A 56250-nucleotide genomic window follows, 5' to 3' on the forward strand; every position below is an offset into this window, starting at 1 on the left:
GGGCCCGGCCGCGCCCGACCCTCTCTTCTCCCTCTCCGCGGGCGCCGCAGTCGCGCCCCCTCCCGAGAGGACCCCCCAAACCGAACCGGCGTGCCCGCCCCCGGGCGCGCCACCGCCGAGTCCGCGCCGCCCCCCGAGGGCCGGCGCCGGAGCCGGGGACCCACCCATGTCCCGTCGGGGTGAATCGGCCTGCCCGCAGGCCGTAGGGCGGCTTCCACGCCCGAACCCGTCAGCTAACCCGGTAGGCGGAATGGAAGCCAAGGAGATCCCCCCGTGGCAGGCAAGCACCGCAAGGCAAGCCCCATCGCCCCCAGCCCCACCGCCCCCGCCATCGCCCTTCCCGCCGTCCCCGCGGGCCCGGCGCCGGGTCCGGAGTCGGGTCCGGCGTCCGGCCGGCACCGCAGGCCCGGACGCGCCGCCGTCGCCTGGCGCACCACCGGCGGCGTGATCGTCGGCGCCGCCGTCCTCGGCACCGTCGCGGCGACCGCGCAGGCGTCCGTCCTGCCGTTCGGCGGCCCGGCGCCCGCCAAGCAGGCCGCGGCGGCCGACGTGGCGGCCGCGCGGGCGCCGCAGAAGCAGGCCGCCAAGGACGAGAAGGCGGCCGGCGAGAAGACGGCCAAGGCCGCGCCCCGCCGCGAGGCGGAGAGCACACCCAAGGCCGCCGCCTCGAAGGAACGTTCCAAGAGGTCCCGTCCCACCGCCGAGGCCGCCATCAAGCTCGCCCGCACCCAGATCGGGGAGAGCCCCGACGGCGACGGCGACACCAAGTTCGGCGACTGGTACGAGAGCACCGAGCGCGCCAAGGAGACGGTCGCGCGCGACGGCGGCTCCGTGCAGGAGTACAGCGACGCCGAATGGTGCGACATGTTCATCTCCTGGGTCGGCGACAAGCTCGGCTTCACCGACCAGATCGGCAGCGACGCCTGGACCGTCGCGCACGCCCAGTGGTTCCAGGACAACGGCCGGTGGGGCGACGCCCCGAAGCCCGGCGCGATCGTCTTCTTCTCCTGGAGCGGCGGCGAGTCCAACGACGACATCCAGCACGTCGGGATGGTCATCAAGGACGAGGGCGACGGGACGATCCAGACCGTCGAGGGCAACACCGGGAACTCCGTGCAGGTCAAGGAGCGTTCGACCGACGACGTGGTCGGCTATGGATACCCCGACTACGCCAAGTGACGGACCGGCGGGAATGATCGCGGCGACACGGCTCCGATGACCCGGCCGCCCCGCAATGCTCAATAGGATCGCGCGCATGGAGGACGGCCCAGGACAGGACGGCTCCGCCGCGGACGCCGGGCGAGACGCCCCGGACGCCCGGCGGGGCGGTCCGCCGTCCGGGCCCGGCCCGGTGACGCGGCGCCGGGCGCTCGCGCTCGGCGCGGGCGGCGCCGCGCTGCTGGCCGCCGGCGGCGCCGGCGTCCTCGGCACACGGTCCGGCGGCGCCTCCCGGGCCGCCGCCGCCCGCACCCCCGGGCCCACCGTGCCGTTCGATCCGGACACGGCCCGGACCGTCCTCGCCAACCGGTCGCGCGCCGTCGCGGACGGCGACCGGACCGCGTTCCTCGCCACGGTCGCCTCGGCGCCCGCCGCGTTCCAGGACGCGCAGGCCCGGCTCTACGACAACCTCCGCAAGCTGCCGCTGGAAGGCTGGACCGAGCGCTTCTCCGGCACCGAGTCGGCCAACGCGGAAGGCGGCGCGGCGGTCGTCCGCGTCGAGACCCGCTACCGGCTGCGCGGCTTCGACCGCGGCGACGTCGCCCGCACCCGCCACCTCACCTTCGCGCCCCGCTCCGGCGCCTGGACGATCGTGGGCGACGGCTCGTCCCTCGGCCACCCCGACGACGCCGAGATCTGGGACGCCGGGCCGCTGAGCGTCGTGCGGGGCCGCGCCAGCCTCGTCGTCGGCGACGGCGGCGGGCTGGAGGGCATCGCGAAGCGCCTCGACGCGGCCGTCCCGGTCGTCACCGGGGTGGTCGGGAAGGGCTGGGCGCAGCGGGTCGTCGCGCTCGCCCCCGCCGACGAGCGGCTCGCCGCCGCGCTCGCCGGGCCGGACGAGAGCCTCGGCCAGATCGCCGCGCTCGCCACCGTCGCGCCGTCGGCGGGCGGCGGCCGCGGCGAGGACCGCGTCATCGTCTCCCCCGGCACCTTCGCCCGGCTGAACGAGCTCGGCCGCGACGTCGTCCTCACCCACGAGCTGACCCACGTCGCGACCGGCGGCGCCACCGACCGCACCACCCCGCTGTGGCTCATCGAGGGGTTCGCGGACTACGTCGGCTACAAGCACGCGAAGGTGAGCGTCCGGTCGGCCGCCAGCGAGCTGCGGCGCGAGGTGCGGGCGGGCCGGCCGCCGGCCGCGCTGCCGTCCGCCGCCGACTTCTCCGGCGCCTCCGACCACCTGTCCCAGGCCTACCAGGAGGCCTGGCTCGCCTGCCGGATGGTCGCCGCCCGGTACGGTGAGGCGACGCTCGTCCGGCTGTACCGGGCCGCCGGGCGCGCCTCCGAGGCCGCCGCGCTGCGCTCCGTGCTCGGCCTCACCGGGGATCGCTTCGCCGCGCTGTGGCGCGACTACCTGAAGAAGGAGCTGCGATGAGCGAGGGAGACGGCGGCGAGCCGTCGGTCGCGGAGCCCCCCGGTGAGACCGGCGCCGGCCCGGCCGCCGCGAGCGCCGCCGCGAGCGACGGCACGCGGGACGGCGCTGCCCCCGCCTCCGACGGCGGCGCGCGGATGCGGGGCCCGCGGCGGGCCGCCGCCGTCGCGGCCGCCGTGCTGTTCGCCGGCGTCGCGGCCGTGCTGGGCCTCACCACGCCGTGGAACCCGCTGCCGGGCCACGTCCCCGGCGGGCGCGTCCAGGCCGACCCGTCCCTGGACTTCTCCCCGCACGAGATCGCCCGCGCGAACGCCTTCGACGGCGCCGTCAACCCGCCCGCCTACTCGGGGCTGATCGTCGGCCTGGTGGTGGTCCTGGTCCTGGGCTTCACGCCGCTCGGCTCCCGCTTCATCGGCTGGACGACGGCGCGCGTCCGCCGCCGCCCCCTGCGCGTCGCCGTCGCGGCCGTCGCGCTGACCACGCTGCTGCGGGTGCTCGGCCTGCCGTTCGACATCTGGGGCGAATCGGTCCTGCGCGACTACGGGCTGTCCACCCAGAGCTGGCCCGCGTGGGCCGTCGACCAGCTGAAGTCGCTGGGCGTCACCTGGGTCATCTACACGCTCGCGCTGCTCCTGCTGTACGCGGTCGTCCGCCGCTTCCCGCGCTACTGGTGGACGGGCGCCGCCGCGGGCGGGTTCGTGCTCGTCGTCGCGGTGTCGTTCATCTACCCGGTCGTGGTCGAGCCGGTCTTCAACGACTTCCACTCGCTGCCCGCCGGGCAGCTGCGCACCGACCTGCTCACCATGGCGAAACGCGACGGCGTGCCGGTCAAGGACGTCCTGGTCGCCGACGCGTCGCGGCGGACCACCTCGCTGAACGCCTACGTGTCCGGGTTCGGCTCGACGCGGCGCATCGTCCTGTACGACACCCTGCTGAAGTCGCCGCGCCCGCAGGTCGAGTCGATCGTCGGGCACGAGCTCGGCCACGCCAAGCGCAACGACGTGCTGTGGGGCACCCTCGTCGGCGGGCTCGGCGTCGCCGGCGGCCTGTGCCTGCTCTACCTGCTGACGACGTCGCCGCGGCTGCTGCGCCGCGCCGGCGTCGCCCCGGACGTCCCCGCCGCCCGCGACGCCCGCGACGCCCGGAGCACGGGGCCCGCCGACCCCCGCACGATCGCGCTGGTCCTCGCCCTCGTCGCCGCCGGGACGCAGGTCGCCGCCCCCGTCCAGAACCTCGTCAGCCGCCGCATCGAGGCCCGCGCCGACGCGCACGCCCTCGACCTCACCCGCGACCCCGCCACGTTCACGGCGATGCAGCACGAACTGTCCGTCCGCAACATCAACGACCTGCACCCGAACCCGGTGGAGTACCTGCTCTGGATGACCCACCCCTCGGGCCCCGACCGCATCGCCATGGCCCGCGACTGGTCCAGGATGCACCACGCACCCGTCCCGCCCCCTCTCCAGCACTGAGAGAGGGCGGGCGGCCCGCTCAGTTGTGGGAGCCGGCGCGGGGCTTCCCGGCGGTGCGGTCGCCGGACTGGGCGGACAGGGTCGCGGCGTCCATGTGCGGCGCCGTCGAGACCGAGCGCTTCAGGGCGCTGCCCTTCACCCAGTCGCCCCAGCCCATCTGCCAGAAGCCCCAGCCGTTGTCCGGGGCCAGCGGCCGGCTGGTGCCGGTCACCGTCACGACGTCGCCGCGCTGCGCCAGGTTGTAGAACCACTTGGCGTTGGACGGGCTGACGTTGATGCAGCCGTGGCTCACGTTGTCGTGGCCCTGGTCCCCCACCGACCACGGCGCGCTGTGCACGTACTCGCCGCTGTCGGAGATCTTCACGGCCTTGGCGACGGTCAGGCTGTAGTAGCCGGCGCAGCCGGGGCCGCACCCTTCCCACTCGGAGGTCATGGTGACCGGGTCGTCCTTCTGCATGGTGAGATGGACGCCGTTCGTGGTGGTGTACTTCTCCTCCCCGCCGCGGCCCATGCTGGTCGGGATCGTCCTGGCCTTCCGGCCGTTGACCTTCACGACCATCTTGTGCGTGTCCTCGCCCGCGGTCGCGACGTGCGAGTCGCCGACGGTGAAGTCCACGGCGTAGTCCTTGCCGCCGTACACGCCCTTGCCGTTGTCCACGCCGCTGAGGTGCGCGACGAACGACGCCCTGGTGTGCGCCGGCCAGTACGCCTTCGTCCGGAACACGACCTCCTGGTCGCCGAACCAGTGCCAGGCGCCCTCGACGGGCTTGTCGGAGCGCACCTCCAAGGCCCGCTCGACCGCCGCCCTGTCCTTCACCGGCCGGTCGAAGCGCATGACGATCGGGATGCCGACGCCGACCGTCTCCTTGTTGAAGGGCGCGTCGACGTTCACCCCGAACCTCTTCTTCACGGTGGCCACGGTGAAGCCGCTGCGGACCGTGCGGGTCCTGCCGTCCTTGCCCACCGCGGTCGCGTCGACCGTGTAGGACTGGCCGGGGACGAGCGTCCACCGCGACTTCCACTGCGTCCGGTCGGCGTTCATGTCGCCGTCCACGGGCGAGCCCTTCGCCGTGGACACCGTCACGTTCGCGATCCTGCCGGTCGAGGCCCGCACGTCGATCGGGCTGTCGGGCGGCAGCGCCGCGCCGCCGTTCCCCGGCGAGACGGCGAGATGCACCGCGTCCCGCCCGACCACCGCCTGCTGCCCGGAGCATCCCGCGGCGCCCGCCACCATGCCCGCGCCCGCGAGCACGGCGGCGGTCCGCCTTCCCCGGTACCTCGGTCCTGAGTCACCCACCCGCATAGTGGACCCCCCGGTCGTTCAACTGGACGAGCGATTCGTCCGGCCAGCCCCATTTGCTGGGACGACGTCCAGTATGTGAAAGGGGCGGTACCCGCGAAATTGCGGATACCGCCCCTCTTGGGGTTCTTTTACTGATCAGTGGGCGAAATGACCCCGGTAGTACTCGAACACCAGTCCGATGGCGGACAGCAGCGTCGCGCAGGCGCCGAGGATCACCAGCCACCAGCCGAACACGACGCCGAGGGCGATCGCCGCGGCCGACAGGCCGAGGAACAGCGGCCACCAGCTGTGCGGGCTGAAGAAGCCCAGCTCGCCGGCCGCGTCGGCGATGTTGCCCTGCGGGTCGTCCTCGTACAGCGGGCCCGCGTTGGCCCGCTCGAGGCGCCGGACGGTGAAGTGGATGTAGAACCCGATCAGCCCCGCGAGGCCGATCGCGAGCGCGAGCGCCGTGGTGCCGGTCCAGTCACCCGACCAGAGCCAGTACACGATGTCGGTGGCGAGGAAGAAGACCGCGCAACCGTAGAACATGAACGCCTGGACGCGCATCGGTTACTCCTTCGCCCCGGCGAGTTCGCCCTTCGCGCCCACGTGCGGGTGGTGCAGGTCGAACGCCGGCCGCTCGGAACGGATCTTCGGGATCGAGTTGAAGTTGTGCCGCGGCGGCGGGCACGAGGTGGCCCACTCCAGCGACGAGCCGTAGCCCCACGGGTCGTCGACCTCGACGCGCTTGCCCTTCTTCCACGTGATGTAGACGTTGTAGAAGAACGGCAGCATCGACGCGCCCAGGATGAACGCGAAGATCGACGAGACCTGGTTCAGCCCCTCGAACTCCTTCGGGTAGTCGGCGTACCGGCGCGGCATGCCCTCGGCGCCCAGCCAGTGCTGGATGAGGAACGTGCCGTGGAAGCCGATGAACAGCAGCCAGAAGTGCACCTTGCCGAGCCGGTCGTTCAGCATCTTGCCGGTCCACTTCGGCCACCAGAAGTAGAAGCCCGCGAACATCGCGAACACCACGGTGCCGAACACGACGTAGTGGAAGTGCGCGACGACGAAGTAGGAGTCCGACAGCTGGAAGTCCATCGGCGGGGACGCGAGGATGACGCCGGTCAGGCCGCCGAACAGGAACGTCACCAGGAACCCCAGCGACCACAGCATCGGCGACTCGAACGTCAACTGTCCTCGCCAGATCGTCCCGACCCAGTTGAAGAACTTCACCCCCGTGGGCACGGCGATGAGGAACGTCATGAAGGAGAAGAACGGCAGCAGCACCTGGCCGGTGACGAACATGTGGTGCGCCCACACGGTGACCGACAGGCCCGCGATGCTGATGGTCGCGAAGACCAGGCCGATGTAGCCGAAGACGGGCTTGCGGGCGAACACCGGCAGGATCTCCGTCACGATGCCGAAGAAGGGCAACGCGATGATGTAGACCTCCGGATGCCCGAAGAACCAGAACAGGTGCTGCCATAGCAGCGCGCCGCCGTGCGAGGCGTCGAACACGTGCGCGCCGAGCTTGCGGTCGGCCTCCAGGGCCAGCAGCGCCGCGGCGAGGACCGGGAACGCCAGCAGGACCAGGATGGAGGTCAGCAGGACGTTCCAGGTGAAGATCGGCATCCGGAACATCGTCATGCCCGGGGCGCGCATGCACAGGATCGTGGTGATGAAGTTGACCGCGCCCATGATGGTGCCGAAGCCCGACATGGCCAGGCCCATCACCCACATGTCGCCGCCGACGCCCGGCGAGCGCACCGCGTCCGACAGCGGGGCGTAGGCGAACCAGCCGAAGCTGGCCGCGCCGCCCGGGGTCAGGAAGCCCGCGATGACGATGATGCTGCCGAACAGGAACAGCCAGTACGCCAGCATGTTCATCCGCGGGAACGCCACGTCCGGCGCCCCGATCTGCAGCGGCATGATGACGTTGGTGAAGCCCGCGAACAGCGGCGTCGCGAACATCAGCAGCATGATCGTGCCGTGCATGGTGAACATCTGGTTGTACTGCTCGTTGCTCACCACCTGCAGGCCCGGCTTGAACAGCTCCGCGCGGATGACCAGCGCGAGGATGCCGCCGAACAGGAACATCACGAACGAGGTGATGAGGTACAGGTAGCCGATCACCTTGTGGTCGGTGGACGACAGCCAGTTGGCGACGATGCGCCCCTTGCTCGTCCGCGCCGCGGTGAGCGGAGTGCTCGGTGCGTAGCTGGTCGTGGTCACTTGGCACCCCCTGAGGCCAGGGCGGCCTTGGAATCGGCGATGAACTTCTGGTACTGGGCCGGCGTGACGACCTTCAGCTGGAACAGCATCCGGCTGTGGTCGACGCCGCAGAGCTCGGCGCACCGGCCCTCGTAGGTGCCCAGTTTGGTCGCCGTGAACTCGAACTCGTTGTCGTAGCCCGGCATGACGTCCTTCTTGTACAGGAGCGCCGGGACCCAGAACGAGTGGATGACGTCGTTGGAGTGCAGCCGCACCCGCACGTGCTCACCGGCCGGGATCGTCATGACGGGCTTGGCACCCGAGGAGGCGTTCGGAGCGACCGGCTGGCCGACCACCGAGGCGACGGTCTGCTCCTTGCCGGTGGCGTCCTTCTGCTTGTAGTCGAACTGCCAGCTCCACTGGAACGCGGTGACGTCGACGACCACCGGCGGGTTCTTGGTGGTCTTCTCGACGTAGTTCTCGTCGCGCGCGGTGAAGTAGAACAGGACCGCGATGATGACGAACGGGACCGCCGTGTAGAGGATCTCGATCGGCATGTTGTAGCGGACCTGCGGCGGCAGGTCGTCGGAGCGCTTGCGGTGGAACAGCACCGCCCAGATGATCAGGCCCCAGACGACGGCCCCGACGGCGAACGCCGCGATCCAGGAACCCTGCCAGAGCTTGAGCATGCGCTCGGCCTGCGGGCCGATCGGCTCGGGCATCCCCAGACGGGATGCCTGGCCGCTGCACGCGGTTGCGGACAGCGCCAGCAGACCTAGCGCGCCGGCGCTTTTCAATGCACGGCGACTGCGCACAGGCGTACGCCGCTCCCTAGAGCGGGTCGGACTCACGGAATGCCTTCCCCACGGATGAAAGCCCGGTCGGCCGGGCGGTGAGATCAGTTGTTACACGTGTGGTGGACACACTAGCGCTAGGGTCGCGCGAACCCCCGATCGGGTGCCCGGTTAGTGTTCTGGCGTGGCTGACTCCAGCGCGCCGGACGGGTACTTCGACGCCGCCTCGACCGAGCCGCTCCATCCCGCGGCCCGGCGTGTCCTGCTGGAGTCGCTGGACGCGGGCTGGGCCGATCCCGCCCGGTTGTACGGGCGGGCCAGGAGCACCCGCATGCTGCTGGACCGGGCCCGCGCGCGCGTCGGCGGCGTCCTGGGCGCACGTCCGGACGAGGTCTCGTTCACCTCCTCGGGCACCCAGGCGGTGCACCTGGCGGTCCTCGGGGGGCTCCAGGCGCGCCGGCGGGCCGGGCGCCATCTGGTGGTGAGCGCGGTGGAGCACTCCAGCGTGCTGCACGCCGCCGAACTGCACGAGGCCGGCGGCGGCGAGGTCACCGTCGTCGGCGTCGACCGGGCCGGGCGCGTCGACCCCGCCGAGTTCGCGGCGGCGCTGCGCCCGGACACCGCGCTGGCGTGCCTGCAGTCGGCCAACCACGAGGTGGGGACGGTGCAGCCCGTCGCGGAGGCGGGCGAGGCGTGCCGCGCCGCGGGCGTGCCGCTGCTGGTCGACGCCGCGCAGTCGCTCGGCCGTGCGGACGTGCCGGACGGCTGGTCGTTCCTGGCGGGCAGCGCGCACAAGTGGGGCGGCCCCGCCGGCGTCGGCGTCCTCGCGGTCCGCAAGGGCACCCGGTGGCGTTCGCCGCTGCCCGCCGACGAGCGGGAGGCGCGCCGCGTCCCCGGTTTCGAGAACGTCCCGGCCGCCACGGCGGCCGCCGCCGCGCTGGAGGCCTGCCGCGCCGAGATGGCGGACGAGGGCCCGCGGCTCGCCGCGCTCGTCGACCTGATCCGCGCGCGGGTGCCGGAGACGGTGCCGGACGTCGAGGTGGTCGGCGACCCCGTCCGCCGCCTGCCGCACCTCGTCACGTTCTCCTGCCTGTACGTGGAGGGCGAGGCGCTGCTGACCGAACTCGACCGGGCGGGTTTCGCCGTTTCGTCCGGCAGCTCCTGCACGGCGGATACGCTGCGTCCAAGCCATGTGCTCGAGGCGATGGGAGTGATTACCCATGGGAACGTGCGGGTATCGCTGCCGCGTGGCGTCGCTTCCGCCGATGTCGACCGGTTCCTCGCCGTCCTGCCCGGTATCGTCGCCCGGTTGCGCCGGGCGACGATGAACGCCCTGGACCATTGACAGACTTCGACGGCCGGACGCCATCCGAGGCCGGATCACGCAGAGGGAGGCGGTCGCGCCCATGAGGTTCCGAGGCCGGGCCAGGAGCGGGGTCTCCCACGGGCCGCCGGCTCCGCCCCCCGCCGAACCCGCCGGTCCCCTCCCGGCGCTCGTCATCGACGCCCTCGGCCGCAAGTGCCCGATCCCGATCATCATGCTGGCGGACCGGATCCGCGAGGTCCCGGTCGGCGAGGTCATCGCGGTGCTGGCCGACGACGCCGCCGCGCGCACCGACGTCCCCGCCTGGTGCCGGATGAAGTCGCAGGACTTCGTCCGCGAGGAGACCCTTCCGCAGGGCGGCTGGGGCTTCCACATCCGCCGGACGTACTGAGGCACCGCGTACTGAGGCACGGCGTAACGAGGGCCGCACCCCGGCGGGGTGCGGCCCTCGTTACGCGGTGGCGCCTGCGGTTCCGGGCGGAGCCTACGGGTTGGGGCAGGCGAGGTGCGGCTCGACGTCCGCGGCGGCGTCGGCGCCGTACGCGGCGGCGAGCCGGTCGAGGAACGCCCGCCGCGACAGCGTGTACTCCTGCGGGCCGGCGGCCTCCAGGGCGTGCGCGGCGACGGTGCTGCCGACCTGCGCGGCGCGCTCCAGCGGCAGGCCCCACGCCGTCGCCGACAGGAAGCCCGAGCGGAACGCGTCGCCGACGCCGGTCGGGTCGACGACGTTCTCGACGGGGACGCAGGGCACGTGCAGGCCCTCCTCCCCCTGCCGGTCGATGACGACGCCCTTGGCGCCGAGGGTGGTGACGCGGATCCCGACCCGGGACAGCACCTCCTCGCCGGACCAGCCGGTCTTGTCCTCGAAGAGGGCCTTCTCGTACTCGTTGCTGAACAGGTACGCGGCGCCGTCGAGGAGGCGGCGCACGTCCGCGCCGTCCATCCGGGCGAGCTGCTGGGAGGGGTCGGCGGCGAACGCGATGCCGCGCGAGCGGCACTCGTCGGTGTGCCGGAGCATGGCCTCCGGGTCGTTCGCGCTGATCAGGACGAGGTCGAGCCCGCCGACGCGCTCGGCGACGGGGCCGAGCTCGATCGAGCGGGCCTCGCTCATCGCGCCGGTGTAGAAGGACGCGATCTGGTTCTGGTCCTGGTCGGTCGTGCACAGGAACCGGGCGGTGTGGTGCAGCTCGGACACGTGCACCGACGCGGTGTCGACGCCGTGCCGCTCCAGCCAGGAGCGGTAGTCGGCGAAGTCGTCGCCGACCGAGCCGACGAGGACGGACTCCTTGCCGAGGCTGCCCATCCCGAAGCAGATATTCGCGGCGACCCCGCCGCGGCGGATCTCCAGCTCGTCCACCAGGAAGGACAGCGAGACCCTTTCGAGCTGGTCGGGCAGGAGCTGGTCGGAGAACCGCCCGGGGAAGGTCATCAGATGGTCGGTCGCAATGGAGCCAGTCACGGCGATGCGCACGCGTCGCTCTCCTCGTCGTGGTCGTCCGGCTTGTCACCGGCTGTTTCAACCCGGAAAGACTACTTCCCATCGGAGCACACGGCGCGGCGGGTGCGCATCCCCGCCGAGGCAAAAGGGCACACGAAAGGGGGCGAACCGGAACTTCGTCCGATACGCCCCCTCGCACCGGCCGCGCGGGCCGGGACGTCCCGGCGCCCCGCGGCGGCGCGGACCCCTAGTTGAAGGAGTCGCCGCAGGCGCAGGAGCCCGACGCGTTCGGGTTGTCGATCGTGAAGCCCTGCTTCTCGATGGTGTCGACGAAGTCGATGGTGGCGCCCGTGAGGTACGGGGCGCTCATCCGGTCGACGCGGACGTTGAGCCCGCCGAAGTCCTGGATCTGGTCGCCGTCCATCTCCCGCTCGTCGAAGAAGAGCTGGTAGATCAGGCCGGAGCAGCCGCCCGGCTGCACGGCGACACGCAGCGCAAGGTCGTCGCGGCCCTCCTGCTCGAGCAGGCCCCTGGCCTTCTCGGCGGCGGCGTCGGTGAGGATGACGCCCTGCTGCGTGGTCTCCTGCGTGGTCTCGCCTGAAACCGTCATGTGTTCAGCTCCCGGGTCTCGCTGCGCCGCGGTGCGGCGGACTGTCGCTTGTCCTCGAGGTGGACTTACGCCTCTTCCCGTAGGACAACGTACCTCGCGACAAGGCCATTCCGCGTATCGCCGGTGTTTAACGCCCCCGAGGGGTGCGGTCTACGTCACACGTCGGCCGCGGCGATGATGTGCCATCATTAGTCGTCAGAGCGACGATAAGTCCCGTCGCAGGAGGGAGACTCCCGTGACCACCCCAGTGCGCGACCTTCCGCTGCTGCTCCTCGGCGAGGGCTCCGACCCGGCCAGCGAGCGCGGCGTGGACTGCCCGGGCGAGCTGCCGCCCGCGTCCGACCCCGCGCTGGTCGAGCGGGCCCGCGCCGCCAAGGCGGCCCTCGGCGACACCGTGTTCGTGCTCGGCCACCACTACCAGCGTGACGAGGTCATCCAGTTCGCCGACGTCACCGGCGACTCCTTCAAGCTCGCGCAGCAGGCCGCCGCGCGCCCCGAGGCGCCCTACATCGTGTTCTGCGGCGTCCACTTCATGGCCGAGTCCGCCGACATCCTCACCGCGCCGCACCAGAAGGTGATCCTCCCCGACCTCGGCGCCGGCTGCTCCATGGCCGACATGGCCACCTTCGACCAGGTCGAGGAATGCTGGGACGTCCTGGAGGACGCCGGCATCGCCGACGACGTCGTCCCCGTCACCTACATGAACTCCTCGGCCGACATCAAGGGATTCGTCGGACGGCACGGCGGCGTGGTGTGCACCTCGTCCAACGCCAAGCGCGCCCTGGACTGGGCGTACTCAAGGGGCAAGAAGGTCCTGTTCCTGCCCGACCAGCACCTCGGCCGCAACACCGCCGTCCTGGAGATGGGCTTCTCGCTGGACGACTGCGTCGTCTACAGCCCGCACCGCCGCGAGGGCGGCGTCACCCACGGGCAGCTCCAGGACGCCAAGATGATCCTGTGGCGCGGGCACTGCTCGGTGCACGGCCGGTTCAGCAAGGAGGCAGTGGACGACGTGCGCGCGCGCGTGCCCGGCGTCAATGTCCTCGTCCACCCCGAATGCCGGCACGAGGTCGTCACGGCCGCCGACCAGATCGGCTCCACCGAGTACATCATCAAGACGATCGAGGCGGCCGAGCCCGGCACGTCATGGGCGGTCGGCACCGAGCTGAACCTCGTCCGGCGGCTGGCGAACGCCCACCCCGACAAGAACGTCATGTTCCTCGACAAGACCGTCTGCTACTGCTCCACGATGAACCGCATCGACCTGCCGCACCTGGTCTGGACGCTGGAGTCGCTCGTCCGGGGCGAGGTCGAGAACGTCATCGCGGTCGACGAGGACACCGCCCGCAACGCCCGAGCCGCCCTCGACCAGATGCTCGCCCTTCCTTAACAACCCTGGCCCAGGGGGCTCGCCTGGCGGCTCGCCCCCTGACCAGGCTTGGGCGAGCGCGACCTCGCTTCGCGAGCTTCCCGGCGGGGCTCGCCTCCGGCGTCGCCCCGCCGGTCAGATAACGCGCTCGCGCGACGGCTGAGGCCCAGCCCGCAGGTCAGATTGCGGAGTTCTCGACCCAGTGGACGAGCAGGTCGTCGTTGCCGGAGAACTCCAAGGCGGAGTCGCCGAGCTTGCGGCGGCCCCACAGGAACAGGAAGACGTCGGAGGCGTCGCCGCGCACCGTCGCGTCGGCGCTTTCGGCGCTTTCGGCGGGGCCGTCGCGGCGGGTCCATTCGAAGCGGTCCGGGTGCAGGCGGAACAGCCAGCGGGCGCCGAGGTCGGCGGCCTCGAAGGCCAGCACCTCGCCGTCGCCGCGCAGGTTCTCCACCTTGGGCGCGAACGCGGCGGCCTTCTCCAGGTTCTCCAGCAGCTCGTCCACCCCCTCGGCGGCCGTCTCGGGCTCGACGGCGGGTTTGCGGCCGCAGGCGATCTCGAGGTCGGCGCGGTGCACGGCGGTCTCGAACAGCATCCGGCGCGACCAGAAGCGGACGTGCTGGTCGACGCCCCACGCCCACACCGGCCCGTCCGGGTCGGCGGCCCGCAGGATCTCCAGCAGCCGCTCCGCGCCCTCCCCGAACCACGGAAGGTGGTCGCCCGGCACCACCGGGAAGGAGACGCCGAGCTCGCGCAGGCTGAGCCGGCGCGGCGCGCCCACCCGGACGGTCCCGGCCGCCCACCGGTGCATGGCGCCGAGGTGGCGGACGAGTTCGGCGACGGACCAGCCGGGGCAGGACGGCACCGGCTCGTCGAGGTCGGCGTCCGCCGCGACGTCGGCGAACGCGGCGGCCTCCCGCTCCAGCGCGTCGCAGTGGCGGAGATGGTCCCAGGGCCGTCCGGTCATTACGCCTCCCGCATGAACCGACCGTGCACGGACGTTCGACACTGACATACCCCGCATCGGCCCACGTCTCGGGGCGACCCGGGACGGGCCGCCCCGGAAGGCGGGCTCAGAGCCCTGGGGCGCCCCATACCGGGAACCAGCGGCCGAGGTCCTCCTCGAACGGCAGGTCGGCGCCGACCGCGCCGCGCACCTGGAGCTCGAGGGCGTTGTCGCGCTTGTCGCCGGGCAGCGGCGCGAACGGGTAGAAGGTGCCGCGCTTGTACAGGTAGACGAGCGCGAGCTTCTGCCCGTCCGGGCCGCGGAAGCCGGCGAGCGAGCACAGCAGGTGCGGGCCGAACCCGCCCGACTCCAGCGTGGAGTTCACCGCGTGCAGGTCGGTGACCAGGTCGGGCAGCTCCTCCGGCGGATGCGTCGCCAGCAGCCACGTGTACCCGTAGGAGTCGTTGCTGATCTCGACCCTGGGGCCCTCGTCGGCGTCCAGCAGCTCCTGGACCTCGGCCTGCAGCCGCGCGAACGCGCCGCCCTCGGCCGCCCGGAAGCAGACCGAGCCGAGCCCGGTGGGCTTGAAGCCGCTGGCGGCCTCGAGCGTGATGGCCGCGGTCGACAGCCCGAACAGCTGGTCGAGGTCCGGCTTGACCGGCTTGGAACGGCCGAGCAGCGTGTCCAGGAATCCCACGGGTCAGACTCCCCTGCTGAGCTGGTCGGAGATCTTCGACAGCTGGGCGAGCCGCTTGTCCAGCGGCGGGTGCGTGGAGAACAGGCTGGCGACGCTGACGCCCTTGCCGAACGCCGGGGTGAAGAAGAAGGCGTTGAACGCCTGCGCCGAGCGCAGGTCGTTGGTCGGGATCCGGGCGATCTCGCCGCTCACCTTGGTGAGCGCGCTGGCCAGCGCGGACGGGCGGCCGGTCAGCAGCGCGGCGGCCCGGTCGGCCGACAGCTCCCGGTAGCGCGACAGCGCCCGGGTGAGCAGGAAGCTGACCGCGTAGGCGACGGCGCTGACCGCGACCACGGCGAGCAGGATCATCCCGGTGTTCTGGTCGTTGTCGCGGCGGTTGAAGCCGCCCCACAGGCCCCATTCCAGGCCGAAGCGGGTGATCAGGCCGGCGCAGATGCCGAGGAACGAGGCGATCGTCATGACCGCGACGTCCTTGTGGGCGACGTGCGCCATCTCGTGGGCGAGGACGCCCTCCAGCTCGACCGGGTCGAGCCGGCGCAGCAGCCCGGTGGTGACGCAGACCACGGCCTTCTTCTGGCTGCGGCCGGTCGCGAACGCGTTCGGCACGTCGGTGTCGGCGACGGCGACGCGCGGCTTCGGCGCGTCCGACATGGCGCAGATGCGGTCGATCACGCCGTGCAGCTCGGGTGCCTCCTCCGCGGAGACGACCCGGCCGTGCATGGCGAACATCGTCAGCTTGTCGGAGAAGAAGTACTGCGCGAACAGGAACGCCAGCGCGACGACGAGAGCGATCGCCCCGAACTTCGGCGAGATCACGAAGAACGCCGTCACGAAGACGACGTAGACCAGCCCCAGCAGGAACATGGTCACGAGCATGCGTGACGTCAGCCCCCGGTCGGAGGCGTAACGCGTTGAGGCCATCCGGGCAACCCCCAGTTTCTTTCCCCGATTCACTTGTGAGAACGCGCGGACCCCGGTTTTTGTGCCAGGCACCGCCGGGTCGCGCGCGAATCGTCCTGGAGGACGCCACCGCCGCCCCGTCCCGGGCGGCCGGGGTGCGGATCGCTCGCCGGGCGCACGCCCCTCGCCGGGGGCGCGGGGCCCGGCCGGCCCGGTGCCCGCTCGTCGCGCGGGCACCGGGTCAGTCGGGGATGAGCCCCTCGTCGCCGAGCATCGCGCGCACCTCGTCGATGGCCGCGTCCGCCGGCGGCAGGATCAGCTCCGACGGCGCGAGGCTGTCGGCCGGAAGCGGCTTGCCGACCTTGCGCACGTTCTCCAGCAAGGCGTGCAGGGCGGCGCGGAACGCCGCCTCGTCGCCGGTCTCGATGGCCGACTCCAGCTCGCCGTCCAGGGTGTTGAGCGCGGCCAGGTCGCCGTCGGCCACGTCCAGCTGCCCCTCGCCCATCAGGCGGACGATCACTGCGCACCCCCGGGCTGCTGCGGCCACGGGGCCTGCTGCGGGGTGTCCTGCTGCTGCTGGGGCTGCGCGGTGGGCGAGCCCTGGTTGAGCTGCTTGGGCGCCGGGCCCTGGCCGAGTTCGGCCTTCAGCTGCTCCAGCTCGAGGTCGACGCCGGGGCCGGAGCCCATCCGGTCGAGCTCGGCCTGGATGTCGTCGCGGGGGCCGGAGAAGTCCTCGAGCGCGCCGGAGGCGAGCAGCTCGTCGATGGCGCCGGCGCGCGCCTTCATGTTCTCGGTCTTCTCCTCGGCCCGCTGGATCGCCAGGCCGACGTCGCCCATCTCCTCGGAGATGCCGGAGAACGCCTCGTTGATCTTGGTCTGCGCCTCGGCGGCGGTGTACGTCGCCTTGATCGTCTCCTTGCGGGTGCGGAACGAGTCGACCTTGGCCTGCAGCCGCTGGGAGGCGAGCGTGAGCTTCTCCTCCTCGCCCTGCAGCTGCTGGTACTGCGCGCGCAGGTCGTTCAGCTGGGAGTCCAGCCCCGACCGGCGGGTCAGCGCCTCGCGGGCCAGGTCCTCCCGGCCCACCTGCAGCGCCTTCTTGCCCTGGTCGGTCAGCTTGTTCTGCTGCTGCTCGAGCTGGTTGATCTGCAGCTCGAGACGCTTGCGCGAGGTGGCGACGTCGGCGACCCCCCGACGGACCTTCTGCAGCATCTCCAGCTGGCGCTGGTAGGAGTAGTCGAGCGTCTCGCGAGGATCCTCAGCCCGGTCCAGGGCCTTGTTGGCCTTGGCCTTGAAGATCATCGACATTCTCTTCATCACGCTCATCGCGCGGCGCCGGTCCCTTCGTGCTGTCGCCTCAGTCGCATACTGGGCTCAATGACCACTGCTGGGGTTCTTATCACCCTACGCGTTAACGCGCGAGGCAGCCACGATGTTCGCAGCCGGTAGGCTGACCCCGTGTTCAAGCGTCGTACCCGGGAAGCCCCCGCGAATCCTCCTCAGGTAGTAATGGCGAAGCCGGGAGGCAAGGGGCGGCCTACGCCGAAGCGGAGCGAGGCCGAGAAGCGCCGCCGCCAGCCGATCACCGCGCCGTCGACCCGCAAGGAGGCCTACAAGAAGGTCCGGGAGCGGCAGTCGACCGAGCGCGAGCGGGCGCGCGCGGGCATGGCCCGGGGGGACGAGAAGTACCTCCTCAAGCGCGACAAGGGGCCCGTCCGGCGGCTGGCCCGCAACTACGTCGACTCGCGGCGCACCGTCGGCTCGTACCTGATGTACGCGATGTTCGCGATCGTGCTGCTGAGCCTGCTGCCGATCCCGGCGGCCAAGCTGCTGGTGCTGTTCGCGCCGCCGCTGCTGCTGGTCGTGGTGTTCGGCGAGGGGCTGCTGCTCAGCCGCGGCATCAAGAGGCTCGCCACCGAGCGGCACCCGGACGAGGACACCAAGGGCGTCGGCCTGTACGCGGCGATGCGCGCGATGCAGATCCGCCGGCTGCGGATGCCGGCGCCGCAGGTGAAGGTCGGGGAGAAGGAGAAGATCTGACCGGGCCCCCGCACCGGGGGTCCCGTCCGGACCCGCCCGCCCCCGTCCGAGGATGATCTCCGCGGGGCTAGGGTCGTGAGCATGGAGTTCCGATACCTGGGCCGGAGCGGTCTGAAGATCAGCGAGATCGCGTACGGCAACTGGCTCACCCACGGCTCCCAGGTCGAGGAGGACGCGGCGCGCGCGTGCGTGCGCGCGGCCCTCGACGAGGGGATCACCACCTTCGACACCGCGGACGTCTACGCCGGGACGCGCGCCGAGGAGGTCCTCGGCCGCGCGCTCAAGGGGCAGCGCCGCGAGGGGCTGGAGATCTTCACCAAGGTCTACTGGCCCACCGGGCCCGGCGTGAACGACCGCGGCCTGTCGCGCAAGCACATCATGGAGTCGATCAACGGGTCGCTCCGCCGGCTCGGCACCGACTACGTGGACCTGTACCAGGCCCACCGGTTCGACCGCGAGACGCCGCTGGAGGAGACCCTCCGCGCCTTCGACGACCTCGTCCGGCAGGGCAAGGTGCTGTACGTCGGCGTGTCGGAGTGGCGCGCCGAGGAGATCGAGCGCGCCCTGAAGATCGCCGACGAGATGGGGTTCGACCGGATCGTCTCCAGCCAGCCGCAGTACTCGATGCTGTGGCGGGTCATCGAGGAGGAGGTCGTCCCGCTGTGCGAGCGCGAGGGGGTCGGCCAGATCGTCTGGTCGCCGATCGCGCAGGGCGTGCTGACCGGCAAGTACAAGCCCGGACGGCCGCTGCCGGAGGGGTCGCGCGCGACCGACGACAAGGGCGGCGCCGACATGATCAAGCGCTACCTGAACGACGACCTGCTGACCCGGGTGCAGAACCTGAAGCCGGTCGCCGACGACCTCGGGCTGTCGATGGCGCAGCTGGCGATCGCGTGGACGCTGCAGAACCCGAACGTGTCGGCGGCCATCGTCGGCGCGTCCCGCCCGGAGCAGGTCGCCGACAACGTGAAGGCGGCCGGGGTGAAGCTGGACGCCGACGTGCTGAAGCGGATCGACGACGTCCTCGGCGACGCGGTGATCCGCGACGCGTCCAAGACCGTCAGCCCGCGCACCCGCCCGTGAGCTGAGGGCCGCCGGGACGGCGAGGGCCGCGGGACGCTGCGTCCCGCGGCCCTCGCCGTTCCCGTGCCGTCACTCCGGGTCGTGCAGGCTCATCCCGTAGACGACCGTCTCGCCGTCCATGAGGGTCACCTTGTCGACCTCGCCGGTGCGCAGGCCCCGCCAGTTCTCGCCCAGCCAGCTCTCCGCGTCCGACTGGGTGGAGAAGGTCTCCTCGGACGTGCCGATCGTCGTGCCGTCGGCCTTCTCCAAACGCCAGCTCCACGCCATCGCGCTCGACCTCCCTCGTCGCGGGTGAGACTAGCCGCTCCGGTCAGGAGGCGGCCTCGATGGCGCGCCGCAGCGCGTCCGGGCTCTGGACGTCGGAGTTGCCGAGGGCCCGGCCGTTGATCCGCACGGCGGGCGTGCCCTGGACACCGGACGAGATGTACGAGCGGCTCACCGTCGCGACCTCGCCGGCGAACTGCTGGCCCTTCACGCACTGCTCGAAGTCGCCGCCGGTGAGCCCGTACGGCGCGGCCCAGGCGATCAGGTCGGCGGTGCTGTAGCCCTGCTCGGTCTCGGACGGCTGGTGGGCGTAGAGGGCGTCCTGGTAGGACAGCCAGCGCGCGCCGTCCCCGACGCAGCGCAGCGCCGCCGCGGCGCGGGTGGAGTTGCCGTGCTGCGGTTCGGTGCCCGTGCCGAAGACGACCATCGGGTGGAAGACGACCTTCGCCTCCCCCGCCACCGCGATCTGCTTGAGCATCGGGTCGTTGGTCTTGTCGAACGTGCCGCAGGGCGGGCAGGAGAAGTCCTCGTAGATGTCGACCACCGGGGACGTGACGCCGGGCCGCTCCATGGTGAGGCTGCCGTCGGGGTTCGGGATCGCCTCCGCGCCGCCCGCGATCTGGCCGACCTGGAGCCGGGGCCCGGCCGCGCCGCCGCCTCCGCCTCCGCCCGCGCCGTCGTCATCGCCGTCCCCGCCGCTCTGGAGGGCCAGGACGACGACGCCGACGACGATCAGGACCAGCACCAGGCCGCCGCCGATGAGCGCGATCAGCAGACCCGGTCCCCTGCCCCGCGGCGGTGGCGGCGGACCGGGCTGCCAGGGCTGGGCGCCGAACTGCGGGCCGGGCGGTACCGGGCCCGGCCCGACGGGGGGCGGTGGTCCGGGCGGCACGGGGGGCGGGCCGTACGGAGGCTGAGGCCCCTGCTCCGGCCACGGCGCGTTCGGGGGGTTGCCCACCGGGTCTCCTTCTGCTGGCTGGTCCTGGTCCTGGTCCTCCAGGTGAGCGTATCCAGGAGGGACCGTAGAGTTTCGGACCGATATGGACATCGAACTCCGCGGTAGCGCCGCCCCGCAGGGCTGGCCCGAGGACGGCTGCCGCTGCGCCTCCTGCGGCCGGCTGCGCGCGCGCGGCGTGCGACACGAACCGGCCATGGTCCTCCTCGACGGCGTGCCACTGGACTCCTGCGCCGTCGCGGACGTCCCCGGCGGGCACGACATCGTCGCTCCGGGCGGAGGCCGGGTCCTGATGGCGTCCGGGCCGGGCGCTCGCCCGGAACCCGCCGCGAACGCGCGGTACGACGCCGTCCTCCTCGACATGGCGGGTTCGCCCGAACATCTCGGCTACCTGCGCCATATCGGCGCGGTGACGCCTGAGACGCGCGTCATGGCCGTTCACGTGGACCACCGGATGCCGTCCCCGGCCGAGTTGGACCGGCGCATGGCGTTCTGGCTGCGACCGCCGGACGGCCCGTTCCGCACGCTCCTGCTCGGCGGTTCCCGTTCCGGCAAGTCGGCCGAGGCCGAACTGCGCCTGGCGGGCTGCCCGGACGTCCTGTACGTGGCGACGGGCCCGGTCCGCGACGACGACCCGGAGTGGACGCGTCGGGTCGAGGCGCATCGGAGCCGCCGTCCCGCCTGGTGGAAGACGGCCGAGACGACCGATCTCGCCGGGGTGCTGGGTTCGGCGTCCGGGGCGGTCCTGGTGGACGGCATCGGCACCTGGCTCGCCGCGGCGATGGACGACGCGGGCGCCTGGGACGACCCGCCGCGCGTCCTGCCGGCCGTGGACGACCTGGTCGCGGCGTGGCGCGGCACCGCGGCGCGGGTGGTCGCGGTGTCGGACGAGGTCGGGTTCTCGCTGGTGCCCACGACGGCGTCGGGCCGCGCGTTCCGCGACATGATCGGCCTGGTCAACCAGCGGCTCGCCGCCGAGTCGGAGGAGGCGGCGCTGGTGGTGGCGGGCCGCGTGCTGGAGCTGCCGTGAGGGGCGCCGGCGCGGGGCCGCGGCTGGCGGTGACGCTGCTCACGATCGTGCCGCTGCGCACCGGCGACGTCGACCGCGCCACCGCCCGGGCGGCGATGCTCGCGGCCCCGCTCGTGGGCCTGATCACCGGTGGCGCCGCGGCGCTCGTCCTGCTGCTCGGCGACGCGCTGGACCTGTCCGGGCTGCTCGCCGCCGCCCTCGCGGTGGGGGCGGCGGCGGTGCTCACCCGGGCGCTGCACCTGGACGGCCTGGCCGACCTCGCGGACGGCCTGGGCAGCGGGCGCCCCGCCGCCGGCGCCCTCGCGATCATGAAGCGGTCCGACATCGGCCCGTTCGGGGTCGTCACGCTGCTGCTCGTGCTGCTGATCCAGGTCGCGGCGCTGGCGTCGGCGCCGCACGCCGCCGCGGCCGCGCTGATCGCCGCCGTGACGGGCCGGCTGGCGCTGCCGTGGGCGTGCCGCGGCGGCGTCCCGTCCGCCCGTCCGGGCGGGCTGGGCGCGCTGGTCGCCGGGACCGTCCCGGCGCGCGGCGCGCTCGCCGCGACCGCCGCGGTGCTCGCCGCCGCCGGGGCCGCCGGGGCGGCGTCCGGGGGCCTCGGCGGCGCCGTGCACGCGCTCGTTGCGGTGCTGGTCGGCCTCGCCGCGGCGCTGCTGATGCTCCGGCACGCCGTCCGGCGGCTGGGCGGCGTCACCGGTGACGTCCTCGGCGCGCTGGTGGAGATCGGCACGACCGCCGCCCTGCTTTCTCTCGCCGCGATCAGGGGGTGAGGGCGCGGCGGGCGTAGGCGCGGACGTCGGCGTCCGGGTCCGACCGTGCCGCGCTCAGCGCGTCGGCGGTCTCGGCGGTGCGCGGGTGCGCCGACAGCGCGATCACCGCGGCCTTGCGGACGTCGAGGTGCGAATCGTCCAGCGCCTTGATCAGCGGAACGGACGCGACCTCAGGATCGGCGGCGGCGAGACCGCGCGCAGCGCCCGCGCGGACCTGCCAGGCCGGGTCGTGCAGCGCGGCGGCCGCCTTGCCGTCCAGCGGGGGCGGGCAGCCGACGCCCGCCAGGGCCTCCAGCGCGGCGGCCCGCACGAGGTCGTCGGCGTCGCCGAGGAGGCCGCCGAGGACGCCGGCCGACGCGGGGTCGCCGATCGTGCCGAGGCCGTGCGCGACGGCGATCCGCACCTCCCGGGACGCGTCGCCGGCCGCCCGCGCGACCCCGTCCGCCGCGTCGTGCGCGACGAGCCCGCGGACGGCCTGCAGCCGGACGCGGTGGTCGGGATCGGCCAGCGCGCCGGCGAACAGCTCGGCGGTCCCGAGGCGCAGCGCGCGCAGGACGTCCAGGACCGCCGCCCGCACCTGCGCGTCCGGGACGCCGAGGGCGCCGGTCAGCGCGTCCCGCACCTCCGCCGTCGCCGGCAGGACCTCGACGAGTTCGCGCAGCGCCGTCGCCGCGGCGTGCCGGACCGAGCCGTGCCCGTCGGCGAGCGCGGTCGCGAGGGCGCCCGCGACGCCGTCCGGGACGACCTCGGTGAGCGTCGCGACGGCGGCGCGCCGCACCTTCGGGTCGGGGTCGGACAGGTAGGCGGCGACGGCGCCGACGTCCGGCTCGGTCTCGGCGAGCCGCTGCAGCTCCAGCAGCCGCGGGGACCGTCCGACCGCGGGCGCCGGACGGGTCCCCGCGGCCGGGCCGGCCGCGACCGCGACCGGTGCGGACGAGGTCGTGCCGAGCACCTGCGGCTCGGCCCCGTCCGGGACGGTGAACTCCTCGACGGGGACGAGGTACGGGGCGACCGGCCGCTTGACGAACTCCATCGCGCCGTCGTCGCGGCGCCGCAGGTTGAGGTGGAACATCCATTCGGCGTCGTCGCGTTCGGGCAGGTCGGCGCGGTCGTGGTAGAGGCCCCAGCGGCTCTCGGTGCGGGTGAGGGACGACCGGGCGGCCATCTCCGCGCAGTCGCGGATGAAGGTGACCTCGGCGCAGCGCATCAGCTCGTGCGGGGTCCGCGCGCCCATCGCGGCGATCTCGGTCTCCATCCGCGTGAACGTCTCGACGGCGATGTCGAGCCTGGTCCGGGTCTTGGGCGGCGCGACGTAGTCGTTGACGAACCGGCGCAGCTTGTACTCCACCTGCGGTTGCGGCGGGCCGTCCGGGTGGCGCAGCGGCCGGTAGATCAGCTCGTGCGCCGCGCGGACCTGGTCCTCCGGCAGCGCGCCCGGCGTGCCGAAATGGGCGGACGCGTGCGCGCCCGCGAGGTCGCCGAAGACGAACGCGCCGATCATGTAGTTGTGCGGCACGCACGCCAGGTCGCCCGCCGCGTACAGGCCGGGGACGGTCGTGCGGGCGTTCTCGTCCACCCAGACGCCGGACGCCGAGTGCCCGCCGCACAGCCCGATCTCGGAGATGTGCATCTCCACGTCGTGGGTGCGGTAGTCGTGGCCGCGGCCCGCGTGGAACGTGCCGCGGGTCGGCCGCTCGGTGGTGTGCAGGATGCCTTCGAGGGCGCTCAGCGTCTCGTCCGGCAGGTGGGTGAGCTTGAGGTAGATCGGGCCGCGCGCGGAGTCGATCTCCCGCTTGACCTCGGACATCATCTGCCCGGACCAGTAGTCGCAGTCGACGAACCGGGTGCCCTCGGCGTTGACCTGGTAGCCGCCGAACGGGTTGGCGACGTACGCGCACGCGGGCCCGTTGTAGTCCTTGATGAGCGGGTTGATCTGGAAGCACTCGATGCCGCTCAGCTCGGCGCCCGCGTGGTAGGCCATGGCGTAGCCGTCGCCCGCGTTGGTGGGGTTCTCGTACGTCCCGTACAGGTAGCCGGACGCGGGGAGTCCGAGCCGTCCGCACGCGCCGGTCGCCAGGATCACCGCGCCGGCCGACACCGTCACGAACTCGCCGCTGCGGGTGTCGAACCCGACCGCCCCCACCGCGCGCCCGCCCGACGTCAGGACGCGCACCGGCATGACGCGGTTCTCGATCGTCACCTTCTCCCGGATGGAGCGCTGCCGCAGCACCCGGTACAGCACCTTCTTGACGTCCTTGCCCTCGGGCATCGGCAGGACGTAGGAGCCCGACCGGTGGACGCGGCGCACGGCGTACTCGCCGTGCTCGTCCTTCTCGAACTTCACGCCGTACTTCTCGAGCCGCTTCACCATCGCGAACCCGCGCGTCGCGGTCTGGTGCACGGTCCGCTGGTCCACGATGCCGTCGTTGGCGCGGGTGATCTCGGCGACGTAGTCCTCCGGCGTGGCCTTGCCCGGGATGACCGCGTTGTTGACGCCGTCCATGCCCATGGCGAGGGCCCCGGAGTGCCGGACGTGCGCCTTCTCCAGCAGCAGCACGGACGCGCCGTGCTCGGCGGCCGTGATCGCGGCCATCGTGCCGGCGGTGCCGCCGCCGATCACCAGCACGTCGGCGCTCAGCTCGCGCCGCTCGGTCACGGCGGGGATCTCCATCACACGGTCTCCTTGGTCTCGATCTCCCGCACGTCCTCCCGCACGTCCTCCCGCACGTCCTCCCGCACGTCCTCCCGCGCGCCCAGCGCCGCGAGGACCTCCTCGCGGGACGGGGACGCGGGGAACCGCGCGGTGGCGCCGCCCGCGCCGAGGACGACGACGCGGTGGCCGATCAGCAGCGCCTCGTCCACGTCGTGGGTGACGAACACGACGGTCGCGGGCGCGTCGGCGATGACGTCGAGCAGCAGGCGCTGCATGCTCGCGCGGGTCTGGGCGTCCAGGGCGCCGAACGGCTCGTCCATGAGGATCGCGCGGGGCCCGGCGGCGAGGGTCCGGGCGAGCTGGACGCGCTGGCGCATCCCGCCGGACAGCTCGCGGGGCAGCCGGCCGGCCGCGTCGCCGAGGCCCACCCGGTCCAGCCAGCGGTCCGCCGCCGCGCGCCGCTCCGCCCGCTTTACGCCGCGCAGCGCCAGTGCCAGCTCGACGTTGCGGCGCGCGGTCCGCCACGGCAGCAGCGCGTCGTCCTGGAACATCAGCGCGCGGTCGGCGGACGGCCCGGTGACGGGCGCGCCGCCCGCCAGGATCCGCCCGGACGTGGCCGGCAGCAGCCCCGCGAACGCGCGCAGCAGCGTCGACTTGCCGCAGCCGGACGGCCCGAGCACGGCGAGGATCTCGCCCGGCCCGGCGGTCAGGTCGAGCCCGGTGACGACGGCCCGGCCGCCGTAGCCGAGCGTCACGTCCTCGGCGCGCAGTTCGAGTCCGCTCATGACGAACGCTCCTCCCTGGGCAGCCAGCGGGTCAGCCGTCGGCCGGTCAGCTCCACGGCGGCGGAGGTGAGGTAGCCGAGCAGCCCGATGGTGGCCATCCCGACGAGCACGCCGGGGTAGTCGACGATCGTGTACGCCTGCCAGGTCCGGTAGCCGACGCCGAAGTCGCCGGAGATCATCTCGGCGGAGATCACGCAGATCCACGCGACGCCCATCCCGATGGACAGGCCGCCGAACACGCCGGGCAGGATCCCCGGCAGGACGACCCCGAGCAGCACCCGGGTCCGGCTCCCGCCCAGGGTCCGGACGGCGTCCTCCCAGACGACCGGGAGCGCCTTGACCGCGTGCCGGGTGCCGACGAGGACGGGGAAGAACGCGGCGGCGAAGGTGATGAACACGATGCCCTGCTCGTTCGCGGGGAACAGCAGGATCGCGACCGGCACCAGCGCGATCGCCGGGATGGGACGGGCGACCTCGAACAGCGGCTGCAGGACGTCGCCCGCCCACCGCGACCGGGCGGTGGCGATGCCCGCGGCGACGCCGAGGACGGCGGCGAGCGCGAACCCGGTGAGGATGCGCACGAGGCTCTGCGCGACGTCCTGCCAGTACTGGGCGTGCTCGACCTGCCGGCCGAACTCGTGCAGCACGTCCACCGGGCCGGGGAACCGGTCGAAGCGCACCCACAGCCGCACGTTCGCGGCGGTCAGCAGCTGCCACACCGCGACCGCGGCCAGGAGGGACGCGATGCGGACGGGCCAGCGGAGGTGGCGGCTCACGCGTTCTTCACCGCCTCGTCATAGGTGACGACCTTGGCGCCGGAGTGGGCGGAGACGTACTTCTGCGCCCCCTCGTCCGTCGCGAACGGCTTGAACCGCTGCTCCGCCTTCGCCGACGGGTCCTCGACCCAGACGTCCTTGTCGGCGAACCAGCGGGTTCCGGTGGTGGCGTCGGGGATGTAGACGGCTCTGAGCTTCTTCCCCTGCCCCTGTAGCGCGCGCACGTTCTTCAGCAGGCAGACGGGGTCGGCCACGGGCCGCGTCTTGCCCTCGCCCTGAACCCACACCTCGCCCGCCGTCGCCGGGTCGTCCACCTTGGTCTTGCACACCTCGTCGGTTCCGGTGATGGCGGCGGGGTTGGCGGTGGACGCGGCGTCGTGGTCGTAGGACGCGCCGTACGCCTTCCTGATGTAGGAGTCGTTGATGAAGGGCCCGACGTCCAGCGGCGTCTGGATGACCCCGATCGACTTCAGGAACGGGACGTCGTGCACGAACGCGTCCTTCAGCCCCTGCTTGATGGTGGCGTCGAACGTGGCGACGCCGCCCGCGCCGTTGTAGAGGTACACGGTCTCGGGGGGCAGCCCGGTGGTGGACGCCACCGACTCGGCGGCCTCCAGCGGGTGCGCGTGCAGGTAGTTCGTCGCGTCGATCTGCGCGCGCAGGAACGCGTCGAGCACCTTGCCGTTCTTGCCGGCGAACTCGTTGCGCACCACCACGCCGTGGAACGTCGGCACGTTCAACTGCCCGCCGTCGTACAGCAGGCGGGCCTGCCCCTTGTTCACCAGCAGGCCGGGCCAGGCGACGAACTGCGCGAACGCCGCGGCGCTGCCCGCCTGCAACGCCGACGCGCCCACCGTGGGCTGCTGGTTCTCGACCTTGACGTCCTTCGCCGGGTCCAGCCCGTACTTGCGGGCCGCCTGGACGAACGTGCCGTGCCCGGCGGAGCCGACGCTCGTCGAGACCGTCTCGCCCTTGAGGTCGCGCAGCGTCCTGGCCTTGGAGCCCGGGGCGACGACCACGCCGTTCAGCGAGCCGCGCATGTTGTAGCCGGTCACCGCCACCCACGAGGTCTTCGCGTCGCCGCCCTGCGCCTGCGCCCGCGAGCCGTTGATCAGCAGCGGGTAGTCGCCCATCGAGCCGATGTCGATCTTCCCGGCGAGCATCTGCGCGGTGATGGGCGCGCCGGTGTCGTAGTCGCGCCACACGACCGAGTACTTCTCGCCGTCCTGCTTCCCGAGGGCCTTGAGGCGCTTCTCGAAGTAGCCGAGCGAGCGCAGCAGCGTCCCGGCGGTGACGGTGTTGATGGTCTTGGACTGGTATCCCACGACGATCTGCCCGGAGCCGCCGCCGGCGGCGGCGTTCCCCGCGACCGTGCAGCCGGCCAGCAGCGGCAGGAGGGCGGCGCCGGCGGTCAGCGTCCTGTTCTTCGCGTTCATCGGTCGGTGAGTCCTTCAGCGCAGCAGGTAGGGCATGTTGACGGTCACGGCCCCGGTGGGGCAGCGGTCGGCGCACGGCCCGCAGTACCAGCACTCGTCCACGTGCATGTACGCCTTGCCGGTCTCCGGGTGGACGGCCAGCGCGTCCAGCGGGCAGACGTCGATGCACAGGGTGCAGCCGTCGATGCAGAGCGCCTCGTCCACCGTCACGGGGACGTCGGCGCGGTTCTCCACGAGGGACATGGGTTCTCCAGTGGTGGGGCGGGCACGCGGGACGCGCGGCGCGGAGGCCGAGCGCGGGTTCCGACAAAACCTACTAAATCAATAGGAATAGGGGAATAGAGGGCGCATTACGCCACCCGAAAAGCCGTATGCATTCGGCTGACCTGCGTGAACGCGCCACATCGCCGGCCTTCCGCCACCTACCGCGCCACCATTGCCGCGCACGCGCCCGGCCCCGCGGTCACGCCGGGCACCGGGGGCCCGTTCCGGCGATCCCGCCGCGATCCCGGCAGGCAGCGGCAGGTTCCGGGCCCGGCAATGCTTGATCCAAAAGGGCGAAACCGGTCACCGGGAGGACTAACATCGGACTACGTGACGAGCATCGGACTTGACAGCGCAGACCTGGCCGGCCTCGACGTCGACGCCATCGTGATCGGAGTCGTCCCGGCGGACGGCGCCCCCGCCCCCGCCGCCGGCGCCGAGGACCTCGACCGCGCCCTGGACGGGAGGCTCGCCGCGGCGCTCGGCGCGCTCGGCGCCACCGGCAAGCCCGGCGAGATCACCAAGCTGCCCACGCTGGGCGCCGTCACCGCCCCGGTGATCGTCGCGGCCGGGCTGGGCGAGGACCCCTCCGCCGAGGACCTGCGCCGCGCCGCCGGCGCCGCCGTCCGCGCGCTCGCCGGATCCGCGAAGGCGGCCGTCGCGCTGCCCGCCGGGGACGCCGCCGGGGCCGAGGCCGTCGCGCTGGGCGCGCTGCTCGGCGCCTACTCCTTCGACTCCTACCGGACCGGCGACGGGCACAAGAGCCCCGTCGGCGAGATCCGGCTGGTCGCCCCCGCCGCCACCGACGCCGCCGTCGAGCGCGCCCGGGTGCTGGCGGCCGCGGTGAACCTGGTCCGCGACCTGGTCAACACCCCGCCGTCCGACCTCACCCCCGAGGACCTCGCCAACGAGGCCGAGCGGGTCGCCCGCGACAGCGGCCTCGGCATCGAGGTGCTCGACGAGAAGGCGCTGGTGGACGGCGGCTACGGCGGCATCACCGGGGTCGGCCAGGGGTCGGTGAACCCGCCCCGGCTCGTCCGGCTGTCCTACCGCCACCCCGAGGCGGCCAAGACGCTCGCGCTCGTCGGCAAGGGCATCACCTTCGACTCCGGCGGCCTGTCGCTGAAGCCGGCCGCCTCCATGGACTGGATGAAGTCCGACATGGGCGGCGCCGGCGCGGTGCTCGGCGCGATGGCCGCCATCGCCGAACTGGCCCCCCGGGTCAACGTCGTCGGCTACCTGGCCATCGCCGAGAACATGCCGAGCGGCAGCGCCCAGCGCCCGTCCGACGTGCTGCGCATCTACGGCGGCAAGACCGTCGAGGTCCTCAACACCGACGCCGAGGGCCGCCTCGTGCTGGCCGACGCGCTGGTCCGCTCCGGCGAGGACTCCCCCGACCTGGTCGTGGACGTGGCCACGCTGACCGGCGCGCAGCTGGTCGCGCTCGGCAGCCGGACCGCCGGGGTCATGGCCAACGACGACGGCGTCCGTGAGAAGGTGGTGGCGGCGGCCGAGCGCGCCGGGGAGGCCTCCTGGGGCATGCCGCTGCCGGCCGAGCTGCGCAAGGGGCTCGACTCGTCGGTGGCCGACATCGCCAACATCAGCGGCGACCGCTGGGGCGGCATGCTGGTCGCCGGGGTGTTCCTGCAGGAGTTCGTGCCGGACGGCGTGAAGTGGGCGCACCTCGACATCGCCGGCCCCTCGTTCCAGCAGGGCGAGGCCTACGGGTACACCCCGAAGGGCGGCACCGGCGCCGCGACCCGCACGCTGGTCCAGATCGCCGAGGACCTCGCGGCCGGGCTCCTCTAGGTCCGCCGGGATTTCGCGGGGGCCGCCCGGCACCGGCCCGGGCGGGACACAATAGATTTCTCGTGGCGGTGGGGGCCCGTTACGGGTTCGTCCCGCCCGAGGCGCCGCGGACCGCGCGGTGCCGTCTCCGGGGAAAGGGAGCGTCCAGTGGCGAACAGCGGCCCCTACGACATCGTGGTCCTGGGTGCCGGCAGCGGCGGCTACGCGTGCGCGCTGCGCGCCGCCGAACTCGGCAGGTCGGTCGCGCTCGTCGAGCGCGACGAGTCGCTCGGCGGGACGTGCCTCAACCGGGGCTGCATCCCCACCAAGGCGCTGCTGCACGCGGCCGAGGTGGCGGACCAGACCCGCGAGGCCGCGAAGTTCGGCGTCAAGGCCGTGTACGAGGGGATCGACGTCGCGGGCGTCAACGCCTACAAGGACCGGGTCGTCTCCACGACCGTGAAGGGCCTCACCGGCCTGATCACGTCGCGCGGGATCGAGGTCGTCCGGGGCGAGGGCCGGCTCGCCGGCCCGACCACCGTCGAGGTCCGCACCCCCGACGGCCGGACGCGCGCGCTCGAGGGCCAGCACATCGTGCTCGGCACCGGGTCGGCGCCGAAGTCGCTGCCCGGGCTGGAGATCGACGGCGAGCGCGTCATCTCCAGCGACCACGCGCTGCGGCTGGAGCACGTCCCCGGCTCGGTGGTCATCCTCGGCGGCGGCGTCATCGGCGTGGAGTTCGCCAGCGTCTGGCGCTCGTTCGGCGCCGAGGTCACCATCGTCGAGGCCCTCCCCCACCTGCTCCCGCTGGAGGAGGAGTCCAGCTCCAAGCGGCTGGAGCGCGCGTTCCGCAAGCGCGGCATCAAGTTCGAGCTCGGCACCCGGTTCGAGAGCGCCAAGACGACGCAGGGCGGCATCTCCGTCACGCTGGAGGGCGGCAAGGTCGTCGACGCCGAGCTGCTGCTGGTGGCGGTGGGCCGCGGGCCCGTCTCCGACGGCATCGGCCTGGCCGAGGCCGGCGTCGAGACCGAGCGCGGCTACGTCAAGGTCGACGAGTACTGCCGCACCAGCGTCCCCACGATCTCGGCCGTCGGCGACCTCGTCGCCACGCCGCAGCTGGCCCACGTCGGCTTCGCCGAGGGCATCCTCGTCGCCGAGCGGCTCGGCGGGCTCGCCCCCGCGCCGATCGACTACGACGGCGTGCCCCGCATCACCTACTCCGATCCCGAGGTCGCCTCGGTGGGCATCACCTCCGCGGTGGCCCGCGAGCGCGGGTACGAGATCAACGAGGTCACCTACGACCTGGCCGGCAACCCCAAGAGCAAGATCCTTGGGACGCAGGGCGAGGTCAAGGTGATCGCGGCCGTGGACGGTCCCGTCCTCGGCCTGCACATGGTCGGCGCGCGGGTCGGCGAGCTGATCGCCGAGGGCCAGCTCATCTACAACTGGGAGGCCCTCCCGAGCGAGGTCGCCCAGCTGATCCACCCCCACCCGACCCAGTCCGAGGCCGTCGGCGAGGCGCATCTCGCGCTCGCCGGCAAGCCATTGCACGTGCACGGCTGAACGTCCGCGCACAGTAATTTTCTCGAAGGAGTCGCTGAGAGCCATGCCGGTCTCCGTCACTATGCCCCAGCTCGGCGAGAGCGTCACCGAGGGCACCGTCACCCGCTGGCTGAAGAAGGAGGGTGAGCGCGTCGAGACCGACGAGCCGCTTCTCGAAGTGTCGACCGACAAGGTCGACACCGAGATCCCTTCGCCCGCCTCGGGCATCCTGACCAGCATCACCGTCGCCGAGGACGAGACCGTCGAGGTCGGTGCCGAGCTGGCCGTCATCGGCGACGAGGGCGACGCCCCGTCCGGCGGCGGCGCGCAGGAGGCCCCCGCGCAGGAGGCCCCCGCCGAGCAGCCCGCGCAGGAGCCCGCCCCGGCGCCGCAGCCGGAGGCCCAGCAGCCGCAGGCGCAGCAGGCTCCGCCGCCCGCCGCGTGGCCGCCGCCCGCGCAGCAGCAGCCCGCCGCCCCGCCGGCGCCCGCGCCGGCCCCGCAGCAGCCCGCCGCGCCCGCCCCGGCCCCGGCGCCGGCGTCCCAGCAGCCCGCCGCCCAGCAGCAGGGGCAGGAGACCGCGCCCGCGGGCGAGGGCCCCTACGTCACGCCGCTGGTGCGCAAGCTCGCCGCCGAGCACGACGTGGACCTGTCCGCGGTGAAGGGCACCGGCGTCGGCGGCCGCATCCGCAAGCAGGACGTCCTGGAGGCGGCGCGCGCCGCGCAGGCCGCCCGGCAGCAGGCGCAGCAGGCCCCGCCCGCGGCGCCGGCCGCTCCGGCCGCCGCTCCGGCCCGTCCGGCCGGACGGCACGCGGCCCCGGTGCCCGAGGGCGCCCCGGCCGAGCAGCTCGCGCTGCGCGGCCGCACCGAGAAGATGTCCCGGATCCGGCAGACGATCGCCCGCCGCATGGTGGAGTCGCTGCAGGTGTCGGCGCAGCTGACCACCGTCGTCGAGGTGGACGTCACCAAGATCGCGCGGCTGCGGGAGCAGGCGAAGGCCGACTTCCAGGCCCGCGAGGGCGTCAAGCTGTCGTTCCTGCCGTTCTTCGCGCTCGCCACCGTCGAGGCGCTGAAGGCGCACCCGAAGGTCAACGCCGTCATCGACAGCGAGACCAACGAGGTCACCTACCACGACGTGGAGAACCTCGGCATGGCGGTGGACGTGCCCGAGCGGGGCCTGATGGTCCCGGTCGTGCACAACGCCGGCCAGCTGAACCTCGGCGGCCTCGCGCAGCGGATCGCCGACCTGGCCGAGCGGACCCGCACCAACAAGGTCAGCCCGGACGAGCTGGCCGGCGGCACGTTCACCCTCACCAACACCGGCAGCCGCGGCGCGCTGTTCGACACCCCGATCCTCAACCAGCCGCAGGTCGGCATGCTCGGCACCGGCGCCGTCGTCAAGCGCCCCGCCGTCATCGACGACCCCGACCTCGGCGAGGTCATCGCGGTGCGGTCGATGGTCTACCTGGCGCTCACCTACGACCACCGGCTGATCGACGGCGCGGACGCCGCCCGCTTCCTCGGCACCATCAAGCACCGCCTGGAGGAGGGCAACTTCGAGGCCGACCTCGGCCTCTGACCGCCCCGCTCCACCCGGGACCCCGCCGCCCCACCCGGGCGGCGGGGTCCCGCGCGTCTCCGGGGAACCCCGTGAACAGGGCGGGGGAAACACGGGACCGGGGTGAGAATCTCAGCGTTCGCCGGCGCCGTCACCGTAGGGTGGGGACATGAGGGTGACCGTGACGGGCGCGTCGGGCCTGATCGGAACGGCGCTGGTGCGGGCGCTGCGGGAGGACGGGCATGACGTCGTGCGGCTGGTGCGCCGCGAGCCGTCGGCGCCCGACGAGGCGCGCTGGTCCCCGGCGGACGGCTGCGTGGAGGCGGCGGCGCTGGAGGGCGCCGACGCCGTCGTGCACCTGGCAGGTGCCGGTGTCGGCGACCGGCCGTGGACGAAGGCGTACAAGCGCCGGATCAGGGACAGCCGGCTCGACGGCACCCGGACGCTCGCGGAGGCGATCGCGGCGGCGGACCACCGCCCGCCGGTGCTGGTGTGCGGGTCGGCGATCGGCTTCTACGGCGACACCGGCGACCGCGAGGCCGACGAGAAGTCCCCGGCCGGCGCCGGCTTCCTCGCCGCGCTCGTGCGGGACTGGGAGGCCGCGGCGGCGCCGGCCCGCGACGCCGGGGTCCGGGTCGTGCACCCGCGCACCGGCGTGGTGCTGGCACGCGGCGGCGGGATGCTCGGGCGGACGCTGCCGCTGTTCCGCGCCGGCCTCGGCGGCCGGCTGGGCGACGGAACGCAGTGGACGAGCTGGATCTCGCTCGCCGACGAGGTGGCCGCCCTGCGGTTCCTGATCGGGCACGAGCTGTCGGGGCCGGTGAACCTGACGGCGCCGAACCCGGTGACCAACGGCGAGTACACGGCGGCGCTGGGCCGGGCGCTGCACCGCACGGCGCGGCTGGCGGTCCCGAAGGCGGTGCTGCGGGCCGCGCTGCGCGGCTTCGCCGACGAGGGCCCGCTGGTCAGCCAGCGGGTGCTGCCGCGCCGGCTGGAGCAGGCCGGGTTCCGGTTCCGGCACCCCGACGTGGACTCCGCGCTCGCCGCCGTCCTGTAGGGCCCGTTTCCGGCGCCCCGCACCGGGCCGGGCACGGCGATACCAAGATTCGCTAAAGTCGCGGCCGATCGCGTCCGGCGGCCATACGGTGACATCGAAGGGCATGCCGACGAGGAGGGCGAATGAGCACCGACGGACAGCCGCACATCCTCGCCATCGGCGGGGGAACGTTCGTCCCGGACGGCCGGGAGGGCATCGCGCCGAGCCCGCTGATGCGCTACGCGCTGGACCTGACCGGGCAGGACCGCCCGCGGATGTGCTTCCTGACGACGGCGGTGGGCGACGGCGCCGAGTACATCGCGCGCTTCTACGCCGGGTTCTCCCAGCTGGACGCCGAGATCAGCCACCTGTCGCTGTTCCCGATGCCGAACGTCGCCGACATGCGCGCGCACCTGCTCACCCAGGACCTGGTCTACGTGTCCGGCGGCAGCGTCGCCAACCTGCTGGCGCTGTGGCGGCTGCACGGCCTGGACGACATCATGCGGGAGGCGTGGCAGGAGGGCGTGGTCCTGTCGGGGCAGAGCGCGGGCGCGCTGTGCTGGCACGCCGGCGGCAACACCGACTCCTTCGGCCCGCAGCTGCGGCCGCTGACCGACGGTCTCGGGTTCCTGCCGTACTCGTGCGGGGTGCACTACGACAGCGACCCGCAGCGCCGCCCGCTGCTCCAGCAGCTCGTCGGCGAGGGCACGCTGCCCGGCGGGTACGCGGCGGACGAGTCGGTCGGCCTGCACTACGTCGGCACCGAGTTCGTCCAGGCCGTGTCCTACCGGCAGGACGCGGGCGCCTACCGGGTCGAGCCGGACGGGCCGGGCACCGCGAAGGAGACGCGGATCGAGCCCCGGCTGCTCGCCTCGCTCTGACGGGATCCCTCCGGTGAGCCGGTCGCCGGGCGACGTAGGCTGGCGGACGTGAGTGATCTGGACGTGCGGGGGGCCGCTTCCGAGACGCCCCCCGGAGAGGCGCCGGCGACCGGCCGGCTGGTGATCGTCCACGCGGGCTTCGGGACCGCGGCCGTCCCCTACCTCGACGGCTGGGACCTGCAGAAGCGCACGCACGCGCTGCGCGCCGACGAGGTGATCCCCGACACCGTCCTGCTGATGGAGCATCGGCCGGTGTACACCGCGGGCAAGCGGACCGGGGCCCTCGACCGCCCCTTCGGCGACCCCGGCGCGCCGGTGGTGGACGTCGACCGCGGCGGCAAGATCACCTGGCACGGCCCGGGGCAGCTGACCGGCTACCCGATCGTCCGGCTGCCCGACCCGTCGGACGTCGTCTCCTACGTCCGGCTTCTGGAGCGGATGATGATGGCGGTGTGCGCCGAGTTCGGCCTGGAGACCGCCACCGTCGAGGGGCGCAGCGGGCTGTGGGTGCCCGGCACCCCCGACCGCAAGATCGGCTCCATCGGGATCCGGGTCGCCCGCGGCGTCGCCATGCACGGGTTCATGCTGAACTGCGACAACGACATGGGCTGGTTCGACAAGATCGTGCCGTGCGGCATCCGGGACGCCGAGTCCACCAACCTCAGCCGCGAGGTCGGCCGGGACGTGACCGTCGCCGAGGTCACCCCGCTGGTGGAGCGGCACCTCGCCGACGCGCTCGGTGCCCGGGAGACCGTCCACCGGACGACGGCCCAACTCGGCGTCCGACTCGCCTGAAGGCCGTTCAGCCTGTCGGGAACATCACCTTGTACACGGCTTGGCCCTCGTCCGCCGCGGCCTGGAAGAACGCGGTCAGGGCGTCGTAGGCGGGCCTCAGGACGCGGTCGCGGACCCCGGCGTCCATCCGGTCCGCGTCCTGCACCCCGGCCCCGACCATCGCCGCCAGGTCGAAACGCCCCGCGACCTGGCCGAACGGCGTCGCGGCCAGATGGTCGGCGGCCGGCTTCACCCGCTCCGGCGCCAGGTAGATCACGTCCATGCCCAGCTCGTCGGCGCCGTCCTCGGTGAGCAGCCGCCCGCCGCACACCACGTCCGCCTCCGGATGGCGCCCCTCCCAGGGGTCGCCGGTCACCAGGTAGTGCAGCGCCTGCCAGGCGGCGCCGACGTCCAGCGGCGCGACCGGCACGCGGCGCCGCCAGTCCGGCACGCCGAACACGCGGCGGGCGACCCGGGTGGGATCCGGCTCACCCTCCAGCACCGGCGGCACCCTGAGGTACGACATTGCCAGACCCACTGCGGTCCTCCATGCGAACGCTGTTGCGTGACGACAGGGAGTCACCCTAGAGAGAAACGCCGGTGGTCATGGGCCGAAACACGCGAATCGGCGGCGCGCGCCGGGTAACGTCACCCGTTCGAGATCGCCTTGATACTGCTTCGAGCCCGCCGCTCGCGGGGCGCGCGGGCGCGATGTGCCGTCCCTCTGATCGCGACGTACCCTGAACGGGTGACGACGGTGACACCTGAGGGGCGCAAGCTCCTGCGCGTAGAGGCCCGCAACAGCCAGACCCCCATCGAGCGCAAGCCCGAATGGATCAAGACGCGGCTGAAGATGGGCCCGCAGTACAAGGAGCTCATCGGCCTCGTGAAGTCCGAAGGCCTGCACACGGTGTGCCAGGAGGCGGGCTGCCCCAACATCTTCGAATGCTGGGAGGACCGCGAGGCCACCTTCCTCATCGGCGGCGACCAGTGCACCCGGCGCTGCGACTTCTGCCAGATCGACACCGGCAAGCCCGCCGCGTTCGACCGGGACGAGCCCCGCCGCGTCGCCGAGTCCGTGGCGACGATGGGCCTGAAGTACGCGACCGTCACCGGCGTCGCCCGCGACGACCTGGAGGACGGCGGCGCCTGGCTGTACGCCGAGACGGTCCGGCAGATCCACGCCGCCGTCCCCGGCTGCGGCGTCGAGCTGCTGATCCCCGACTTCAACGCCGTCCCCGAGCAGCTGGCCGAGGTGTTCTCCGCCCGTCCCGAGGTGCTCGCGCACAACGTCGAGACGGTGCCGCGGATCTTCAAGCGGATCCGGCCCGGGTTCCGCTACGAGCGGTCCCTCGAGGTGATCACCAAGGCCCGGGAAGACGGCCTGGTCACCAAGTCGAACCTGATCCTCGGCATGGGCGAGACCCGCGAGGAGGTCTCGGCTGCGCTGCGCGACCTGCACGCGGCCGGCTGCGAGCTGATCACCATCACCCAGTACCTGCGGCCGAGCCCCCGCCACCACCCGGTGGAGCGCTGGGTGAAGCCGGAGGAGTTCGTCGAGCTGAACGCCGAGGCCGAGGAGATCGGCTTCGCCGGCGTCATGTCCGGGCCGCTCGTCCGGTCCAGCTACCGCGCCGGCCGCCTCTACAAGCAGGCGATCGAGGCGCGGCAGGGCTGAGCCGGCCGCCGGATCCGTCCTCGCGCGCGTTCCGCCGTGCGAGGACGGTGTCGGGACGGGGGTCCCGGCCGACTATCCTTGGGTTCATGTCGAAAACGCCCGCGGACGGGGGCCAGGAGCGTCCGGGCCGCCTCAAGCAGATCCGCATGGTCGCCCAGGTGCTCCGCCAGGCCGACCCGAAGGCCCTTCCGATCGTCGCCGCGTCGGCGCTCGGCACCCTGATCGTCATCGTCGTGATCGGGCTGGTGATCGGCCGGCTGTGGTTCTTCATCCCGCTGGGCGTCCTCGCCGGGGTGGCCGTCGGCATGATCGTCTTCGGTCAGCTGGCGCAGCGCGCGCAGTACAAGGTGATCGCCGGGCAGCCCGGCGCCGCCGCCGCGGTGCTGAAGAACATGCGCGGCGACTGGACGGTCACCGAGGCCGTGGCCGGCAACCGCAACCTCGACATGGTGCACCGCGTCGTGGGGCGTCCCGGCGTCATCCTCGTGTCGGAGGGCCCGCGCAACCGGGTCGGGCAGCTGCTGGGCGCGGAGAAGAAGCGCATCTCCCGCGCCGCGCAGCAGGTGCCGATCTACGACGTGCAGGTCGGTGACGACGAGGACCAGATCGACGTCGGCAAGCTGCAGCGGCACCTGATGAAGCTGCCCCGCAACCTCACCAAGGCGCAGGTCGGGGAGCTGAACGACCGGCTCCAGGCGCTGCCCCGGTCGATGCAGATGCCGAAGGGCCCGATCCCGAAGGGCGCGAAGATGCCCAAGGGCCCGAAGCCCAAGATGCGGTAGCGGCGGAACGAACAGGCGCCCCCTCGGGGGCGCTTTTTCCGTTTCCGGTGCCGGTCAGATGTTCACGACGGCCGTGTTGGACGCGCGGTCGTGCAGGCCCCGGTAGTCGCGGTCCCAGATGAGCGCGGGGAGGACCAGCAGCAGCAGGAGGCTGCGGGCGAATCCCATGAGGAAACCGACGGGCCGCCCGTCCAGCCGGATGACCCGGATGCCGCACAGCCGCTTGCCGGCGGTGGTGCCGATCGTGGCGGTCAGCACCCACGCCTGGATCCCGAAGACGACCAGCGTCAGCAGGCTGCGCTGCGGCGCGGACCAGTCGAGGGTGCGCGCCAGCAGGCCCGCGACCAGCGCCGACAGCCCCCAGTCGAGGAACAGCGCGATCACCCGGCGGCCGTAGGACGCGATGGCCCCGCTCCCGTTCTCCGGCAGCCCCAGCCGCTCGCCGGGGCGGCCGAGGTCGGCGCCGGCCGAGCGCGCCCCGCCGAGCCACGTCTGCGTCCACCGCGGCCCCGCGGCCTGCTGCTCTTTACCACCGCTCATGGCGTCTACGCTATCCCCTCCCCCGCCGGGTTCCGACCCGGCTCCCCAGGGGAGGGATGCCGGTGGAGCGGGGTGCCCGGTGCCGTGGGACGCCGGGCCGCGTAACACAGCCGAAACATATGGGACACGGCAGGGAAACGGCCCCGCCGTAGCCTGCGAGATGCCCAAGAGCGCACCAAGGAGGCTGGATGTTCAGCAGCGCCGAAGAGGTCCTGAGCTATCTCGAGAACGAGGACGTCAAGTTCGTCGACTGCCGGTTCGTGGACCTGCCGGGCAAGATGCAGCACGTCACGATCCCCACCGGCAACTTCGGACGGCGCGCCTTCGAAGACGGCATGATGTTCGACGGCTCGTCGGTCCGCGGGTTCCAGGAGATCCACGAGTCGGACATGCTGCTGCTCCCGGACCCGGCCACCGCCGTGCTGGACCCGTTCCGGCAGCACAAGACGCTGATCCTGAACTTCTTCGTGCACGACCCGCTGACGGGCGAGCCCTACAGCCGCGACCCGCGCAACGTCGCCCGCAAGGCGCAGGACTACCTGCGCGGCACCGGCATCGCCGACACCGCCTACTGCGGTCCCGAGGCCGAGTTCTACATCTTCGACGACGTCCGCTTCGAGACGAAGCAGAACGCCGGCTACTACTTCCTGGACTCGGTGGAAGGCGCCTGGAACACCGGCCGCGAGGAGCCCGGCGGCAACCTCGGCGCCAAGCCCGGCTACAAGGGCGGCTACTTCCCCGTCCCGCCGATGGACCACTACACCGACCTGCGCTCGGAGATGGCGACGCAGCTGCTCGCCTCCGGCGTCGAGGTCGAGCTCCAGCACCACGAGGTCGGCACCGCGGGCCAGTCGGAGATCGGCGTGCGGTTCGACACGCTGCTGAAGGCCGCCGACAACCTGCTGCTGTACAAGTACATCGTCAAGAACGTGGCGCGCGGCGCCGGCAAGACCGTGACGTTCATGCCGAAGCCGATCTTCGGTGACAACGGGTCGGGCATGCACGTCCACCAGTCGCTGTGGAAGGACGGCTCGCCGCTGTTCTACGACGAGGTCGGCTACGCGGGCCTGTCGGACACGGCGCGGCACTACATCGGCGGCCTGCTCCGGCACGCGCCGTCCCTGCTGGCGTTCACGAACCCGACGGTGAACAGCTACCACCGGCTCGTCCCCGGCTTCGAGGCGCCGGTCAACCTCGTCTACTCGCAGCGCAACCGCTCGGCGTGCATCCGGGTCCCGATCACGGGCTCGAACCCGAAGGCCAAGCGGATCGAGTTCCGCGTCCCGGACCCGTCCTGCAATCCCTACCTGGCCTTCTCGGCGATGCTGATGGCGGGCCTGGACGGCATCAAGAACAAGATCGAGCCGGCGGAGCCGGTCGACAAGGACCTCTACGAGCTGCCGCCCGAGGAGGCCCGCGCGATCCCGCAGGTCCCCGGCTCGCTGCCCGCGGTCCTGGCGGCCCTCGAATCCGACCACGAGTACCTGCTCGAAGGCGGCGTGTTCACTCCGGACCTCATCGAGACCTACATCGCGATGAAGCACGAGTTCGAGATCGACCCGATCCGCCTGCGCCCGCACCCCCACGAGTTCGAGCTGTACTACGACGTCTGATCGTCCGCCGTTCCGGAGGGCCCGCGAGCACCCCTCGCGGGCCCTTCTCTTTCGCATTGTTGATTGAATGATTGCGTCATAGTATTATGACTGCATGCTCTACCCGACGCCCGCTCTCGAGCCGGCGGACGAGCGCGTCCTCCACGAGATCGACCAGATGCGCGAGTCCCTGCGGCACCAGGTGCGTACCACGTCCTCGAAGTGGACGGCGGGCTTGCGGAAGTTCCTCACCGCCGATGCCGTGGCGGCCTCCAACTCCATCGAAGGGTTCAAGGTCGCGACAGTCGACGTCGCGGACCTGATGGAAGGCGAGCGCGACGTCGACGTCTCCGAGGAGAACCGCGAGGAGACCCTCGCCTACCAGCGGATGATGACCTACCTCCAGACGCTCCACGACGTCGAGGACTTCGCCTTCAGCAAGGGCTTCCTCAACGCTCTGCACTGGATGCTCCAGGGGCACCGGCACACCGCACGCAAACCCGCCGGTCAATGGCGCCAGGGCCCTGACTACGTGACGGATGCGCGCGATCCCAGCATCGCCGTCTACACCGCACCGGACGCCGGAGAGGTCCCGGCGCTCATGGACGAGCTCGTCGACTGGCTCAACACCCGGGACGGCGCGCACCCGCTGGTCCGGGCGGCCATGGCCCATCTGCATCTCGTGTCCGTCCATCCATGGCCGGACGGTAACGGGCGAATGTCCCGCTCACTGCAGACGCTGATGATCGCTCGGGAGGGCGTGCTCGCCCCGGAGTTCTCGTCCATCGAGGCATGGCTCGGGCGTCCGGGCAACACCTGGGAGTACTACCGGGCGCTGGCCCGCCGCGGAGCGCGCTACGTTCCGGAGCAGGACGTGTCGGAATGGGTGCGCTTCAACCTGACCGCATACCACCAGCAGGCGCAGACCGTGCAGGGACGGCTCGACCGGGCCGGACGGGTCTGGACCATGCTGGCCGGGTTCACCGAACGGGCGGGCCTGGACGAACGGACCGTTTCCGCACTGCACGACGTGGCCATGGCCGGACGCGTACGCCGCCTTCGCTACGAGCACGCCGAAGGCCTCAGTGTGCAGCAGGCCCAGCGAGACCTGCGCGACCTCGTCACCGCCGAGATCCTGGCACCCGTCGGACGCACCCGCGCCCGCTACTACACGTCCGGCCCCCGCTTCCCCCAGGAGGCGCTGGACATCGCGAACACCCCGATGACACTGGCCGAGCCCTACCCGGCCTGACCACCTCCGGGTCAGGCGAAGGACGCGGTGTGGGCGGCGGCCCACTGCTCGAAGGTGCGGGGCGGGCGGCCCGTGACGTCGCGGACCGTGGTGGTGACGACCGACTCGTCCAGCGAACCGGCCACGTAGAAGTCGAAGAAGGCGTCCACGTACTTCTCCGGCATGTTCCGCAGCATCTCCGCGCGGGCCTCGTCGTCGGGCTGCGCGTCCAGCCGCAGGTCGCGGCCGAGCACCTCGCCGAGGATCCGCAGCCGGTCGGCGGGCCGCAGCGGCTCCGGGCCGGTCACCCGGTGCACGCGGCCCCGGTGGCCGTCCCGCAGCAGCGACGCCGCCGCGACGGCCCCGATGTCGACCGGGTCGATCACCGCGATCGGCACCCCGGCGAACGGCGCGCGCACCACGTCGCCGGCCTTGAGCTGCGGGATCCACTCGAACGTGTTGGACATGAACCCGCTCGGCCGCACGATCGTCCAGGCGAGCCCGGACGCGCGGACCGCCGTCTCCGCCTCGATCATGTACCGGCTGACGGCGTTGGCCAGGTCGCCCGACTCCGCCGAGGACCCCGACAGCAGCACCACGTGCTCGACCCCGGCGCGTCCCGCCTCGGCCAGCAGCTCGGCGGTCCCCTCGTAGCCGGGCAGCAGGAACAGTCCCCGGGCGCCTCGCAGGGCCGGCGTCAGCGTCTCGGGCTTGTTCAGGTCGCCGGTGACGTACTCGGCGCCGGACGGGGCGTCCGCCGGGGCCCCGGACCGCGCCAGCGCCCGCACCGGCTCACCGGCCGCCGCCAGTGCGGCCGCCACTTCCCGTCCGACGTTGCCCGTCGCGCCCGTCACGAGGATCATCGCAGGTTCCCTCCGCTTGTTAGGGAACGTTCCCTAACAAAGCGGTACGGTAGAGGCATGCGTCGCATCTGGCAAGGGGCCCGGTGATGCGCCGAAGCGCCGCCGAGACACGGGAGCACCTCCTCGAGGTCGCCCACGACCTGTTCTACTGGCAGGGCATCAAGGGCGTGGGCGTGGACAAGATCGCCGCCGCCGCGGGGGTCGCGCCCACGACCCTCTACCGGCTGTTCGCGTCCAAGGACGACCTGATCACGGCCTACGTCACCCGCGCGGACGGCCTCTACAAGGAATGGTTCGAAGCCACCGCCGGCGACGAGGACCGTCCCGCGCGCGCCCGGATCCTCGCGCTGTTCGACGCGCAGACCGAGCAGATCCGGCCCGACCGCTGCCGCGGCTGCCCGTTCCTCATGGCGCTCGCCGAGATCCCCGACGCCGCCCACCCGGCCCACCAGGCCGCCACCGGGACGAAACGGTGGGTCCGCGCCCGCTTCGCCGGCCTCGCGGCGTCCGCCGGCGTCACCGCCCCGGACGACGTCGGGGACCAGTTGGCGCTCGCCTTCGAGGGCGCCTACGCGTCCGTCCAGGCACTCGGCACCGACGGCCCGGCCCGCCACGCCCGCCGCCTCGCCGAACTCATCCTCGACGCCGCGCCCGCCTGACAGCGGCTCATGCCGTCACGTCTCCGACGGTCCCCGAACGAGTGCCTCCGACCATGCCGCCATCTCGCTCACCGCACGCTCAGCGTCGTGGCACGGGGCGAGGGGATTCCCGGTGGACGAGACGAACCACGGCACGCCGCCGACTCCCGGTTTCACCCGGATGCTCTCGCCGACACGCCCCCGCAGGAACACCCTCAACAGCGGCGGCGTCCCGTCGTAGCACTTCTGCGTGATCAAGCTCTCCCGGGCCATGGCGGCGGCCAGCCGGTCCAGGTGCCCCGCGTCCTGACCGGTCATGCGTCGTGCCAGGTGACGGTGTCGGACGCGGCGTCGCGGCGGGCCTCGGCGACCAGGCCGAGGTCCAGGTAGACCGAACGGCCCAGCGGGCAAAGGGTCACGCGGCGCACCCGCCCCCGCGTCCCCGGCGGTGCGGCGGTCAGCCCCTCCCGGACGTGCGCCCGCGCCGCGTCGCGGTCATCGGTCACCCCGCCCGCCCCACCGTCCGCGAACACGTCCCAGGCGTAAAGCTCGCCGACGTCGCGGTGTTGTTCCGTGTGCGTCATGTTACGCAGAGTGCAGGAGCGGCGAGCAGGCGGCGGACAGGGTTCCTGTCCCCCGGTTCAGACGAGGAGGCCGATGCGATCCGCCAGGTTTCGGGCGTTGCGCCGCACGTCGGACGGGCCCTCGGACGCCAGCTCGACCGTCATGCGGCGGGCGTGGCCGTTGTAGCGGACGGTCTCCGGCGCGGTCGTCTGGGCGTCTTCGAGGGCGGCGAGGGTCGTGGCCCGGTCTCCGGTGAGCTGCCAGGCGCGTGCCACCTCGATGAGGTGGCGGCCGCGGCGGGGTTGCGAGGGGATGGTGGCGCCGGACGCGCGTAGGGCGTGCTTGCGGCCCTCGCCGGCCTGGCGGAGTTCGACGGCGATCGTGACCGCGTGGGCGCCCATGATGACCTGCGAGAACGAGGTCATCGGGTCGTAGTGGCCGGGTGGGAGCGACCGGGCGATGCGGTCGGCCTCGTCCCACCAGCGCCACGCGGTGCCGGTCTGCCCGGCGCGGGCGGCGGTGTAGGCCACCTCGTGGTGGAGGGCGCCCCACATGGCCCGCAGGGCGACGTCCTCGTCGGTGATGCGGGGCCGCAGCCACTCGAGGCCCTCGCGGTTGACCGCCTCGGCCGCGTCGAAGTCGCACGCGTCCCGGTGCGCCTGGGCCGCGAGCCAGACCGCGCCGCCGAACGCCTTCGGGTCCTCGGATTCCTCGGCCGCCATGATGCTGCGCTCGACGACGCGCCAGAGGAGGTCCGCGGACGGCTGGTAGGCGAGGAAGAACTGGGCGAGGTTGTAGATCTGCGCGAGCAGCGACAGGGCACGGCGCCGCCGCGCGCCCTCGTACGTCCGGACGGCGCGCTTGGCGTCCGTGATCAGCTCCGGCAGCAGGGCGCCGAGCACGGTGCGGTGGTCGGGGGCGGCGTGCCGTGCCCGCCAGGCCGCGTCCAGCCTGGCCTCGAGGTGGGTGAGCGGCGGAGGCGGGTCGGTCATGGACACGGCGACGACGTTGATCGCGTCTCGGACGGCGCCGAGCGCGGGGTGCCCGGGCCCCCGGAACATCCTCGTGGGCATCGGGCCGCCGCCGGTGAGGCGCGCGACGTCCCGCAGCCTCAGGGCCTCGGCGAGGTTCAGCAGCGTGGGGAGCTTGGGTTCGCCGATCTCGCCGCGTTCGACGGCCTTCACCCAGCGGGCGTTCCTGCCGATGAGGCCGCCGAGCACTTCGCGCGACATCCCGCGCCGTTCACGGAAGTAGCGGATGCGCTGCCCGACGGTCAGGCCGGGGTCGGCCGGATCGATGCCGCGGTCGTCCATGGTGCCGCCGCCTTTCGAGGGGTGTTGGGTTCAGGTTAGGCGGGGTGGGCTCCGTGGACGGGGGTCTCGAGGACGAAGTCCTGGCGGTGGGTGCGGCCGGCGGTGAGCAGGACGCGGGCCACGGCCGGGGTGTGGCCCCGGGCGAGCAGCAGGACGGTGACGAAGTCCTCCGGGAGGCCGGCGGCGGCGTAGCGGCCCTCGTCGTCGGTGCGGGTGCGCATGAGCTGGCGGCCGCCCGTGGCGAGGACGGTGACCAGGGCGTCGGGGACGGGTTCGCCGGCGGAGGTGCGGACGGTGCCGACGAGGCCCGGGACGACGTCGCCGAAGTGCTCGTGGTGGGCGGGGCTGACCGGGTGCGGGACGGGGGCCTCGAAGGTGGGGTCCTCGACCAGCTCCTGCTCGGCGGTGGCGCCGGGCTCGGCCTTCGCGGCCTTGCGGTGCTGGAGGTAGGCGCCGAAGCCGGTCAGGGCGAGGCCGGCGACGCCCCAGGCGCACAGGACGAGGGTGGGGCGCAGCAGGCCCTCGTTGCCGAAGTAGAACAGCCCGTGCAGGGCGTCCAGGAGGTTGCCGAGGGGCAGGACGGGGTGCAGGGCGCGGAAGAACCCCGGGACGAGCTGGTACGGGATGGCGCCGCCGCTGGACGGGATCGAGAACAGGACGAACAGGGTGATGGCGACGCCGGGCAGGAACTGGCGGACGAACGGCACCAGCCCGTAGGCGAACTGGGCGACCGCCTGCGTGATCAGGAAGCCGTAGACGATGGCGATCGGCTTGTTCGGGACGACGTCCATGGCGAGCGCGACGTAGAAGCCGACGACGGCCATGAACGCGCCCATGGCGGCGAGGGCGAGGATCTTGGCGCGGCGGCTGAGGGTGACGGCGCGCATCAGCATCATGACGGCGATGTAGGGCGCGATGTTCCAGGCCATGGACAGGTAGAACAGGCCGGTCCCGGTGACGTCGCCCTTGGCGGTCGGGACGAGTTCGACGGTGCGGATGTGCTGCCCGCCCTGTTTCGCGACGGCGGTGAAGGTGCTGGTGGCGGCCTGTTCGAGGAAGGTGCCGTCGGCCTTGGCGGTGGCGAGGGTGGCGGTGGCGGGCCCCTCGACGCTGTAGGCGGCGACGGCCTCCCGGTTGAGGATCTTCTTCCGCGCGGCGGCCGCGTCCCTGACGGGGATGACCTCGAACGCGCCGGGCGCCTGCCGGTCGAGCGCCGGCCCGAGCCTGTCGGCCACCGCCGGGGGGGACACCGCCACCCGGACGTCGTGGGGCGACGGGGAGTGGAACGGCAGCATGTAGCAGAACAGGAAGCCGAAGAAGAACAGCAGCGGAAACCACAGGCTTCCGGCCAGCGACATGAACAGGGTCGGCTCGTCCTCGCGGTCGTCGGTCACGCTCGGGGACCTTTCTGGACGGAACGGGTTTCACCGGGGCGAGGCACGGGCGCCGCGCTGGCATCATGTGCCGGGAGATCGCGGCGGAGGGAGCGGCGGGCGCGATGGCGGACGAGCCGAAGGCGGTCCTGCGGAACGGCCATGCCCTGCTGGACGCCGCCCGCGCCCTGATCGCCGATCACCGGGGCGCGCTCGCGGAGGCGCACGAGGCGCTGGCGCCGCTGCGGGCGGAGGCGGCGCGCGGGCAGCTCGCGGAGATCCCGGTCGCGCGGCTGAAGGACGTGACGGACGGCCGCCTGCGCCTGACACCGCTCGAACAGGCCGGGCTGACGTCGGTGCTGGACGTCCTGGACGCGACGCCGTACCGGCTCCAGCTGATCCCCGGCGTCGGGCCGCAGACGGCGGCGCAGATCCACGCGGCGGCGCGCAGCCTGGCCGAGGCGGCGGAGCGGGCGGCGGGGATCCGGATCGACGCCGGGCGGCGGGATCCGGCGACGACCGCGCTGGTCGTGGCGCTGCACCGGCTGGTGAACGCGGGGCCCGACCTGCCGCGCGCCCGCCGGGCCGCCGAGGAGCTGGACGAGCGGCTGAGCCCGCTGGTGCACGACGCGCGGCCGGCCGCGTCGTGGTGGCGGCGGGTCCTTGCGGGCCCGGCGCGCCGGGAGCGCGCCCGCGCCGCGATCGCGGAGCTGGCGGAGGCTGCCGGGCGGGCCCGCGAGGAGCACCTGCCGATCTCCCAGGCGTCGGTGGACCTGCTGCGTCCGGCGGTGCCGGCGGACGAGGCGTGGATCGACTACGAGCTGCGCGGATCCGACTACCAGACCCTCCTGGCGGAGCTGGCCGCCGTCGGGCCCGAGCGCGCGGCGGCCGAGGGGTACCTGCCGGACGAGCTGGCGGCGCGGGTCAAGGCGCAGCCGCTGGACGACACGTACCGGCAGGTGTCGCTGCGCGGCTACCAGTCGTTCGGGGCGCGGTTCGCGCTCGTCCAGCGGCGGGTGATCCTCGGCGACGAGATGGGGCTGGGGAAGACCGTCCAGGCGATCGCGGCGATGGCGCACCTGCGCGCGGAGGGCGCGACGCACTTCCTGGTGGCGTGCCCGGCGAGCGTGCTGGTCAACTGGGTGCGGGAGATCGAGGACCGCAGCCGGCTGGCGGCGCGTCCGGTGCACGGCCCCGCGCGGGCGGCGGCACTGGCGCATTGGGCGGACGCGGGCGGCATCGCGGTCACCACCCTCGACACGCTGCACGCCCTGGACGTCCCGGACGAGGTGCCCGTCGCGATGTTCGTCGTCGACGAGGCGCACTACGCCAAGAATCCGGAGACGCGCAGGTCGAAGTCGGTGGCCGCGTGGTGCGCGCGCGTCGGGCGGGTGCTGTTCCTCACCGGGACGCCGATGGAGAACCGCGTCGAGGAGTTCCGCAGCCTGGTGGCGTACCTGCGGCCCGAGCTGGTCCCGCAGGTGCGGCCGAGCGACGCGGCGGTGGGGCCGCGGGCGTTCCGGCAGGCCGTCGCGCCCGCGTACCTGCGCCGCAACCAGCAGGACGTGCTGGTGGAGCTGCCCGAGGTGCAGGAGATCGAGGAGTGGGAGGAGTTCAGCGCCGCGGACCGGGCCGCCTACCGGCGGGCGGTCGCGGACGGCAACTTCATGGCGATGCGGCGCGCCGCGTACGCCGACCCGAAACGGTCCGCGAAGCTGGCGAGGCTCGTCGAGCTGGTGGACGAGGCGGACCGCAACGGGTTGAAGGTCGTGGTCTTCTCCTACTTCCGGGACGTGCTGTCGGCCGTGGAGCTGATGGTGGGCCCCGCCGCGCGCGGGCCGATCTCCGGCTCCATGCCGGCGGCGCGCCGCCAGGGGCTCGTGGACGACTTCACGGCGGAGCCGGGGCACGCGGTGCTGCTGGCGCAGATCCAGGCGGGCGGCGTCGGCCTGAACCTGCAGGCCGCCTCCGTCGTGATCATCTGCGAGCCGCAGGTGAAACCGACGATGGAGGAGCAGGCGATCGCCCGCGCGCACCGCATGGGGCAGGCCCGGACCGTCCAGGTGCACCGGCTGCTCACCCCGCGCGGGGTGGACGAGCGGATGCTGCGGATCCTGCGGGGCAAGGCACGGCTGTTCGACGAGTACGCCCGCCGCAGCGATCTCGCGGAGCGCACGCCGGACGCCGTGGACATCTCCGAGCAGGCGCTGGCGCAGCGGATCGTCCAGGAGGAGCAGGAGCGGCTCGGCAGCGGGGGCATGGAGCCGTGACCGCGGGAAGAAGCGCCGTGTCCGGCGTGTTCGGGCAGGCGGGCCCGGTAGGGGCCGCCGAGGATCGGAGGGGATGACATGGCCGAGGTCAGGGTCGAGCGCACCGGGGACGGTTTCCAGGCCGTCAACGGGCGGGGCGCCCGCGTCGCCATCGGGGACGGGGACACCGAGGGGGCGTTCACGCCGGTCGAGCTGCTGCTGGCGGCGCTCGGCGGCTGCGAGCTGGTGACCGTGGAGCCGCTGACCGCGCAGCGCGGGCACCGGATGGCGCGCCTCGCCGCGACGGTCCAGGCGGACAAGGTGGAGACCAGCAAACTGGGGACGATCACGGTCACCTACGACGTCGAGCTGCCCGAAGGCGACGACAAGGCCGAGGACGTGCTGAAGGCGGTCGCCAAGCGCGTCCACGAGCGGTACTGCACGGTCGGGAACGCGCTGAAGGAGCCGATGAAGGTCGAGCAGATCGTCTGATCCCGCCGGGCCGGTCGGACGCGCCGCGTCAGTCACACGTGCCGCGTCAGTCACACGTGCCGCGTCAGTCACACGTCGCGCCCTTCGCCGGGAGGGTGCCCTCCAGCAGGTAGGCGTCCACGGCGCGGCGGACGCAGGCGTTCCCGGTGTCGTACGCGCCGTGCCCCTCCCCCTTGAGGGTGAGGAGCGCGGCGCCGCCGCCGAGCGACTTCACGAGCGCGGACGCCCACGCGTACGGGGTGGCGGGGTCGCCGGTGTTGCCGACGACCAGGATCGGCGCGGCGGCCGGAGCGGACACCAGCCGCGCCGCGTCGTCGCCCTTGACGGGCCATCCGGTGCACTGCAGCAGCCCCCACGCCATGGACGGCCCGAAGACCGGCGAGGCCTCGCGGAACTCCGGCATCAGCCGGCGGACGTCCGCGATGGTGTAGCGGTCGGTGCCGTCCGCGCAGGTGATCGCGGTGTTCGCGGCGGTCAGGTTGTCGTAGGCGCCGCCGGGCTTGCGGCCGTTCTGCAGGTCGGCGAGCATCAGCAGCAGCGACCCGTCGCGGCGTTTCACCGCGTCGACGAGGCCCTGCGCGAGATAGGGCCAGGCCTGCCTGGTGTAGAGGGCGGCGGCGACGCCGGTGTCGCCGAGGCTCTGGGTGAGCCTGCGGCCGGCGGTGGTCGTGAGCGGTCTGCGGTCGAGGCCGGCGAGGATCTTCCCGGTGGTGGCGGCGACGGCCCGCCCGTCGGCGCCGAGCGGGCAGGACTTGGCGCCGAGCCGGGCGCAGGCCGCGCCGAAGTCGAGCAGGGCGTGCTGGAACCCGGCGGCCTGCTGGAGGCCGAGGTCGGCGGTGTTCAGGCGGGTGTCGACGGCCCCGTCCAGCACGGCGCGCCCGACGTTGCCGGGCATCTGGTGGGCGTAGTTGCCGCCGAGCCAGGTCCCGTAGGAGATTCCGAAGTAGTTCAGCTTCGGGTCGCCGACGGCGGCGCGGATCGCGTCGAGGTCGCGGGCGGCGCTGAGCGTCCCGACATGGGGCAGCAGCTTCCCCGACCCGGTCTCGCACGCCTTGGCGAAGGACGCGCGCCGCGCGAGGTAGGCGGCCTCCTCGGCGGTGGTGTCGGGCGTGTCGTCCTCGGCGGTGATCTGGTCCATGGTCCGGTCGTCCACGCAGGTGACCGGGGCGCTGCGGCCGACGCCGCGCGGGTCGAAGCCGATCAGGTCGTAGCGGGTGTTGAGGCTCGTGTACTCGGACGCGGCCTGGGCGAGGGTGTCGACGCCGTCGCCGCCGGGACCGCCGAAGTTGAACAGCAGCGAGCCGATCCGCCGGCCCGTGTCCGTCGCGGGGATCTTGAGCAGCGCGAGGTCGATCGTCCCCGAGGCGGAGTCGGCGTAGTCCAGGGGAACCTTCAGGGTGGCGCACCGGTACCGGGCCTGCGACGTCCCCGGTCCGGCGGACGGCAGCCCGGTGCAGCGCTTCCATTCCGGCTTCGGGACGGTGCCGTCCGTCACGGCGGCGGCCGTGCGGACCGCCGGCGCCGACTCAAGGCGAGCCGTCCCTCCGGCGGAGGAGATCAGTCCGAAAGCGGCCAAAACGGCCGCGCCTGCTGCCGCGATGCCGGGTATGGACCCGATCGAGGCCATTCGTCCCCCCGTTCGTTCGTGGGGGGCCGATCATGATCTACCCAGGGCCTCCTATGCTGATTCCTGATCGACCACACAGGCTCCATACTCCACAGGCTTCACTTTCCACAGGCTCCATGCGGAGGCAGGACCCCGGCATCCCCGGGGCCCCTCCCCCGAAAGTCCGGATACCGCGTCAGGGTCGTACTACTCAGGTCTGAGACGAAGACCATTCGCGGCGGTGATCTCACGAAGGGGGCCGCGAGGCAAAGATAGGTAACATGGCTCATTCCGCCCCCCCAGTAGCGCACCGAGGCCGGTCCGGCACCGGCCGTGGTGAGCCGCGAAGCAGCGCCGCGACGAAGCGGCCCCGGGTGCTCACGGCGCCGCCGGTGTGGCGCGAGCTGCTCCTGCTCGTGCTGTTCTACACGGGCTATACGCTCACGCGCGTCGTCCTGGTTCAGGACGGCACCGGCCCGGCGTTCTCGCACGCCTACCAGATCCTGCACGTGGAGAAGCTGCTGGGCCTGGACGTGGAACTGGGCCTGAACACGACGCTGATCAACGTGCCGTGGCTGGCCCGCACCGCCAACATGTTCTACGCCACCATGCACTTCATCCTGACGGCGCTGGTCGTCGTCTGGCTGTACCGGTACCGGCCGCGCGAGTACCGCTGGCTGCGCACCGGGATCATGGCGGCGACCGCGCTGGCGCTGATCGGCTTCTGGCTCTACCCCCTCGCGCCGCCGCGGTTCCTGCACAGCGCCGGGTTCGTCGACCCGGTGACCGCGCTGCACTCCTTCGGGCTCTACTCCAGCGACGCCTCCGGCAGCCTCACCAACCAGTACGCGGCGATGCCGTCGATGCACGCCGGCTGGGCGCTGTGGTGCGGGTTCGTGCTGGTCAAGTTCGTCTCGCAGCGCTGGGCGAAGGTCCTCGGGGTGATCTACCCGGCCACCACCGTCTTCGTGATCCTGTCGACCGCCAACCACTACGTGCTGGACGCCGTGGTCGGGATGGCGCTGATCGGCGGATCGCTCGGGATCGCCTGGCTGGTCTACACGCGCTGCCCGCAGCCGGTCATCGACCTGCGGGACCGGGCCGTCCAGCGGGTCCGGCACCCGCACGGCGACGCCCGCCGCGCCGACTCCGCCGCCGGATCACGCTGCTGACCCGGCCCGGCCGCGCGCGGGGGGCCGGATCCCCCGCGCTCCCGGGCGACGGTCACTCGGCGCCGTAGAACACGCGGTCGACGACCGCGCGGGCCCGGCGGGCGTGCCGCCGGTAGTCCTCCAGCAGGTCCCCCGTCCCCGGGTAGCCGAGGACGCGGCTGACGGCGGTGCGCTCCCGGTGGTGGTCGGTGGGCAGCAGGTCCGACGCCCGCCCCCGCACCAGCATGATCGAGCCGCGGATCCGGGTCGCCAGGCACCACGCCTCCGTCAGCACCGCCGCGTCGCCGCGGTCGAGCAGCCGCGCCTCCGCCGCCGCCTCCAGCGCCGCGAGGGTCCGGGTGGTGCGCAGCGCCGGGACGGCGTGGGCGTGCCGCATCTGCAGCAGCTGCGCGACCCACTCCACGTCCGACAGCCCGCCGGGGCCGAGCTTGATGTGCAGCCGGCGGTCGACGCCGCGCGGCAGCCGCTCGGACTCCATCCGCGCCTTCAGCCTCCGGATCTGCCGCAGCGCGTCGTCGCCGAGACCGTCCTCCGGCCAGCGGATCGGGTCGATCAGCGTACGGAACCGCTCGCACAGCCCCGGATCGCCGATCACCGGGTCGGCGCGCAGCAGCGCCTGCGCCTCCCACGGCTGCGACCAGCGGCGGTAGTACGCGGCGTACGAGGCCAGGGTGCGGACCAGCGGCCCCTGGCGTCCCTCCGGGCGCAGGTTCGGGTCGATCTCCAGCGGCGGGTCGGGCGCGGGCAGCGCGAGCAGCCGGCGCAGCTCCTCGGCGACGGCGTGCGCGGCGCGTCCGGCCGCCCGCTCCTCCGCGCCGGGCAGCGGGTCGTGCACGAACATGACGTCGGCGTCGCTGCCGTAGCCGAGCTCGTGGCCGCCGAACCGGCCCATGGCGACCACCGCCACCCGGGTCGGCAGCGGAGCGCGCGCCTCCATCTCGATCTTGTTGACGGCGGCCCGGAGCGCGGCCTCGACCGTCACCGCGGCGATGTCGGTCAGCGCCGCGCCGACCGTCTCGACGCCGGCGAGGCCGAGCAGGTCGGCGACCGACACCCGGAACAGCTCGCGGCGGCGCAGCCCGCGCACGACCGCGACCGCCTCCTCCGCCGGCCCGCCGCCCTCGGCGTGCCGCCGGACGGCGGCCAGCATCTCCGACCGCAGCGCCTCCAGCGGGCGGGGCGCCAGCCCGGCGGTGCTGCCCAGCAGCGCGACGGCCTCGGGGGCGCGCAGCAGCAGGTCGGTGGCGTACCGGCTGGAGCCGAGCACCCACGCCATCCGCTCCGCGACGCTCACGTCGTCGCGCAGCAGCCGCAGGTACCAGGGGGTGGTGCCGAGCTCGTCGCTGACCTGCCGGAACCCCAGCAGCCCCGCGTCGGGGTCGGGCGCGTCGGCGAACCAGCCGAGCATCACCGGCAGCAGCGTCCGCTGGATCGCGGCGCGCCGCGACACCCCCGAGGTGAGCGCCTCGATGTGCCGGAGGGCGCCCGCCGGGTCGGCGTAGCCGAGCGCCTCCAGCCGGGTCCGGGCGGCCTCCGGGGTGAGCCGGGCCTCCTCCCCGGGCAGCCGCGCCACGGCGCGCAGCAGCGGCCGGTAGAACAGCTTCTCGTGGATGCGGCGGACCTCGCGGGCGTGCCGCCGCCACAGCGCGGTGAACTCGCCGACCGGGTCGGTCCGCAGGCCGAGGGCCCGGCCGAGCCGGCGCAGGTCCGCCTCGCCGTCCGGGACGAGGTGGGTGCGGCGCAGGTGGTGCAGCTGGATCAGGTGCTCCACCCGCCGCAGGAACCGGTACGCCGACGTCAGCGCCGCCGCGTCGTCGCGCCCGACGTAGCCGCCCTCGGACAGCTCCGCGAGGGCGTCCAGCGTGTTCGGGCTGCGCAGCGTGTCGTCGGCGCGGCCGTGCACGAGCTGCAGCAGTTGCACCGCGAACTCGACGTCGCGCAGCCCGCCGGGACCGAGCTTGAGCTGCCGCTCGGAGTCGCCCGTGCGGCGGTCCAGGTCCTTCTCGACGCGGCGCCGCATGTCCTGGACGTCCTGGACGAAGCCCTCCCCCTCGGCGGCCTTCCACACGATCGGGGTGATCGCGTCCAGGTAGCGGACGCCGAGCCCGGGGTCGCCCGCGATGGGGCGGGCCTTCAGCAGCGCCTGGAACTCCCAGGTCTTGGCCCACCGCTCGTAGTAGGCGCGGTGGCTGGCGAGGGTCCGCACCAGCGGGCCGGCCTTGCCCTCGGGACGCAGCGCCGCGTCCACCTCCCAGAGCGCGCCCTCCTCCGTCGAGGCCGAGCAGGCCCGCATCATCGCCGAGGCCAGCCGGGTCGCGGTGCGCAGCGCCGCGTCCTCGTCCGCGCCCTCGGACGCCTCCGCCACGAAGATCACGTCGACGTCGCTGACGTAGTTCAGCTCGCGGCCGCCGCACTTGCCCATGCCGATCACCGCGAGCCGGCAGGCGGCGTGCCCCGGCACCTCGGCGCGGGCGACCGCCAGGCCCGCCTCCAGCGCGGCGGCGGCGAGGTCGGCCAGCTCCGCGGCGACCTCGGCGACGTCGGCGGCGCCGATCAGGTCGCGGCCGGCGAGCGACAGCAGCCGCGCCCGGTAGGCGGCCCGCAGCGCGACGAGGGCCTCGTGGCCGGCGCCGGACGCGACCGGGTCGTCCCGGGACGGGTCGGCGCCCACCGCCTCCAGCAGCGCGGCGCGCAGCGCGCCCGCCGCCGGGCGGCCCGCCTCGCCCGGGGTCCCGTCGTCGCGCAGCACCCGCCAGTGCCCGGGGTGCCGGACGAGATGGTCGCCGAGGGCGTCGCTGACCCCGAGGACGGCGGCCAGCCGCTCCCGGGTGCCCGGCTCCCGTCCGAGGGCGGCGCGCAGGTCGGCCCCCGCGCCCCGCTCGTCGGCGGACGCCAGCACGCGCAGCAGGCCGTTCAGCGCGAGGTCGGGGTCGGCGGTGCCGCCGAGGGCGTCGAGGAGATCGTCACCGATCCCGGCGCCGGCGGCGCGCTCGGCCTCCCCCAGCAGCCGCTCGGCCCGCCCGGCGTCGGTGAACCCGAGCCGCGCCAGCCGGCCGGCGAGAGAGGGACGGCGGTCGGAAATCCACGGCTCGCTCACGTTCCAACCGTATTCCGGTCAGAGCACCGACAGCAGCCTCTTGCGCTCGAACTCGGTCACCTGGCGCCGGTAGTCCTCCCATTCCTGGCGCTTGTTGCGCAGGAAGAAGTCGAACACGTGCTCGCCGAGGACGTCGGCCATCAGCTCGCTGCGCTCCATCGCGCGGACGGCCTCGTCCAGGTTCTGCGGCAGCGGCTCGATGCCGAGGGCGCGCCGCTCGGCCGGGGTGAGCGCCCAGACGTCGTCCTCGGCGCCCTGCGGCAGCTCGTAGCCCTCCTCGATGCCCTTGAGACCGGCCCCGAGGATCGCGGCGAACGCCAGGTAGGGGTTCGCGGCGGTGTCCAGGGACCGGAACTCGATGCGCGTCGAGTGGCCCTTGTGCGGCTTGTACATCGGCACCCGGACGAGCGCCGACCGGTTGTTGTGGCCCCAGCAGATGTAGGACGGGGCCTCTCCCCCGGCGCCCGCCGCGGACCCGACGTTGCCCCACAGCCGCTTGTAGGAGTTGACCCACTGGTTGCACACCGCGGTGATCTCCGCGGAGTGCCGCAGCACGCCCGCGATGAACGCGCGGCCGACCTTGGACAGCTTGAACTCCGCGCCCGGCTCGTAGAACGCGTTGCGGTCGCCCTCGAACAGCGACATGTGGGTGTGCATGCCGGACCCGGGGTGCTCGGTGTACGGCTTCGGCATGAACGTGGCGTGCACGCCCTGGTCGAGCGCGACCTCCTTCATCACCAGCCGGAACGTCATGATGTTGTCGGCGGTGGTGAGCGCGTCGGCGTACCGCAGGTCGATCTCCTGCTGGCCGGGGGCGCCCTCGTGGTGGCTGAACTCCACCGAGATGCCCATCGCCTCCAGCATCATGATCGCGTTGCGCCGGAAGTCGTGCGCCGCGGTGTGCGGGGTGTGGTCGAAGTACCCGCCCGCGTCCGCCGGCTCGGGCTCGCGGCCGTCCTCCGGCTTGTCGTTGAGCAGGAAGAACTCGATCTCGGGATGGGTGTAGAAGGTGAACCCGAGATCGGCGGCGCGGGCCAGCGCCCGCTTGAGCACGTAGCGCGGGTCGGCGAAGCTCGGCGTGCCGTCCGGCATCAGGATGTCGCAGAACATCCGGCCGACGCCGGGCGACTCCGAGCGCCACGGCAGCACCTGGAACGTGGACGGGTCCGGTTTGGCGATCATGTCGGCCTCGTACACCCGGGCGAAGCCCTCGATCGCCGACCCGTCGAAGCCGATGCCCTCGCCGAAGGCGCCCTCCAGTTCGGCGGGCGCCACGGCCACCGACTTGAGGAACCCGAGCACGTCGGTGAACCACAGCCGGATGAAGCGGATGTCGCGCTCCTCCAGCGTGCGGAGCACGAACTCCTGCTGACGGTCCAAAGCCCTCTCCCTCGGTGACGCGGTGCCGGCCGCATTGTCCGGCCCAGCTTGCAGTATGCCCGGACGCTGTTACCGCGACGTTACGCGTTCGCCCCGTCAGAACCGAACTTATCCGACGGACCGGAGCCTTCCACCCGCGCGGCCGCCGGATCGAGCACCCGGGACAGGAAAGCACGGGTCCGCTCGTGCTCCGGATCGGCGACCACCCGGGACGGCGGGCCCTCCTCGACGACCACACCGCCGTCCATGAACACCACCCGGTCGGCGACCTCGCGGGCGAACGACATCTCGTGCGTGACGACCAGCATGGTCATCCCCGCCTCGGCCAGGCCGCGCATGACGCCCAGCACGTCGCCGACCAGCTCGGGGTCCAGCGCGGACGTCGGCTCGTCGAACAGCATCACCTCCGGGCCCATCGCCA

53 protein-coding genes and 1 riboswitch (1 of these 54 running past the window's edge) are annotated in these 56250 nt (G+C 73.0%); of the genes, 24 read left to right on the top strand and 29 right to left on the bottom strand.

Features of this window, described 5'->3' with window-relative positions; translation table 11 throughout:
- Nucleotides 1–134: 134 nt before the first annotated feature.
- Nucleotides 135–262, top strand: a riboswitch (cyclic di-AMP (ydaO/yuaA leader).
- Between the two features lie 11 nt (nucleotides 263–273).
- The 3 genes from ACA514_RS22610 to ACA514_RS22620 all read left to right on the top strand — a co-directional run bounded on the left by ACA514_RS22610 (nucleotide 274) and on the right by ACA514_RS22620 (nucleotide 4062).
- Nucleotides 274–1179, top strand: coding sequence for a CHAP domain-containing protein (locus ACA514_RS22610; protein WP_375043198.1), 906 nt, complete (start codon nucleotides 274–276; stop codon nucleotides 1177–1179).
- Between the two features lie 76 nt (nucleotides 1180–1255).
- Nucleotides 1256–2593: a hypothetical protein gene (locus ACA514_RS22615; RefSeq protein ID WP_375043199.1), complete on the top strand. Its 1338-nt coding sequence runs from the start codon at nucleotides 1256–1258 to the stop codon at nucleotides 2591–2593.
- Nucleotides 2590–4062: a M48 family metallopeptidase gene (locus ACA514_RS22620; RefSeq protein ID WP_375043200.1), complete on the top strand. Its 1473-nt coding sequence runs from the start codon at nucleotides 2590–2592 to the stop codon at nucleotides 4060–4062. Before ACA514_RS22615 ends, ACA514_RS22620 begins: the two co-directional genes overlap by 4 nt.
- 19 nt (nucleotides 4063–4081) lie before the next feature.
- Here ACA514_RS22620 and ACA514_RS22625 read toward each other — a convergent pair whose 3' ends face one another.
- The 4 genes from ACA514_RS22625 to coxB all read right to left on the bottom strand — a co-directional run bounded on the left by ACA514_RS22625 (nucleotide 4082) and on the right by coxB (nucleotide 8280).
- Entirely contained in the window at nucleotides 4082–5359 is a 1278-nt protein-coding gene (locus ACA514_RS22625) for an Ig-like domain-containing protein (protein ID WP_375043201.1), read from the bottom strand.
- Between the two features lie 141 nt (nucleotides 5360–5500).
- On the bottom strand, nucleotides 5501–5911 hold the full coding sequence (locus tag ACA514_RS22630; protein ID WP_375043202.1) for a cytochrome c oxidase subunit 4: 411 nt from the start codon (nucleotides 5909–5911) through the stop codon (nucleotides 5501–5503).
- Between the two features lie 3 nt (nucleotides 5912–5914).
- Nucleotides 5915–7579 (bottom strand): cytochrome c oxidase subunit I, encoded by a 1665-nt coding sequence (gene ctaD / locus ACA514_RS22635; RefSeq protein ID WP_285918276.1) that lies wholly within the window; start codon nucleotides 7577–7579, stop codon nucleotides 5915–5917.
- Complete coding sequence (gene coxB / locus ACA514_RS22640) at nucleotides 7576–8280, bottom strand: cytochrome c oxidase subunit II (protein ID WP_375043203.1); 705 nt, start codon at nucleotides 8278–8280, stop codon at nucleotides 7576–7578. Before coxB ends, ctaD begins: the two co-directional genes overlap by 4 nt.
- Nucleotides 8281–8536: 256 nt before the next feature.
- Here coxB and ACA514_RS22645 point away from each other — a divergent pair, with 256 nt between their 5' ends.
- Entirely contained in the window at nucleotides 8537–9697 is a 1161-nt protein-coding gene (locus tag ACA514_RS22645) for a cysteine desulfurase family protein (RefSeq protein ID WP_375043204.1), read from the top strand.
- Between the two features lie 61 nt (nucleotides 9698–9758).
- Entirely contained in the window at nucleotides 9759–10067 is a 309-nt protein-coding gene (locus tag ACA514_RS22650) for a sulfurtransferase TusA family protein (RefSeq protein WP_375043205.1), read from the top strand.
- A gap of 93 nt (nucleotides 10068–10160) precedes the next feature.
- Here ACA514_RS22650 and ACA514_RS22655 read toward each other — a convergent pair whose 3' ends face one another.
- Entirely contained in the window at nucleotides 10161–11147 is a 987-nt protein-coding gene (locus ACA514_RS22655) for a carbohydrate kinase family protein (protein ID WP_375043206.1), read from the bottom strand.
- A 214-nt stretch (nucleotides 11148–11361) separates the two neighbouring features.
- Nucleotides 11362–11724, bottom strand: a complete 363-nt coding sequence (locus ACA514_RS22660; RefSeq protein WP_190868582.1) for an iron-sulfur cluster assembly accessory protein — start codon at nucleotides 11722–11724, stop codon at nucleotides 11362–11364.
- 235 nt (nucleotides 11725–11959) lie between these two features.
- Between ACA514_RS22660 and nadA the strand changes: the two genes are divergently transcribed.
- Entirely contained in the window at nucleotides 11960–13114 is a 1155-nt protein-coding gene (gene nadA, locus ACA514_RS22665; protein WP_375043207.1) for a quinolinate synthase NadA, read from the top strand.
- Between the two features lie 157 nt (nucleotides 13115–13271).
- On the opposite strand, the gene ACA514_RS22670 is transcribed toward nadA, so the two are convergent.
- From ACA514_RS22670 to ACA514_RS22690, 5 genes are all read right to left on the bottom strand, one after another.
- Nucleotides 13272–14057 (bottom strand): maleylpyruvate isomerase family mycothiol-dependent enzyme, encoded by a 786-nt coding sequence (locus tag ACA514_RS22670; RefSeq protein WP_375043208.1) that lies wholly within the window; start codon nucleotides 14055–14057, stop codon nucleotides 13272–13274.
- A gap of 106 nt (nucleotides 14058–14163) precedes the next feature.
- On the bottom strand, nucleotides 14164–14733 hold the full coding sequence (locus ACA514_RS22675) for a hypothetical protein (protein ID WP_375043209.1): 570 nt from the start codon (nucleotides 14731–14733) through the stop codon (nucleotides 14164–14166).
- 3 nt (nucleotides 14734–14736) lie between these two features.
- Nucleotides 14737–15654 (bottom strand): zinc metalloprotease HtpX, encoded by a 918-nt coding sequence (htpX, locus tag ACA514_RS22680; protein ID WP_375043210.1) that lies wholly within the window; start codon nucleotides 15652–15654, stop codon nucleotides 14737–14739.
- Between the two features lie 220 nt (nucleotides 15655–15874).
- Nucleotides 15875–16153 (bottom strand): hypothetical protein, encoded by a 279-nt coding sequence (locus ACA514_RS22685; RefSeq protein WP_375043211.1) that lies wholly within the window; start codon nucleotides 16151–16153, stop codon nucleotides 15875–15877.
- A complete protein-coding gene (locus ACA514_RS22690; RefSeq protein ID WP_375043212.1) occupies nucleotides 16150–16956 on the bottom strand; it encodes a PspA/IM30 family protein in 807 nt (268 codons plus the stop codon). The genes ACA514_RS22685 and ACA514_RS22690 overlap by 4 nt, the downstream gene beginning before the upstream one ends.
- Before the next feature lie 183 nt (nucleotides 16957–17139).
- Between ACA514_RS22690 and ACA514_RS22695 the strand changes: the two genes are divergently transcribed.
- Together ACA514_RS22695 and ACA514_RS22700 are read left to right on the top strand one after the other, a co-directional pair.
- Nucleotides 17140–17670, top strand: a complete 531-nt coding sequence (locus tag ACA514_RS22695; protein WP_375043213.1) for a DUF3043 domain-containing protein — start codon at nucleotides 17140–17142, stop codon at nucleotides 17668–17670.
- A gap of 81 nt (nucleotides 17671–17751) precedes the next feature.
- The gene (locus ACA514_RS22700; protein ID WP_375043214.1) at nucleotides 17752–18753 is read left to right on the top strand and encodes an aldo/keto reductase family protein; all 1002 of its coding nucleotides are present in this window, start codon (nucleotides 17752–17754) and stop codon (nucleotides 18751–18753) included.
- A gap of 69 nt (nucleotides 18754–18822) precedes the next feature.
- Here the strand turns inward: ACA514_RS22700 and ACA514_RS22705 are convergent, their stop codons facing one another.
- Together ACA514_RS22705 and ACA514_RS22710 are read right to left on the bottom strand one after the other, a co-directional pair.
- On the bottom strand, nucleotides 18823–19020 hold the full coding sequence (locus tag ACA514_RS22705; RefSeq protein WP_375043215.1) for a hypothetical protein: 198 nt from the start codon (nucleotides 19018–19020) through the stop codon (nucleotides 18823–18825).
- A gap of 43 nt (nucleotides 19021–19063) precedes the next feature.
- On the bottom strand, nucleotides 19064–19975 hold the full coding sequence (locus ACA514_RS22710; protein WP_375043216.1) for a DsbA family protein: 912 nt from the start codon (nucleotides 19973–19975) through the stop codon (nucleotides 19064–19066).
- A gap of 82 nt (nucleotides 19976–20057) precedes the next feature.
- Here ACA514_RS22710 and ACA514_RS22715 point away from each other — a divergent pair, with 82 nt between their 5' ends.
- Nucleotides 20058–21002 (top strand): bifunctional adenosylcobinamide kinase/adenosylcobinamide-phosphate guanylyltransferase, encoded by a 945-nt coding sequence (locus ACA514_RS22715; protein WP_375043217.1) that lies wholly within the window; start codon nucleotides 20058–20060, stop codon nucleotides 21000–21002.
- On the top strand, nucleotides 20999–21769 hold the full coding sequence (locus tag ACA514_RS22720) for an adenosylcobinamide-GDP ribazoletransferase (RefSeq protein ID WP_375043218.1): 771 nt from the start codon (nucleotides 20999–21001) through the stop codon (nucleotides 21767–21769). Before ACA514_RS22715 ends, ACA514_RS22720 begins: the two co-directional genes overlap by 4 nt.
- On the opposite strand, the gene ACA514_RS22725 is transcribed toward ACA514_RS22720, so the two are convergent.
- From ACA514_RS22725 to ACA514_RS22745, 5 genes are read right to left on the bottom strand one after another with little or no spacing between them, the layout of a single operon-like run.
- Nucleotides 21759–24440 (bottom strand): fumarate reductase/succinate dehydrogenase flavoprotein subunit, encoded by a 2682-nt coding sequence (locus ACA514_RS22725; RefSeq protein WP_375043219.1) that lies wholly within the window; start codon nucleotides 24438–24440, stop codon nucleotides 21759–21761. The genes ACA514_RS22720 and ACA514_RS22725 overlap by 11 nt on opposite strands.
- On the bottom strand, nucleotides 24440–25207 hold the full coding sequence (locus ACA514_RS22730; RefSeq protein WP_375043220.1) for an ABC transporter ATP-binding protein: 768 nt from the start codon (nucleotides 25205–25207) through the stop codon (nucleotides 24440–24442). Before ACA514_RS22730 ends, ACA514_RS22725 begins: the two co-directional genes overlap by 1 nt.
- Nucleotides 25204–25983 (bottom strand): ABC transporter permease, encoded by a 780-nt coding sequence (locus ACA514_RS22735; RefSeq protein WP_375043221.1) that lies wholly within the window; start codon nucleotides 25981–25983, stop codon nucleotides 25204–25206. Before ACA514_RS22735 ends, ACA514_RS22730 begins: the two co-directional genes overlap by 4 nt.
- On the bottom strand, nucleotides 25980–27419 hold the full coding sequence (locus ACA514_RS22740; protein WP_375043222.1) for an ABC transporter substrate-binding protein: 1440 nt from the start codon (nucleotides 27417–27419) through the stop codon (nucleotides 25980–25982). Before ACA514_RS22740 ends, ACA514_RS22735 begins: the two co-directional genes overlap by 4 nt.
- A 15-nt stretch (nucleotides 27420–27434) precedes the next feature.
- Nucleotides 27435–27662, bottom strand: a complete 228-nt coding sequence (locus ACA514_RS22745) for a ferredoxin family protein (protein ID WP_131763497.1) — start codon at nucleotides 27660–27662, stop codon at nucleotides 27435–27437.
- A gap of 297 nt (nucleotides 27663–27959) precedes the next feature.
- Here ACA514_RS22745 and ACA514_RS22750 point away from each other — a divergent pair, with 297 nt between their 5' ends.
- The 6 genes from ACA514_RS22750 (at nucleotide 27960) to lipB (ending at nucleotide 35280) form a co-directional block, all read left to right on the top strand.
- The gene (locus tag ACA514_RS22750) at nucleotides 27960–29492 is read left to right on the top strand and encodes a leucyl aminopeptidase (RefSeq protein WP_375043349.1); all 1533 of its coding nucleotides are present in this window, start codon (nucleotides 27960–27962) and stop codon (nucleotides 29490–29492) included.
- Nucleotides 29493–29639: 147 nt separating this feature from the next.
- A complete protein-coding gene (gene lpdA, locus ACA514_RS22755) occupies nucleotides 29640–31034 on the top strand; it encodes a dihydrolipoyl dehydrogenase (RefSeq protein ID WP_375043223.1) in 1395 nt (464 codons plus the stop codon).
- A 43-nt stretch (nucleotides 31035–31077) separates the two neighbouring features.
- Nucleotides 31078–32589 (top strand): 2-oxoglutarate dehydrogenase, E2 component, dihydrolipoamide succinyltransferase, encoded by a 1512-nt coding sequence (sucB, locus tag ACA514_RS22760; RefSeq protein ID WP_375043224.1) that lies wholly within the window; start codon nucleotides 31078–31080, stop codon nucleotides 32587–32589.
- 148 nt (nucleotides 32590–32737) lie between these two features.
- Nucleotides 32738–33625 (top strand): TIGR01777 family oxidoreductase, encoded by an 888-nt coding sequence (locus ACA514_RS22765; RefSeq protein WP_375043225.1) that lies wholly within the window; start codon nucleotides 32738–32740, stop codon nucleotides 33623–33625.
- Nucleotides 33626–33747: 122 nt separating this feature from the next.
- Entirely contained in the window at nucleotides 33748–34485 is a 738-nt protein-coding gene (locus ACA514_RS22770) for a Type 1 glutamine amidotransferase-like domain-containing protein (RefSeq protein ID WP_375043226.1), read from the top strand.
- A 63-nt stretch (nucleotides 34486–34548) separates the two neighbouring features.
- A complete protein-coding gene (gene lipB / locus ACA514_RS22775) occupies nucleotides 34549–35280 on the top strand; it encodes a lipoyl(octanoyl) transferase LipB (protein WP_375043350.1) in 732 nt (243 codons plus the stop codon).
- Nucleotides 35281–35287: 7 nt separating this feature from the next.
- On the opposite strand, the gene ACA514_RS22780 is transcribed toward lipB, so the two are convergent.
- A complete protein-coding gene (locus ACA514_RS22780; RefSeq protein WP_375043227.1) occupies nucleotides 35288–35785 on the bottom strand; it encodes a YfbM family protein in 498 nt (165 codons plus the stop codon).
- Nucleotides 35786–36007: 222 nt separating this feature from the next.
- On the opposite strand from ACA514_RS22780, the gene lipA reads away from it, so the two are divergent.
- Nucleotides 36008–36937, top strand: a complete 930-nt coding sequence (gene lipA / locus ACA514_RS22785; RefSeq protein ID WP_375043228.1) for a lipoyl synthase — start codon at nucleotides 36008–36010, stop codon at nucleotides 36935–36937.
- 86 nt (nucleotides 36938–37023) lie between these two features.
- Entirely contained in the window at nucleotides 37024–37719 is a 696-nt protein-coding gene (locus ACA514_RS22790) for a DUF4191 domain-containing protein (RefSeq protein ID WP_375043229.1), read from the top strand.
- A gap of 54 nt (nucleotides 37720–37773) precedes the next feature.
- Here ACA514_RS22790 and ACA514_RS22795 read toward each other — a convergent pair whose 3' ends face one another.
- Nucleotides 37774–38259 (bottom strand): RDD family protein, encoded by a 486-nt coding sequence (locus tag ACA514_RS22795; protein ID WP_375043230.1) that lies wholly within the window; start codon nucleotides 38257–38259, stop codon nucleotides 37774–37776.
- Between the two features lie 188 nt (nucleotides 38260–38447).
- On the opposite strand from ACA514_RS22795, the gene glnA reads away from it, so the two are divergent.
- Both glnA and ACA514_RS22805 read left to right on the top strand, forming a co-directional pair.
- A complete protein-coding gene (gene glnA, locus ACA514_RS22800) occupies nucleotides 38448–39872 on the top strand; it encodes a type I glutamate--ammonia ligase (protein ID WP_375043231.1) in 1425 nt (474 codons plus the stop codon).
- Nucleotides 39873–39966: 94 nt separating this feature from the next.
- Nucleotides 39967–41103, top strand: coding sequence for a Fic family protein (locus ACA514_RS22805; RefSeq protein ID WP_375043232.1), 1137 nt, complete (start codon nucleotides 39967–39969; stop codon nucleotides 41101–41103).
- Between the two features lie 11 nt (nucleotides 41104–41114).
- On the opposite strand, the gene ACA514_RS22810 is transcribed toward ACA514_RS22805, so the two are convergent.
- Nucleotides 41115–41945 carry an NAD(P)H-binding protein gene (locus ACA514_RS22810; protein ID WP_375043233.1) on the bottom strand — a complete coding sequence of 277 codons (831 nt, stop codon included), beginning with the start codon at nucleotides 41943–41945 and terminating at the stop codon, nucleotides 41115–41117.
- A gap of 86 nt (nucleotides 41946–42031) precedes the next feature.
- Between ACA514_RS22810 and ACA514_RS22815 the strand changes: the two genes are divergently transcribed.
- Nucleotides 42032–42604, top strand: a complete 573-nt coding sequence (locus ACA514_RS22815) for a TetR/AcrR family transcriptional regulator (RefSeq protein ID WP_375043234.1) — start codon at nucleotides 42032–42034, stop codon at nucleotides 42602–42604.
- Nucleotides 42605–42619: 15 nt separating this feature from the next.
- On the opposite strand, the gene ACA514_RS22820 is transcribed toward ACA514_RS22815, so the two are convergent.
- The 4 genes from ACA514_RS22820 to ACA514_RS22835 are packed head-to-tail and all read right to left on the bottom strand — an operon-like array spanning nucleotide 42620 to nucleotide 45854.
- Nucleotides 42620–42901 (bottom strand): hypothetical protein, encoded by a 282-nt coding sequence (locus ACA514_RS22820; protein ID WP_375043235.1) that lies wholly within the window; start codon nucleotides 42899–42901, stop codon nucleotides 42620–42622.
- A complete protein-coding gene (locus tag ACA514_RS22825) occupies nucleotides 42898–43167 on the bottom strand; it encodes a hypothetical protein (protein WP_375043236.1) in 270 nt (89 codons plus the stop codon). The genes ACA514_RS22820 and ACA514_RS22825 overlap by 4 nt, the downstream gene beginning before the upstream one ends.
- A gap of 57 nt (nucleotides 43168–43224) precedes the next feature.
- Nucleotides 43225–44460 (bottom strand): multiprotein-bridging factor 1 family protein, encoded by a 1236-nt coding sequence (locus ACA514_RS22830; RefSeq protein ID WP_375043237.1) that lies wholly within the window; start codon nucleotides 44458–44460, stop codon nucleotides 43225–43227.
- Nucleotides 44461–44495: 35 nt separating this feature from the next.
- Nucleotides 44496–45854 (bottom strand): carboxypeptidase regulatory-like domain-containing protein, encoded by a 1359-nt coding sequence (locus ACA514_RS22835; RefSeq protein WP_375043238.1) that lies wholly within the window; start codon nucleotides 45852–45854, stop codon nucleotides 44496–44498.
- Nucleotides 45855–45919: 65 nt separating this feature from the next.
- On the opposite strand from ACA514_RS22835, the gene ACA514_RS22840 reads away from it, so the two are divergent.
- The gene (locus ACA514_RS22840; protein WP_375043239.1) at nucleotides 45920–48103 is read left to right on the top strand and encodes a DEAD/DEAH box helicase; all 2184 of its coding nucleotides are present in this window, start codon (nucleotides 45920–45922) and stop codon (nucleotides 48101–48103) included.
- A 78-nt stretch (nucleotides 48104–48181) separates the two neighbouring features.
- Complete coding sequence (locus ACA514_RS22845; RefSeq protein WP_375043240.1) at nucleotides 48182–48574, top strand: OsmC family protein; 393 nt, start codon at nucleotides 48182–48184, stop codon at nucleotides 48572–48574.
- Between the two features lie 64 nt (nucleotides 48575–48638).
- Here the strand turns inward: ACA514_RS22845 and ACA514_RS22850 are convergent, their stop codons facing one another.
- Nucleotides 48639–50069, bottom strand: coding sequence for an alpha/beta hydrolase (locus ACA514_RS22850; protein ID WP_375043241.1), 1431 nt, complete (start codon nucleotides 50067–50069; stop codon nucleotides 48639–48641).
- Nucleotides 50070–50554: 485 nt separating this feature from the next.
- Here ACA514_RS22850 and ACA514_RS22855 point away from each other — a divergent pair, with 485 nt between their 5' ends.
- Nucleotides 50555–51352: a phosphatase PAP2 family protein gene (locus ACA514_RS22855; protein ID WP_375043242.1), complete on the top strand. Its 798-nt coding sequence runs from the start codon at nucleotides 50555–50557 to the stop codon at nucleotides 51350–51352.
- A 52-nt stretch (nucleotides 51353–51404) separates the two neighbouring features.
- Here ACA514_RS22855 and ACA514_RS22860 read toward each other — a convergent pair whose 3' ends face one another.
- The 3 genes from ACA514_RS22860 to ACA514_RS22870 all read right to left on the bottom strand — a co-directional run.
- Nucleotides 51405–54449, bottom strand: a complete 3045-nt coding sequence (locus ACA514_RS22860) for a bifunctional [glutamine synthetase] adenylyltransferase/[glutamine synthetase]-adenylyl-L-tyrosine phosphorylase (protein WP_375043243.1) — start codon at nucleotides 54447–54449, stop codon at nucleotides 51405–51407.
- 18 nt (nucleotides 54450–54467) lie between these two features.
- A complete protein-coding gene (locus ACA514_RS22865) occupies nucleotides 54468–55829 on the bottom strand; it encodes a glutamine synthetase family protein (protein ID WP_375043244.1) in 1362 nt (453 codons plus the stop codon).
- An 80-nt stretch (nucleotides 55830–55909) separates the two neighbouring features.
- Nucleotides 55910–56250: the 3' portion of an amino acid ABC transporter ATP-binding protein gene (locus ACA514_RS22870; RefSeq protein ID WP_375043245.1), read on the bottom strand. 487 nt of this gene lie beyond the right edge of the window; only the last 341 of its 828 coding nucleotides appear in the window; its start codon lies off the right edge, out of view; the stop codon is at nucleotides 55910–55912.

Source organism: Actinomadura sp. NTSP31 (genome assembly GCF_041951385.1).
In the GTDB taxonomy this organism is placed as follows: Bacteria; Actinomycetota; Actinomycetes; order Streptosporangiales; family Streptosporangiaceae; genus Spirillospora; species Spirillospora napierensis.

Bases quoted from the DNA above. Each gene is read 5' to 3' on its own strand.
- ACA514_RS22615 (WP_375043199.1), top strand. From the start codon at position 1,256: ATGGAGGACGGCCCAGGACAGGACGGCTCCGCCGCGGACGCCGGGCGA.
- ACA514_RS22620 (WP_375043200.1), top strand. From the start codon at position 2,590: ATGAGCGAGGGAGACGGCGGCGAGCCGTCGGTCGCGGAGCCCCCCGGT.
- ACA514_RS22630 (WP_375043202.1), bottom strand. From the start codon at position 5,911: ATGCGCGTCCAGGCGTTCATGTTCTACGGTTGCGCGGTCTTCTTCCTC.
- coxB (WP_375043203.1), bottom strand. From the start codon at position 8,280: ATGCCCGAGCCGATCGGCCCGCAGGCCGAGCGCATGCTCAAGCTCTGG.
- ACA514_RS22650 (WP_375043205.1), top strand. From the start codon at position 9,759: ATGAGGTTCCGAGGCCGGGCCAGGAGCGGGGTCTCCCACGGGCCGCCG.
- ACA514_RS22660 (WP_190868582.1), bottom strand. From the start codon at position 11,724: ATGACGGTTTCAGGCGAGACCACGCAGGAGACCACGCAGCAGGGCGTC.
- ACA514_RS22670 (WP_375043208.1), bottom strand. From the start codon at position 14,057: ATGACCGGACGGCCCTGGGACCATCTCCGCCACTGCGACGCGCTGGAG.
- htpX (WP_375043210.1), bottom strand. From the start codon at position 15,654: ATGGCCTCAACGCGTTACGCCTCCGACCGGGGGCTGACGTCACGCATG.
- ACA514_RS22690 (WP_375043212.1), bottom strand. From the start codon at position 16,956: ATGAGCGTGATGAAGAGAATGTCGATGATCTTCAAGGCCAAGGCCAAC.
- ACA514_RS22695 (WP_375043213.1), top strand. From the start codon at position 17,140: ATGGCGAAGCCGGGAGGCAAGGGGCGGCCTACGCCGAAGCGGAGCGAG.
- ACA514_RS22700 (WP_375043214.1), top strand. From the start codon at position 17,752: ATGGAGTTCCGATACCTGGGCCGGAGCGGTCTGAAGATCAGCGAGATC.
- ACA514_RS22705 (WP_375043215.1), bottom strand. From the start codon at position 19,020: ATGGCGTGGAGCTGGCGTTTGGAGAAGGCCGACGGCACGACGATCGGC.
- ACA514_RS22715 (WP_375043217.1), top strand. From the start codon at position 20,058: ATGGACATCGAACTCCGCGGTAGCGCCGCCCCGCAGGGCTGGCCCGAG.
- ACA514_RS22725 (WP_375043219.1), bottom strand. From the start codon at position 24,440: ATGGAGATCCCCGCCGTGACCGAGCGGCGCGAGCTGAGCGCCGACGTG.
- ACA514_RS22730 (WP_375043220.1), bottom strand. From the start codon at position 25,207: ATGAGCGGACTCGAACTGCGCGCCGAGGACGTGACGCTCGGCTACGGC.
- ACA514_RS22740 (WP_375043222.1), bottom strand. From the start codon at position 27,419: ATGAACGCGAAGAACAGGACGCTGACCGCCGGCGCCGCCCTCCTGCCG.
- ACA514_RS22745 (WP_131763497.1), bottom strand. From the start codon at position 27,662: ATGTCCCTCGTGGAGAACCGCGCCGACGTCCCCGTGACGGTGGACGAG.
- ACA514_RS22750 (WP_375043349.1), top strand. From the start codon at position 27,960: ATGCTTGATCCAAAAGGGCGAAACCGGTCACCGGGAGGACTAACATCG.
- sucB (WP_375043224.1), top strand. From the start codon at position 31,078: ATGCCGGTCTCCGTCACTATGCCCCAGCTCGGCGAGAGCGTCACCGAG.
- ACA514_RS22765 (WP_375043225.1), top strand. From the start codon at position 32,738: ATGAGGGTGACCGTGACGGGCGCGTCGGGCCTGATCGGAACGGCGCTG.
- ACA514_RS22770 (WP_375043226.1), top strand. From the start codon at position 33,748: ATGAGCACCGACGGACAGCCGCACATCCTCGCCATCGGCGGGGGAACG.
- ACA514_RS22780 (WP_375043227.1), bottom strand. From the start codon at position 35,785: ATGTCGTACCTCAGGGTGCCGCCGGTGCTGGAGGGTGAGCCGGATCCC.
- ACA514_RS22790 (WP_375043229.1), top strand. From the start codon at position 37,024: ATGTCGAAAACGCCCGCGGACGGGGGCCAGGAGCGTCCGGGCCGCCTC.
- ACA514_RS22795 (WP_375043230.1), bottom strand. From the start codon at position 38,259: ATGAGCGGTGGTAAAGAGCAGCAGGCCGCGGGGCCGCGGTGGACGCAG.
- glnA (WP_375043231.1), top strand. From the start codon at position 38,448: ATGTTCAGCAGCGCCGAAGAGGTCCTGAGCTATCTCGAGAACGAGGAC.
- ACA514_RS22805 (WP_375043232.1), top strand. From the start codon at position 39,967: ATGCTCTACCCGACGCCCGCTCTCGAGCCGGCGGACGAGCGCGTCCTC.
- ACA514_RS22810 (WP_375043233.1), bottom strand. From the start codon at position 41,945: ATGATCCTCGTGACGGGCGCGACGGGCAACGTCGGACGGGAAGTGGCG.
- ACA514_RS22815 (WP_375043234.1), top strand. From the start codon at position 42,032: ATGCGCCGAAGCGCCGCCGAGACACGGGAGCACCTCCTCGAGGTCGCC.
- ACA514_RS22820 (WP_375043235.1), bottom strand. From the start codon at position 42,901: ATGACCGGTCAGGACGCGGGGCACCTGGACCGGCTGGCCGCCGCCATG.
- ACA514_RS22825 (WP_375043236.1), bottom strand. From the start codon at position 43,167: ATGACGCACACGGAACAACACCGCGACGTCGGCGAGCTTTACGCCTGG.
- ACA514_RS22830 (WP_375043237.1), bottom strand. From the start codon at position 44,460: ATGGACGACCGCGGCATCGATCCGGCCGACCCCGGCCTGACCGTCGGG.
- ACA514_RS22840 (WP_375043239.1), top strand. From the start codon at position 45,920: ATGTGCCGGGAGATCGCGGCGGAGGGAGCGGCGGGCGCGATGGCGGAC.
- ACA514_RS22845 (WP_375043240.1), top strand. From the start codon at position 48,182: ATGGCCGAGGTCAGGGTCGAGCGCACCGGGGACGGTTTCCAGGCCGTC.